Source organism: Gracilimonas sp. BCB1 (genome assembly GCF_040117685.2).
GTDB lineage: Bacteria > Bacteroidota > Rhodothermia > Balneolales > Balneolaceae > Gracilimonas.
On record NZ_JBEDYP020000010.1, the window covers coordinates 1 to 57671 of the forward strand.

Here is a 57671-nt window from a genome sequence, read left to right on the forward strand (position 1 = left end):
ATGTAGCCTTTGGTACATGCCGCCGATATTAACCACTGTTAGCTTTGAACATCTAGGTTTTCGCATTTATCGTGAAACGCTTTCGCGTTTTTCGTCGCCGCTTGGCCAGCTGAGCGGTTAAGGAGGATACGTCAGCTCGGACTTGGTTACCTTGTTTTTCCAGCTGCCGAACATTCCCGGTTTTCACATGCTTTAGGCGCACTTGAGTTAGGTCAGCGCGTACTTAACAACCTTCGTGAAAAGGATACCACTATCAGTCAACCCGAGTATGAAGGAACCCTGATGGCTATTCTACTGCATGATGTTGGCCACGGCCCCCTTTCTCACACACTGGAGCATTCGTTGATTAAGGACTTCAACCATGAAATGATGAGCTTATCCATCATGAAAGAGCTCAACAAGGAGTTTCATGGAGCACTGGATACCGCCATCGATATTTTCACCAACCAGCATAAGAAAAAGTTTCTTCACCAATTGATTTCTTCCCAGCTCGATTTAGATCGTTTGGATTACCTGAGAAGGGACAGCTTTTTTACCGGTGTTTCAGAAGGCACGGTGGGGATTAATCGCATCCTGAAAACCATGCGGGTTTTTAAGGGAAATATCGTGATTGAGAAGAAGGGAATTTATGCGGTAGAGAATTATATCATCGCCCGCCGTTTGATGTACATGCAGGTTTATCAACATAAAACCGTTTTAAGTGCCGATTTTTTACTTCGAAGCATATTTAAACGGGTACATCAGCTTATTGCAAATGGAGAAGAACTGGATTTTACCTCACCGGCCCTTCAGTATTTCCTGACCGAACAGCCTTCAGCTAAGAAAACAATCACCAAACAAATGATTGACCGTTATGCTGAAATGGATGACCACGATGTGTACTTAAGCATAAAAATCTGGAAGAAATGCGGAGACAAATTATACTGTAATCTCTGCCACCGGTTTCTAAACCGGGATTTATCCAGAACCACTTTTTTGGATAGAAGCGAACTAAAGCCCAGCTGAACGAAATCACCAAAAAAACACAAAAAGCGCTGAAAAAATTACGAATCCCGAATGATGAATCGGCTGTTGAATACTATCTGGGTTTTGAAAACAGTTATTCGGAAGCCTATAAATATAAAAACGAGAGCATTTGGATATTGGAGGACGAGAAAGCGATTGAGTTTTCGAAAGCTGCGGAGACCAAGAATATTATTGCATTAACAGAGCCTGTGGTAAAACATTACTGTGTGCATTTAAAAGACATCAGTATTTAAGAAGCGGTTCTTTGCACCGGTAAAAATTGAGACAGCTTATCAAACAGTTCTTCTTCTTTAAAGGGTTTTTTCAGGTATTCCGAAAAGCCCTGATCCAATAAATCAGACCTGGATTCTTTGTGTTCGCCTGAAGTAAAAGCAATGATGGGTATGCTGTTTACTTTATCCCCGGGGTTCAACTTTCTGATCTTTCTCATGGCTTCAATACCGTCCATCACTGGCATACAAATGTCCATAAGAATTACATCAGGCTGTTCCCCTTCAAAGTGTAGCAGAGCTTCTACTCCATTTTCAGCTTCTTGCGTCTCGAAATTATTCCGTTCAAGTATAACCCTGGCCAGACTCCTGTTAAACTTCAGATCATCTACAATCAAAGCTTTCAATGCCTTAGTATCTCTTTTTGTTGGAGTATTTTTTAAAACCTGGCTCATTCTATAATTAATAAGACGGTGTCCGCCATTAACGTATCACATAAAATTATTAAAAGAGCCCGCGGATTACAGGTTAATCTTTCTTAATTAATACTTGCTAATACAGGTGTCAGGGGCGCTTATAGGTGATGAAGCTGAGCTCTTCATGATCTTCTCTCGACACTTCCTTCCAGGATGTTCCTATTTCGTCTCTATACTCCGGAAAATAGGTATCACCGTCATACTCCTGATGGATTTCAGTGATGATAAGCTTATCGGCTATATCCATGGTTTCTCTGTATAATACACCACCACCAATGATAAAAACCTCCTCCTCATTAGACGATTTTAATGCATCTTCAAGAGAAGAATAGGTATCAACGTTATCGTATTTTTGTGTTGTGGAGAGCACAATATTTTTCCGCTCAGGAAGGGGAATTTCATTGAGTTCCTCAAAAACACCCCGGCCCATAATAATGGTTTTACCAAGAGTGGTTCTTTTGAAGTGTTTTAAATCTTCCCGGATACCTCCAGGGCAACCCTCCCTCTTTTCCTATCACAAGGTTGGGGTCGTGTGCAGCAACAAGCGTGATGGTCATACCGCAACCTCAAATTTAATTACCGGATCAGGATCGTAATTTTCCAGGGTAAAATCATCAAAGGTGAGTTCATCAACCGGCTTATTGGTTATTTTAAGAGTAGGAAGCGGTTTAGGCTTTCGGGTAAGCTGCTCTTTCAAGCCGTCAACGTGGTTAACGTGGATATGGGCGTCTACAATGGTATGAGCAAAGGTACCCGGCTCAAGGCCCACTTCCTGGGCAATAGCCATGGTTAAGGCAGAATAGCATGCCAGGTTAAACGGAATACCCAGGGCAATATCACCGGAGCGTTGAGTCAGATGGCAGTTTAATTTACCATCCGCTACATTGAAAATATACATCAGGTGGCATGGTGGAAGGCCCATTTCATCAAGCAAACCCGGATGCCAGGCACTCACAACAATCCGCCTGCTGTTCGGATTATTCTTTAGCATATCAATGGCACGCTGAACCTGATCAAACTCTTTGCGAACCCAAACTTCTTTATCCAGTGCTGAGCCATTTCCTTCAAATCGTACCGATTCTTTTTCAAAATACGGAAACCTTCGCCAGAGTACGGGATAAATTGGCCCCACATGCCCGTCTTCATCCGCCCAGGCATCCCAAATATGGCAATCGTTTTCATCGCGCAACCAGCGAATGTGATCCTCTCCCCTCAGGTACCAGAGCATTTCTAAAATCACCGACCTGAAATATACTTTTTTGGTTGTTAGCAGAGGAAAACCTTCCGATAAATCTACTTTATAATATTCTGCGAAATTTGAAATCGTATCGGTGCCGGTCCGGTTTTCTTTCCTGACCCCATTTTCAAGTACGCTTTTTACAAGATCGTGGTATGCTTTCATCGAAATATATTGGGCTTTAAAGTAAGGTTCCGCTTAAAAGTACAATTGCTATGGTAAAATAAATAATGATTCCACTCACATCTACTATGGTTGCAACAAAAGGTGCAGAAGATACAGCCGGATCCAAATTCATTTTTGAAAGGAAAAACGGCAGCATGGCTCCGGTAAAATTCCCAAATAACACAATGGAAAAAAGGCTCAATCCAATAACTCCGGCAGTAAGGAATACGGTGTTCGTCAGCTCTGCTCCCCCAATTAAATCCCAACCTATTAAGGTGAAAAAGCCTAAAAGACCTATTAAGCCACCGAGCATGAGACCGGATGTAAATTCCCGCCTGAATACTTTTTTCCAGTCTTCCGGCTTAAGGTCGTCGGTGGCGAGTGCACGAATGACCAATGTTGCTGCCTGAGAGCCTGAATTACCTCCGCTTGAGATAATCAATGGGACAAAAAACGACAGAGCCACTACTTTCTGAAGCACTTCTTCATACCCACCCATTGCGATGGCTGTTAAAATCTGACCTACAAAAAGAACAATCAGCCACCAAAGCCGTTTTTTAACAATATCAAAAATGGAGGATTGAGAATAATAGTCATCCAGGGCATCCATACCCGCCATTTTCTGCATATCCTCGGTAGTCTCTTCCTCGGCTACATCTATTACGTCATCGGCGGTCACTATTCCCACAAGTACTCCATCCGAATCAACTACAGGCAAAGCTACCCGGTCATATTTGGCCAGCATCTTTACCGCCTCTTCCTGGTCATCATAAACGGAAAGAGCTTCAAAAGAGCGGTCCATTAACACGTCAATCTGATCCTCCTGATTGGCGAGGATGAGGTGCGTGATCCGCAAGTCATCAATAAGATGCTCTTTGTCATCAACCACATAAATCACATTGATGGTCTCGGCAGTTTCACCATACTTTCTGATATGAGCCATACTCCTTTCTATCGTCCAATCCGATTTTACCCGAACGTAACGTGGCGTCATTAAACGACCAACACTTTCTTCCGGGTATCCCAACAGTTTTTTAAGCTGTTTCTGGTCTTCCCGGTTAATGGAGTTCATCACCCGTTGGGTAAGGTGGCCCGGCAGTTCCTCTAAAATCGAAACCTGCTCATCCGGTTCCAGGTTGCCCATTACATCGCTCAGCTGTTGCTTGTTGAACAGTTCCAGAAGTTCCACTCCTTTAGAAGACGGGAGTTCTGTAAAAACATCAGCAGCCACCGGTTTCTTCAAAAGCCGGAAAACGACGACAGCAATATCACCCTGCAATTCCAGTAACAGATCAGCTATGTCAGCAGCAGGCACATCGTTCAATACCTCTTTCAAGGCAACCCAATCTTTGGAAGAGATGAGCTCTTCGAATTCCGGTTTTATGAGTTGAACAAACATGGATTTTTCTTTTGAATGGGCCTGTAGTGGACGGGCTAAGAATCGGGCTTAATCCATCAAAAAACAAGTTTGGTGATGCTTATTTCTGTATAATCGCCCGGGAAAATAAGTAATCAGTCTTTAATACTCTTGAGTGCTTCGCGGGCTGCTTTTTGTTCGGCCTTTTTCTTGCTTTTTCCGATACCCGTCCCAAGTTGTTTATCCCCTATGAGTACTTTTACTTCGAAGGTACGATTATGTCCCGGCCCGCTTTCATTGATCAGTTCATATTGAGGTATAGGCATTTTCTCAGCCTGGGCATATTCCAGCAGCGCACTTTTATAATTGTCGAGCGTATTTATGAGTTCTTTGATGATCAGGTTTTCTTCGATCACCTTATCAACAAACCCGAAAGCATGCTGATATCCCTTTGTGATGTAGATGGCAGCTATGATGGACTCAAAAGCATCAGCCAGGATACTTTTCGAAACTTTAGCGCTACCGTTTCTCTCCCCAAGCTCCATTAAGTCTTCGATGCCCAGCTTCTTTGAAAAATCAGAAAGAGTCTCTCCCCTCACGAGCTTGGCTCGCACTTTAGTTAAAAATCCCTCGTCCTTTTCAGGGTACTGATTGAATAAAATTTCAGCGGCAATCAAATCCAGAACGGCATCCCCTAAAAATTCGAGGCGTTCATAAGAGTCATAGGTTTCATATTGCTCCTGGGAAAGCGTGGAGCGATGGCGAAGAGCCTTTAGAAAAAGAGAAGGATCGTCGATTTGAAAACCAACGATCCTTTCTAATTTCTCAATTCTGCTTTTAAGTTCAGGGCTAAGATCTGATTTCTTCTTCTTAGTAAAAAGAGACCTGAACCAATCGGGCATGAATGTTTAGTCCTTGTACTTTTTAAATACGAGGGTTGAATTATGGCCGCCAAAACCAAATGCATTGTTAAGTGCATACTCAACATCGCGAACTACCGCTTCATTAGCTGTGTAGTTCAGGTCACATTCAGGATCCTGATTTTCGATGTTAACAGTTGGAGGAACCATACCATGATATATAGCCAGAAGTGATGCGATAGACTCGATAGCACCTGCTGCTCCCAAAGTATGACCATGCATACTCTTGGTAGAATTCAGGTTAATTTTCTTCGCATGATCACCAAATACTTTTTTAATAGTATTGGTTTCGGCTATATCACCTAACGGCGTGGATGTACCATGCATGTTAATGTGATCTACATCTTCCGGCTTAATGCCCGCTGCCTTCATGGCTTTGGTCATGGCCAGGATTACCCCGTTTCCATCCGGATCAGGGGCTGTGATGTGATGTGCATCAGCAGAAAAGCCATACCCTTTGATTTCACCGTAAATACGTGCACCACGATCGAGAGCAGATTCCAGGCTTTCCAGAATGAAAATACCTGCACCTTCACCCAATACAAATCCATCACGATCTTTATCGAATGGACGTGAGGCTGTTTCCGGAGAATCGTTTCGGGTAGACATTGCCTTCATGCTGTTGAAACCGGAGATCCCGATTTTGGTAACCGGAGCTTCCGTTCCACCGGCAACGGCATAGTCTGCCTGTCCATACCGGATGGTATCATAGGCAAGCCCGATGTTATGAGAACCCGTAGCGCATGCTGATACCGCACAGTAGTTCGGACCTTTGAATCCATATTTGATGGAAATTTGGCCGGATACGATATCTGGAATAAGCATAGGGATAAAGAATGGGGAAACCCCTCTTGGCCCGTGCTCATGAAACGATATCGATTGCTCATAGAAAGTTTCCATGCCACCGATACCGGTTCCCACCAATACAGCAACCTCGTCCTTATTTATGTTTTCCAGATCAAGCTTACTGTCTTCGAGCGCTTCGCCGGAAGCGATAAGGGCATACTGTGCCACTTTATCTAACCGCCGGGCTTCTTTACGATCGAAATAGTTGGAATAATCGTAGTCCTCAATCTGAGCAGCAAATTTTGTGGCGAAGTCGGTTGTATCAAAATGTTCGACAGGCCGGACTCCGTTTTTACCTGAAACTAAACCGTTCCAGAAGTCCGGTGCACTTTTCCCAATTGGGGTGAAGGCACCGATACCTGTTACTACAACTCTGCGAGTGCTCATAGGAATATGTTATTAAATGTAGTACGTATTAAACTAATTAAGACAGTTTTCCTGAAAGGTAACTTACAGCATCCCCTACAGTGGCGATGTTTTCAGCGTCTTCGTCAGGAATACTGAGATCGAATTCTTTTTCGAACTCCATGATCAATTCTACTGTATCCAGTGAATCGGCTCCGAGATCGTTAGTGAAGTTTGCATCACCTGCAACTTCTGATTCGTCTACACCAAGTTTATCTACAATGATAGCTTTTACTTTTGATTCTACGTCTTGTGACATATTGTGTCCTTTTCAGTGATTAGTTGGTAATTATAATTTTTATAAAATAAGTGTTTTCAACTTAAAAATTCAGTCTGGTATCTGCAATACGTAACCGTATTACATTGCCATGCCGCCATCAACCCGAATTACTTCCCCGGTAATGTAGGAACTCATATCCGAGGAAAGGAATACAACGGCGTCAGCAACTTCGTTCGCCTCTCCTGCTCGGCCTAATGGAGTTTCAGCTTTGATACCTTCCAAAACTTTTTCATCAAGTTCGCCGGTCATGTCGGTCAGAATATATCCCGGAGCAATTACATTTGCACGAATATTTCTGGATGAAAGTTCTTTGGCGTATGATTTTGTAAATCCAATAATACCGGCTTTGGATGCCGCGTAATTACTTTGGCCTGCATTTCCGGAAATTCCTACTACGGAACTGATATTAATGATAGATCCGCCCCGATTTCTCATCATGGGTTTTGCGGCTGCTTTGGAGTAATTGAAAATACTTTTAAGATTTGTGGTGATTACATCATCCCACTGATCTTCGCTCATGCGAAGGATCAAATTATCTTTGGTGATGCCGGCATTGTTTACAATCACATCCAATTTTTCCCAGTCATTCACAATCTCATTGATCACTTCTTCAGCACGTTCAAAATTAACCGCATCTGCCTGTAGTGCTTTCGCTTTCCGACCTTTTGCCTCAATTTCTGCTTTCACTTCTTCTGCCGCATCTACCGAGCGAGCATAGGTGATGGCTACATCGGCACCAAAATCAGCCAGCTTAAGGGCAATGGCTCTTCCAATACCCCGGCTGCCTCCGGTTACCAAACACGTTTTTCCTTCAAGTGTTAAACTCATAGTCTGTTTTTATTGATGTCCTGAAATTTCTACGTCTTTCAATGTTCTTTTTACCAAGCCCTGAAGCACTTTACCGGGACCAACTTCGACAAAGGCATCAGCTCCGTCAGAGCTCATGTTGTTCAAAGTTTGTGTCCAGCGTACCGGATTCAATAACTGATTTAACAAATTTGATCTGATCTCTTCAGGATCAGTAGTAGCTTTGGCAGTGTAGTTACTGTAAATCGGGCAGTTTGTTTCGCTGATGTCCAATTGTTCGAGCTGTTTTTTCAACCCGTCATAAGCAGGCTGCATTAAAGAGGAATGAAAAGCTCCACTTACGGGCAGTAATTTTGCCATCCGGGCTCCATTTTCTTTGGCAAGCTCTACGGCTTTTTCAACGGACTCCTGATAACCTGAAATCACCAACTGTCCCGGACAATTATAATTAGCTGCGATTACTTCTTTGCCGGTTTCTTCAGATGCTTGTGCACAAACTTTTTCAACCGCATCGTCATCCATTCCGATGATAGCGGCCATGGTTCCCGGATTATCAGTGCCGGCTTTTTGCATTAACTCACCACGACGGCGAACAATTTTGAGTGCATCTTCAAAAGATACAGCTCCACAGGCTACCAATGCAGAAAACTCTCCCAGACTATGTCCGCCAACCATATCAGGGGTTGCTCCCAGTGTTTTAAATAGAGCCACCGAGTGGAGGAAAATAGCGGGTTGTGTAAACTCTGTTTGGGTTAGTTTTTCTTGCGGACCTTCAAACATGATGTTCTTCAGATTGATGCCCAAAATTTCATTGGCATCATCAAAATACTTTGCCGCATGCGGATTTGAGTCATATAACTCCTTCCCCATACCAACAAACTGCGATCCCTGTCCGGGAAATAAATAGGCCGTACTCATCTTATTTCATCCCCCATGTTAAGTAAATGGCACCCCACGTAAAACCGCCGCCAAAGGCAGCCAATATGATATTGTCGCCATGATTCAACTTATCTTTCCAATCATACAAACAAAGCGGAATGGTAGCCGCTGTTGTATTTCCATATTTATTGATATTGATCATCACTTTCTCGTTAGAAAGTCCCATACGGCGTGCCGTAGCATCAATAATTCTCAGGTTAGCCTGATGCGGAACCAGCCACGCTACTTCTTCAGGATCCAGGTTGTTACGCTCCATAATTTCAAGCGAAACATCGGCCATACCCATCGTAGCTTTTTTGAATACTGCACGACCATCTTGTTGGAGGTAGTGCATTCCTTTAGCTACGGTTTCTTCGTTGGCCGGATTTCTACTACCGCCGGCCGGTTGGTAAAGGCTGCATTCTGAATCACCTTCAGTGTAATGCTTCTGATCAATAATTCCGGTTCCGTCTTCCGATTCTTCCAACAGCACTGCGCCTGCGCCATCACCAAACAAAATACAGGTAGTTCTGTCGGTCATATCCAGAATAGAACTCATCTTATCGGTACCAATCACCAGCACTTTTTTGGCCCGGCCCGACTCGATATACATAGCTCCTGTACTCAACGCATAAAGAAATCCTGAACACGCAGCTGAAAGATCGAAAGCGAAAGCATTTTTTGCCCCGATTTTCTTTTGTACCAGGCATGCTGTTGCCGGAAATAAATAATCAGGAGTTACCGTAGCCAGAATAATAAGGTCGATCTCTTCGGCAGAAATACCCCGATTTTTAAGCACTTCTTTTGCAGCCTCAGCTCCCATAAATGCCGTTGCTTTGTCCGGGTCTTTCAAAACCCTACGCTCTTCAATTCCGGTGCGCGTTCTGATCCATTCATCATTGGTATCTACCAGTTTCTCAAGATCTTTGTTTGTCATTCGATCTTCAGGCAGATAATGTCCTACCGATGTAATTTTAGCTCGTTTTACTTCCATGAAGAATTTTAGCTCAGTTTAGAGATGCTACAATTTTGCCGTTCACATCGTTTTCTACCGTTTGAACAGCACTTTTTATCATATTTTTGATGGCAAGGGGTGAACTTCCGCCGTGACCAACGATGCTCACTCCATTTACGCCCAAGAAAGGAATTCCGCCAACGTTTTCATAATTAAATGAAGACAAAGCGGTATGCAATACTTTTTGAATTTGTCCGGCTTCTTCTTTTGAGAGCCCCAACTCCTTAATGGCACCGCCTATCATTTGCTGCAGAACCTCAGGTATGGACTCACCGAATTTGAGTACAATGTTACCGACCAAACCATCACATAAAAATACATCAGCTTTTCCGGGAAGGATGTCTTTACCCTCCAGGTTGCCAACAAAGTTTTCGTGATGCTTTAGTTCGCCATAAATTTCTTTAAGCAGATCGGTGCCTTTGCCTTCTTCTTCTCCAACATTGAGAAGACCAATTTTAGGATTGTCGATGTTTAAGATTTGCTGGCAGTAAATTTGCCCCATTTTGGCAAACTGAAGGGCAGCCTCGGGTTTCAAATTCCAGATTAGCCCCTGCATCAACAAGCAAACGAAATCCTTTTACAGTTGGGTAGTAGGCTGCAATTGTCGGGCGGAGAACGCCTTTAAGTTTTCCCAAGCCAAACATGGAAGCTGCCAGTAACGCCCCGGTATTTCCGGCACTTACAAATGCATCACATTTTCCGGCTTTATGCAGGCCTACCCCTACCACAATAGATGATTGTTGCTTTGTCTTTACAGCTTGTGCCGGTGATTCTTCCATCCCTATAACCTGAGGAGCATCATGCACAAGAACCCGCTCTTTATCATATTCATGATTTGCGAGTTCTTTGTTCACCTGATCTTCAGGGCCTACAAGAAGTACAATGAGGTCACTGTTTTCTTCTACGGCCTTAAGGGCTCCTTCAACAGGATTTTTGGGATAGTAATCTCCACCGGCTGCATCTACTGCAACAATCATAAATCAGTTTTTTAGTTAGCTGCTTTCATTACCTGGCGGCCACGGTAGTAACCACATTCAGCGCATGCATGGTGGTAACGATGGAGAGCACCGCAGTTAGAACATTTAGCTAAAGTTACGTCAGAAATTGCGTGGTGAGCACGACGCTTGTTTCTGCGGGCTTTCGAAGTTCTTCGTTTTGGATGTGCCATTAAATTTACCTTGTATCGTTAATCTTTTAATTCTTTCAGTTTTTCCCACCGTGGATCGATCTTTTCTTCATCGTCTTCAGGAATATCACCGAATTGTTCATTCAGTACTTCCTTCGGATTTCCATTCTCGTCCAGAAAGCGGGGATGTAATTTCTTTGTTGGGAGATTAAGCAAAATGGTATCTCTAACATCCTGCTCTAAATCAATTTGCTTACTTGCGTGATCATAATTCCGTACCGCACCGTTTTCATCAGCTGATTCTTCCACCTCTTCAGCTTTGAAAAGCACCTCATAATCCTGCTGCACATCATAATCGAAGGCATCAAGTGATCGGTCACATTGCAATTCTATTTTCGCATCAATTGAAAACTGAGTACGGACAAACTGCATGGTGCGATAGAAATCAATATGTAAAGAACCGCCTTTAAAAGTGACATCCCCCAAATCAAGTTCCTCAGAACTTAATTGAAGAGTTTTTTCACTTTGTTCTTCAGGTATCTCAAAGATCTTAAACTTAAGCATAGAACTTCTCCTCAATAGCTACCTAAAATAAGCATTATACATTTGTGGTTCAATCAATTAAATAAGCCAAACATTCTCTGGTCTATCAAATCAATTACCTTCCCCAAATCCTCTTCCTTATTCACAAAATCGAGGTCATCAGTATCAATAATTAGTTTTTCATGGGGATAACGGCCGATCCAGTCCTCATAAAGGTTGTTCAGCCTTTCCAGGTACTCAATGCGAATGGTGTTCTCATAGTCTCTTCCCCGCTGCTGAATTTGCTTCACCAAAGTGGGAACCTGTGCACGCAAATAGATGAGCAGATCCGGTGGGCGGAGGTAATAACTCATTTCATTAAAGAGTGCTTCATAGTTGGCAAAATCACGATCACTCATCAGGTTCATGTTGTGAAGGTTCTTCGCAAAAATCTCCACGTCTTCATAAATGGTTCTGTCCTGAATTAAGTTCACATCATCATTGAGCATCTCTTTTTGATGACGAAACCGGCTGGAAAGAAAGTAGATCTGGAGATTAAAACTCCATCGACGCATGTCTTCATAAAAATCCTGCAAATACGGATTATCGTCTACCGATTCGTAGAAAGCCTCCCAGTTAAAATGTTTAGCCAGTAATCCTGTTAACGACGATTTTCCGGCACCGATGTTCCCGGCTACCGCTACATATTTTGATTTATTTTCCTGATCCATAGAATGATTTTATTATTTACCAAGTAGTCGATACATGGCTTTTTTATAGTCTTCAACTCCGGGTTGATTGAATGGATTGACCCCTAAACTATACACAAAAATTCCGGTTAATAATTCGAAGAAATAAATCAGCTGCCCGATATTCTCTTCATTCAATGCCGGTAATGAAATTTTCACAATTGGAACATCCCCTTCGCTGTGGGCTTCGGTTGTTCCTTCCCGGGCTTTGGTGTTAATCTCGTGAAACGATTTCCCGGCCAGATAATTGAGTTCATCGTCATTTCCTTCAAGCTTATTTACCTGCAATTTGGAAAAGGGTTTCTCCACAATAATAAAGGTCTCCATCAGGCTGCGTTTTCCCTGCTGAATAAACTGGCCGATACTATGAAGGTCCGTTGAGAAAGTGGCTACTGTCGGGAAAATACCTTTTCCTTCCTTCCCTTCACTTTCTCCGAGCAGCTGCTGAATCCATCCGCCAAGTGAAGTTAACTCTGGTTCAAAAGTAGCAAAAACATCAATGGTCTTTCCGGATTCATGAATGGCATTTCGAAGAGCGGCGTATTCGAGAAGATCTTCTGCGTTTTCCTCATAGGAATTATAGGCTGAAACCGCACCATAGAACAGTGTACGAATATCAATGCCGGCAACAGCAATGGGCAACAAGCCAACCGGTGTCAGTACCGAGTACCTACCACCAACATTGTCCGGGATCACAAATTTCCGATATCCTTTTTGAGCAATCAATTTGTTGAGTAGCCCGCCTTCCTTGCTGGTTGTACAGATTATATGCCCGGAAGCATCTTCCTCATACATTTCCTCCATCAGCTCTCTGAGCATCCGGAATGCCAGAGCCGTTTCGAGGGTTGAGCCGGACTTTGAAATCACATTTACATAAATACTTTTGGGCTCGCCGTTCTCCTTGGGTTCTTTAAGATACTTCAGTAACTGTTCGAATACTTCCCTCCGATGTGATGACCGGCATATAAAATTTCAGGACCATTGCTTCCAAAGTGAGGAGAAAGTGCATCTATCACAGCTTTTGCACCTAAATAGGAACCGCCAATTCCGCAAACGATGAAAACATCTGCCTTAGCACGGATTTCCCGTCCAAGTGAGCTAATTTGTTCAAGTTCAGCATCGTTCGGATCGGCCAGAAGATCACGCCAACCCAGCCACTCGGAGCCTGGACCGGTTTTATTTTTTAGATGATCAAGTGCGGTATCTGCCTTTTTTCGGGCTTTCAGATACTCGTCATCCAGTATAAATTTTCGGGCAATACTTATATCACAGTTGATCATTGTTACCTTAGGATTTTTGCCAATTCAATTAACGAATGGTCTAATTCTTTTTTCTTGGAAATAGCAACTCGCATTGGTGTAAGCTTTAAAGAATTATTCACTACACCAACCATTACTTCACTGTGCCCTTCCTGTAATACTTTGACGGCCGCCGCGCCTAATCTGCTTGCAAGTACACGATCGCGTGCCGTTGGAGCACCACCACGCTGAATATGGCCCAAAATACACACCCGCATATCGTACTGCGAAAAATCATCTTTGATTCGTTCCGCGAGTTTTATGGCCCCGCCGGTTTCATCTCCTTCAGCAACAACAACCAAACTACTTCGGCGCTGTTCTTTCAGCATGTTGTTAAGCTGACGCTTTACCTCCTCAACATTAGTGAGTTCTTCAGGCAATAAAGCAATTTCAGCTCCGCTGGCTATGCTCGTTTCTAAAGCGATAAAGCCGGTATCCCGCCCCATCACCTCCACCAGGAACATACGCTCGTGTGCATCGGCCGTGTCTCGAATTTTATCGATAGCATCCAGAGCAGTGTTTAAAGCGGAGTCGTAACCTATGGTTTCATCCGTTCCTATAATATCATTATCGATGGTAGCAGGCACACCTACTGCATTCACACCGTGCTCTTTACTTAATAAATTAGCTCCTGTAAACGTACCGTCTCCGCCAATAGCAACAAGGGCATCTATATTATATTTCTTTAGATTTTCAGCTGCGTTTTTTCTTCCTTCTTCCGTCCGAAATTCTTCGGATCGAGCTGATTTCAAAATGGTACCGCCCCGCTGTATGATATTAGACACAGAGTGGGTATCCATTTCAACAAATTCATCGTGAATTAAGCCATAATACCCGTGCTTAACTCCGTATACTTTAATCTTAGATTGTGCGGCGGCTCGCACCACAGCCCTTACAGCTGCATTCATTCCGGGAGAGTCCCCTCCACTTGTCAAAACTGCAATAGTTTTAACTTTAACTAAATCTTCTGACATAAATTTTCAATGAGTGAGAGTGAGTGAGTAATGTGAGAGTAAATAATTGTTTCGTATTATGAGTAAATTATTACACCGACAAGTTTAAGAAAATTTCAACACAATTGATGATCGATAACCAAGAGTTAGAACAGATAAATTCGGAGACCGTTACCCGCAAGACCCTGAAAGAAATTACAGCCCCTGTTTCTGAAAACTTGTCGGAATTCAGGAGCTTTTTTAAAGAGACCATACAGTCCGATGTCTTTCTGTTAGATCAGATCATTAACTACCTGTTGCGGCAGAAAGGCAAAGAGCTTCGCCCCACTCTTGTTTTTATGAGTGCCAACCTGTTTGGCGAAATTAACCGCCGGAGTTATATCGCAGCTACCATGATAGAACTTTTGCATACGGCCACTCTTATTCATGATGATGTGGTTGACGAAGCCAACTCGCGCAGAGGATTTGTAAGCATCAACAAAATATGGAAGAACAAAGCCGGGGTACTATTAGGTGATTATTTACTCTCCAAAGGATTGTTAATTGCACTGGAAAATAAAGAGCATAACCTGTTGGAAGTACAGTCGCGAGCCGTTCAAAAAATGAGTGAAGGGGAACTGCGACAGCTCAAGACTGCCGGACTTTTTAACATGACGGAGGAGCGTTATTTCCAGATTATCTCCGAAAAAACGGCCAGCCTGATTTCTACCTGTTGTGAATGCGGAGCTGTTTCTGTTACCGATGACGAAGAGATTCATAAAAAAATGCGGGACATCGGCATGTGCATTGGTATTGCCTTTCAGATCCGGGACGACCTGTTTGATTACGGAGTGTATGATGTTGGAAAGCCAACACGAAATGATATTCAGGAAAGAAAAGTGACTTTACCCCTGATCAAAGCCTTTGAACATGCTTCCAAAAAAGACGCTGCCCACATTCGTGCGTTGATGAAGAAAAGGAAGAAGTCGTCCAAGAATGTTGACGACATCGTAGATTTTGTTCATTCCAGTGGTGGAATGGAATACGCCAGGCAGACGATGTACGATTATGCAAATGAAGCCATTGATGGTTTAAGAACGGTTCCGGATTCCTCGGCCAAACAAGACTTTGCCGATCTGATTCATTTCGTTATTACCCGGAAAAAATAAGTTGATGGACTTTAGCCAGCACGTTTTCATTTCTGATGTTCACCTTGGTGCTTTTTCTTCGGAAACCAATAAGCAAATTGAACAGGATTTAATTGCTCTGATTCAATTTTGTAAGCAGAAGGGAATTAAAATATACATCCTGGGTGATCTTTTTGATTACTGGATGGAATATCCCGAAAAAGGCTTTGTTCCGGAATTGGGAAAGCACGTTTTAGATACTTTTGAGGATTACAACAAATCTGTTACACCTGCCCTGTATATTACCGGTAATCATGATAACTGGACCTTCGGGCATTTTGAGGAACGGGGTTTCGAGATTGAACCTAACTTCAGACTTCTTGAACTCGAAGATAAACGGTTTCTACTGATGCACGGTGATGGAGTGGCTGCAAATAAAATTGATTTCCCCAGAGCCGCCTTTCATCGCTTGTTAAGGAATCCGGCTTTTGTGAGTACCTATCAAAAAATCCTCTCCCCGGAAACAGGACTAGCCACTATGAAAATGTTTTCCGCCATCACCAGAAGGAGAAACAATCATAATCCGGAGCCTTTGAATCGACAGGCGAAAAAAATATTCGGCCGCCATAATTTAGACTATATAATAAGCGGTCACGATCATGTACCCAGAGTGGAAACATTTTCGCGCGGAGACTATATAAATCTTGGAACATTTTTTAACCACCGGACCATGGCTTTATATAACAAAGACGGAATGCAACTCGTTAAGTGGAAGGCGGCATCGAAAAATTTTTTACCTTACGAGGGAAATAAATAAATACTATGAGCGACGACAAAAAAGAACCCATCGATCATAAGCGGTACTTCAACGATCCGGAATACCGTAAAAAGATATTGAAAGAACGGAAAGAGAAAGGAGAATCCGCTCCCGGAGGGTCTTCCCCTTCTCTGCGAAAGTTCTGGGTTTGGGCCGGAACTGTAGCCGGAGTCTTATTATTGTTTGTGGCAGGATATGTGTTCTACCTCTTCCAGGGGCTTCCTTCAGCGGATGAATTTGAAAACCCTGAAACGGCTATCGCCTCTGAGGTTAGAAGCCGGGATGGAGTAACTCTTGACAAATATTTTACTGAGAACCGAAAATGGGTCCGCTACGAAGACATCTCTCCTCACGTAATTGATGCTCTTGTAGCCACCGAAGACCACCGGTTTTACACTCATTGGGGAATTGATATGTATGCTACGCTCGCTATCCCCTGGCATCTGATAAACGGTCGCTGGCAAGGGGCTTCTACCATCAGCCAACAGCTGGCTCGTAACCTGTACAAAAAAATCGGGCAGGAATTTTCGATAGCCCGGAAGTTCCGGGAAATGATTACCGCCGCACAGCTCGAAAAGCGGTACACCAAACGTGAAATTGCAGAGATGTACCTGAATACGGTGGAGTTTCCAAACTCAACCTTCGGTATTGAAGCAGCCGCTCAAACCCATTACGGTAAACCTGCCAAAGAACTGAATATTAATGAAGCTGCGATGATGGTGGGCTCGCTACAAGCCATCTATGCCTACAACCCCAGACTCTTTCCCGAACGATCCGAACGGCGTCGGGATATTGTTCTGTCTCAAATGCATAAGCGAGATTTCTTAACCGACCAGGAATATATAACACTGACCGAGGAGCCCATTGGCCTGGATTATCATCCCCCTTTCAAAACTGGACGTCAAAGTCGCTACTTCGGTGAATATGTGCGCCAGCAGGTTCAACCCTGGCTAGAAGAAAACGGCTATGATCTATACAAGGATGGGCTGGTTATCTACACTACCATCGACTCCCGCTTGCAGCGCCACGCCGAACGCGCGGTAAAAACCAAGCTGGATTCCCTTCAGAAAATTTATGAAGCGGAATGGACTTCTCCAGGTGGTGAATACATGGATGAGTTCTGGGAAAAGAACCCATTATTCCTGCGTCAATTCTTGCGGGAAACCGATCGCTATAAAAACGGTTTTTCAAAATATGACACGAAAATAGAGAAAGTAGTTTTTGATTCCCTTTTTACAGACTCTGCTTTTGTTGACTCGGTAAAAAGAGCCCGCACGAAGCTGGAATCCGGTTTCGTAGCTATAGAACCCACTAATGGTAAGGTGTTAGCATGGGTTGGAGGAACCGACTACGGTAACGTTCAGTACGACCACGTGTATCAGTCACGCAGACAGGCCGGATCTACATTTAAACCTTTTGTTTACGCCGTAGCTATTGATAACGGGTATAAGCCGTATCACAAGTTTTCCAAGTTCCCGGTTACCTTTAGAGACCGTGCTGGTAAAATCTGGAATCCAAAGGATGAATCTGTTCATGATGGTCCCATCAATGTTTCGCTTAGAGAAGCCCTCGCCCGCAGTATGAATAATGTTACCGTTCGTTTGCTGCCTGAAATTGCAGGAGCCCCGGGAACCAATAAGTTGTGGGAATTGGATCCTGCAGCTCGAAAAATTAAAGCCATGGCCTCTAATCTCGGAATAGATATGAGCAAAACTCCGGCCTACCCTTCCATAGCCCTGGGAACGGCGGAAGTATCACTACTGGAATTAACAAGCGCCTATACTACCTTTGCCAATAAAGGTGTTCATATCGAACCTATTGCCATCACCCGAATTGAAGACCGTGAGGGAAATATTCTTAAGGAATTTCATCCCGACTACACCAAAGAAGTGATCAGCCCTGAAACGGCTTACATTATCACGGATATGCTTCGGGGTGTAATTCGTGGCGGGGAAGATTTCTACGGAACCGGTGTTCGTTTACGAAACGTATATGGAGTACGGCAGGACGTGGCCGGTAAAACCGGGACCACTCAAAACAGTGCCGATAACTGGTTTGTAGGCATGATGCCTCACATTGTAATGGGTGCCTGGGTAGGTGGAGCCGACCGCAGAATTCGCTTCCCGGAAGACACCTATATTGGCCAGGGTGCCCGTTCTGCACTCCCAATTGTGGGTACCTTTATTAATTACGCTACAGCCGATGATCAGGCGTACTGGAAGTACGATGCCTTTGATCCACCACCCGGTTTCGTAATGCCGGAAGACCCGGATAAAACCACCAACGAATTGGTGAAAGATAAAGACAAAGGAAGAATTGGTTGGTAGTTAATATTATTTACCTGATATTTGACCTTCAAAAAAATAAATAGAGATAGAATCATCCGTTTCTTAAAATTTTCAGTACATCTCTTTCAGGTTATCTACGAAAAGTTAACATCAGGAGATAAAGATTATTTTCTTCCATTCAAGTACGATCACATTCAACACTACTATGGAAAAGACTGCCTAGACATCGGTGCAGGGACGGGTAGGTTCAGTCTTTATCTTCAGGATCAAGGTCATACTATTACTCCCATTGATGTCGTAGATAAAGCCATAGAAGAAATTGACCTTGATATATTTGATGGACAGAATATTAATAAAGCAGACAAGAGTTTCTCTACATCAATTTTTATGTTCGTACTTCATCATACGGACACACAGGTTGAATTGCTTAAAGAGGCTGCAAGGGTCACCCGAGATTATATAATCGTTGCTGAGGATATAGTCGAATCGCGTTTGGACAAAATGTTTGGCAACATCCACCTTAACACGTCTCCTTGGGCAAAGGGGAATAATTCGTTCCGAAGTAAAAAGGAATGGATTGAATTATTTTCCAAACTAAACCTTGAATTGGTTGAAATAAATGACATACCTATCCACATTTATCCAATATATCCAGTAAACCGAACCATATTTGTATTAAAGCCCATTTAATAAAAAAGCCGATGTTACCACCGGCTTCTTAACACTAAATAAAAAATAGTTTCAGAATCAGGCTTCTTCTACAGATTCTGCCAATAATGTGAGTTTATTGTTGTTAACTTCAACAAACCCACCGGAGATTAAAAAGTTTGTATCTCCATCTTCTTTACGCACCAGCACGTTTCCTTTCTCCAATGTAGAAACGATGGGCGCGTGATTTGCCTTGACTTCAAAGCTACCCTGTGTTCCGGGAAGCTTCACCCCGCTTACTTCTCCTTCAAATAGAGAACCATTCGGGGTTAAAATCTGTGCGTTAAATGAACTCATGAAAATACCTGATTAGATTTAAGCAGCTTCTTGTTCTTCAGCTTCAGCGAGCAGCTTCTCACCTTTCTCAATAGCTTCATTAATATCTCCAACCATGTAGAAGGCGTTTTCAGGAAGGTGATCAAGCTCACCGTCAAGAATCATTTTGAAGCCTTTCACGGTCTCATCAACTTTCACATACACACCCGGCTGACCGGTAAACTGCTCGGCCACGTGGAAGTTTTGAGACAGGAATCGCTGAACTCGTCGAGCACGGTGTACTACCTGCTTATCTTCGTCAGAAAGCTCATCCATACCCAGAATAGCAATAATATCCTGAAGATCTTTGTAGTTCTGAAGCAATCGGGTAACACGGTTGGCTACCTCGTAATGTTCCTGTCCTACTACTTTAGGATCCAAGATCGTTGATGATGAATCCAGAGGATCTACCGCAGGATAAATACCAATCTGTGTTAATGCACGGGAAAGTACCGTTGTTGCATCAAGGTGAGTAAAGGTGGTTGCCGGAGCAGGGTCAGTCAAGTCATCGGCAGGTACATATACAGCCTGTACCGAAGTAATAGACCCGTTTTTGGTAGAAGTAATACGCTCCTGAAGATCACCCATCTCAGTAGCCAGTGTTGGCTGGTATCCTACCGCTGAAGGCATACGTCCCAGAAGTGCAGACACCTCAGAACCCGCCTGTGTAAATCGGAAAATATTGTCGATAAAGAGCAGGATATCCCGGGATACTTCATCACGGAAATACTCGGCTACGGTCAATCCGGACAAGGCCACTCGTGCACGTGCACCCGGAGGCTCATTCATCTGACCGAATACCAGGGTAGCCTGAGATTCTTTTAATTTGGTTTGATCTACTTTGGAAAGATCCCAGTCGCCTTCTTCCATAGATTCTTTGAATTCATCGCCGTAATTAATAATACCGGACTCGATAAACTCACGCAGAAGGTCATTTCCTTCACGGGTACGCTCTCCAACACCGGCAAATACGGAAAGTCCACCGTGCTGCTTCGCGATGTTGTTAATTAGCTCCTGAATCAATACGGTTTTACCTACACCGGCACCACCAAACAATCCAATTTTACCACCCTTGGCATACGGGCAAAGCAGGTCAACAACTTTGATCCCGGTTTCAAGCATCTCGGTTGAAGTAGCCAGTTCATCGAAAGCCGGAGCTTGTCTGTGAATCGGGTAAGAATTCTTTCCTTCCGGAGAATCGATTCCGTCAATGGATTCGCCCACTACATTAAAGAGTCGGCCTCGGATGTCTTCTCCAACCGGCATCGAAATAGCTTTTCCGGTGTCAACAACTTCCATACCGCGAACAAGTCCGTCGGTAGAGTCCATCGCGATGGTACGCACACGATCTTCACCAAGGTGTTGAGCTACTTCGAGAGTTAGGGTTGAGCCGTCTTCCATCTTAATCTCAAGGGCATTGAGAACAGCCGGCGTTTTACTTTCAGAGAAATCAACATCAACTACAGGTCCAATTACCTGCGCTATCGTTCCTTTATTCATGTGCTATATCGCGATTTTGTTAGTTTTGCTTTGATGAATTAGTAGCCTGAATTATGCACTACTGCAAAGGCTGGTAAAGATAGGCAGATACATAAAGAGAGGCAATCAAAATTCTTGAGATTTATTTACCCCTCTTCCTGGCGACAAACTCTAATTAGTTCTGCCGCTCTGCTACGAAAACACACTGGAAACAGAGCCTCGGCAGGTTCGTTACGGAGCAGAGCACCGTAACGAGGCTTGAGATAGCGGGAGGGCCTTGTTGATGTATAGAATTAAAGATACCAACTCAACCACATTTACTAACATCAAAATGTGGGTTAATTTCTATTATGCTATGTTGATGTTAACATATCTCCTAACCAAGAAACTGAATTATGTACACTATTCTATTAACCCTGTTTCTGTTTACCAACCCAATCGCCATTTCTGATTCCATTTCGGTTACCTCTGAGATTAAAGAAGTGACTGTTTACAGGCAACAAGCCCAAATTCATCGCCAGGTTACCGTAGGCTTAAACGCAGGAAAAAACATCATTGTCTTTGAACAGCTCTCTCCTACCCTGGATAAAAATAGTATTCAGCTCAGAGCCAATGGTAAATTCACGGTACTTTCATTGAGTCAGCATTTTAATTATTTCTCTAACCAAAAAACCAATCCTGCAATTCGTGATCTTGAAATAAAGCGCGACTCATTACAGCAGCGGATCACCCTCCTCAATTCTGACCGCAATGTTATACAACGTGAAATGAGGTTATTGGAAAGCACCACAGCTATTATCGATAATAACGGTGTAACTGCAGCTGAGCTCACTCAGTTTCTGGATCTATACCGCACACGGGCAACCAAGCTTGAGAGGGAACTGATTAAACTCAACGAGTCAATTAGTGAAAAGCAGAATGAATTAAATAAAATCAGGGCTCAAATCAGGGAATTAAGTGGCAACCAAAGAGAGCGGTTTGCAGAAGTAATCGCTGAAGTCCAATCTGAACAGACTCAAAGCTTAACTTTTACGTTAAACTATTTAGTTCGATCAGCCGGCTGGACTCCCTCCTATGATATCAGGTCTGAAGGAATTTCAGCTCCGTTAAATATTAATTACAAAGCTGATGTTTATCAAAATACGGGCGTTAACTGGGATAAAGTGAATCTGACCATCAATTCCGGAAATCCTTCAGCCAACACAACATTGCCAAACATTTCACCCACCTATGTAGATTTAATTTCATCTAACCCACAGCCTGCAAAACAGAGAACTCTGGAAGAATTGGTAGTTACAGGATATGCTGAAGCTGATGCCGTAAACCGAGCGGAGATGCCTGCCCCTCCCTCTGTACAGGAAATAGAAAACCAAACCTCATTCAGCTACAAAATTAGTGCACCTTATTCAGTCCCTTCAGATGGAAAGGCACATACCGTTGAAGTCAAAAGAGCTGAAATTGACACAGAATATTCCTATTCCACTATTCCCAAATACGCTCAACAAGCTTATCTCATAGGGAAGATGTCAGATTGGGATGATTTAAACTTAATTGCCGGAGAGGCCAACATATATTTCGAAAACAGTTTTATTGGAACTACGCGGATTAACCCAAATTCATTTGATGATACGCTCTCCGTTTCACTAGGCCGGGATGAAAGCATCGTTATTGAACGCAATAAGCTTAAAGATTTCGAAGAACGTAATTTCTTTGGCAACAAAGTGCGTGAGAAATTTGCCTGGGAAGTCAATATCAGAAACACAAAATCTGAAGCCATATCCATACAAGTTCAGGATCAGCTTCCTATCTCAAGAAATGAAGACATTCTAGTTGAGGCCAACCGTCTTTCCGGGGGAACCCTGGACAAACAAACCGGTATTATTACCTGGCAATTTACTTTAGCTCCAAACAGCTCTGAAACGATACGTTTTGACTATCAGATCGAATATCCGGCAGATCAGCAAATCAGGTACTAAAAATCTGCTAAATTGGATGCAGTTCCATTAGCAACTCCCCTGTTAAAATTTTATCTTTACAAGCTATTGAGCCACGCCTGAAATCGTGGCTCGTTTTATTGCATCATCCATGACCATAAGGTGACGAAAATCACCTTTTTTTGTAGCAGGTAACCACAATTTTAAAATTCGACTCCTTTGGAAACTGAACTATCAGAACGATCGGTAAGTGTAGACATTCTCATAAACTTCGATGAAAATCAGAGGTTGGACTACAACCTGGCTGATGAACTTGAACCCAGAGAACGGGCTCAGGTCAGAGAGTATGTGCAGAACATTCTGCGAAAGCGAAGCTATCTCGACTTTTTGATTGATGAATTCTCAAGCGTTTCCGTAGCTGAAATGAAGCCGGGGCTTAAGAATATTCTGCGACTTGCTATCTATGATATGCTGTTTATGGACAGCACCCCCGACTATGCTGCCATCAATGAATCTGTTGAAATCGCCAAGGCCAAATTAGGATCTAAGACCGGTGATCTGGTCAACGCCATCATGCGAAATCTGCAAAGAGATCGTGAAAAGCTTCCAAAGCCGGCTTTTAAAGATCGAAACAAACTGGTAGCTACTACTTTCTCTCATCCCGAGTGGATGGTGGAGCGTTGGAGAAAGCGTTTTGGAGAGCGTGAAGCCTTTCAGCTGATGCAAGCGAACAACTCCCGACCTCATTACTATGTACGGGTTAATACACTGCGCACAAAGCCTGAAAATTTTGAGCTTCGTATGGAGAAAATGGATGTGGTTGCCAAACCCAGCGACTGGCTACCCTATTATTACCAGGTGGAATCAGTACAACCTTTTATAGAAAAGGGATTATTGAGCAAGGGCATTTGCCTGGTTCAGGATATTGCGGCCGGTTTTGCCCCTACCGTTTTAGACCCACAACCGGGTGAAAAAGTGTTTGATCTTTGTGCCGCTCCGGGTACCAAATCCATTATGATGGCTGACCTGATGCAGGCCGAAGGTGAAATTCTTTCTGTGGATATTTCTTCCGATCGTTTGGAGAAACTGGCAGAAAGTGCCCTTAATTACGGAGCGGAGAATATAAAAATTCGCCGTGGTGATGTACTTGAAGTTTCCCTGGGACTGGCTGATGCCGTACTGCTGGATGCTCCCTGTACCGGAACGGGTGTATTGAGTAAGCGAGCTGATCTTCGATGGAGACGAGATGAGGAAGGTTTGAAAAACGCCGTAGAACTACAGGAGCAGCTACTTGAAGAAGCAGCCAACATGGTAAAACGTGGCGGACGTTTGGTATACAGCACCTGCTCTCTGGAGCCTGAAGAGAACATGGAACAGATTACAAAGTTCCTTGAGAAATACGACAACTTTGAACTTGAGCCTCTGGAAGATTATCTGCCGGAAGAAGTCTTAGCCGAAGAAGGAAAAGCCTACCAAACATTCCCGCATAAGCACGGATGTGATGGACACTTTGGTGTGCTCCTGAAACGAGTGAAGTAAGTAACCACAGAGATCACAAAGATACACTGAGGTTTTGTATTCTTATTAACGTCAAAGAATCACATAGATTTAACTATGTTGCTTTTGGATGAGCTTACAGAAAAAGTAATTGGAGCAGCAATTCGGGTTCACAAAGAACTTGGACCGGGATTACTGGAATCAGCATATCAAGAGTGTTTATTCTATGTGTTAAAGAAAGAAGGACTGTCGGTTGAGAAAGAAAAACCAATTCCTGTTAAATTTGAAGATGTAGAACTTGATTGTGGATATCGTATTGATCTATTGGTAGAAAATAGGCTTGTTTTAGAACTAAAAGCAGTAGAAAACTTAACGAAAGTTCATTTTGCTCAAGTACTAAGTTACTTAAAACTTGGTGACTATCGGCTTGGACTTCTGTTGAATTTTAATGTCTCATTAATGAAGAAAGGCATAAAAAGAATTATTAACTAATTAACCACTCAGCGCACCTCTGTGCTCTCAGTGGTTTAAAAATTATAGTTTTGAGTAAAGAAATTCCCGCACAATACGATGCCTCTAAAGTTGAGGATAAATGGTATGCCTACTGGATGGAAAACAACTATTTCCATTCTGAACCGGATGACCGAGAATCATTTACCGTAGTCATCCCCCCTCCCAATGTTACCGGCGTTCTCCATATGGGACACATGCTGAACAATACCATTCAGGATGTTTTGGTCCGCCGGGCACGTATGCAGGGTTATAATGCCTGCTGGGTTCCGGGAACCGATCATGCCTCCATTGCTACCGAAGCGAAAGTAGTGCGCAAGCTTCGCTCGAAAGGAATCACAAAAAAAGACCTGACCCGCGAAGAGTTTCTGGAACACGCCTGGGAATGGACGCACGAACATGGCGGCATCATCCTCGAGCAATTGAAAAAGCTGGGAGCCAGCTGTGACTGGGACCGTACGGCTTTCACTATGGATGAGGATTACTCGGAAAGTGTAATTGATGTCTTTATAGATCTCCACGAAAAAGGGAAAATCTATCGTGGTGAGCGAATGATTAACTGGGATCCGGCTGCTCAAACCACGCTAAGTGATGAAGAGGTAATCCATAAAGAAGTGGATTCCAAGCTTTACCATATTCGTTATAAAATTGTTGGCGAAGATGAATACGTAACCATCGCCACCACCCGCCCGGAAACTATTTTAGGTGATACCGCCGTGTGTGTGAACCCCGGTGATGAACGCTATACACATTTGCATGGAAAGAAGGTGATCGTGCCTTTAGTAAATCGTGAAATTCCGGTTATTCAGGATGATTATGTAGATATGGAATTCGGAACCGGTTGCCTAAAAATTACACCAGCTCATGATGTAAATGACTATGAAATTGGCCAAAAGCACAATCTTGAAACTATTGACGTACTGAATGCTGATGGCACCATGAGCGAGGCTGCTCAGTTATACATTGGCGAAGATCGATTCGACGTTCGTAAGAAAATAGCTAACGACCTTGAAGAAGTCGGCCACCTTATAGAAGTAGAAAATTACAAGAATAAGGTTGGATTCTCTGAACGCACTGACGTCCCGATCGAGCCACGTTTATCTTTGCAATGGTGGGTGGATATGGATCAGCTTAGCAAGCCTGCTCTGGATAACGTGATGGACGATACGGTTGAATTTCACCCGGCTAAATTCAAGAATTCCTACCGCCACTGGATGGAGAATATCCGGGACTGGAATATTAGTCGTCAGCTGTGGTGGGGACACCGAATCCCGGTTTACTATTATGGTGAAGGTCACGATGATTATGTGGTGGCTAAATCACTGGAAGAAGCCCTTCCGAAAGCACAGGATAAATCGGGTAACCAAGACCTGAAGGCTTCAGACCTGAGACAAGATGAAGATGTGCTGGATACCTGGTTCTCCTCCTGGTTATGGCCGATTTCTGTGTTTGATCCGGATTACATCCGAACCGGCAAAGCCAATCAGGAATTACAGTATTACTACCCTACCAAAGATTTGGTGACGGCCCCTGAGATTATGTTTCTCTGGGTGGCCCGTATGATTGTTTCCGGCTACGAATACATGGACGACAAGCCCTTCGATAATGTGTACTACACCGGTATCGTAAGGGATAAGAAAGGCCGTAAGATGAGCAAGAGTTTAGGGAACTCACCGGATCCACTGGAGCTTATTAAGAAGTATGGGGCTGATGGCATTCGTATGGGGATGCTCTTTGCCACCCCTGCCGGTAATGACCTCCCCTTTGATGAAAAACTGTGTGAGCAAGGCCGGAATTTCTGTAATAAAATTTGGAATGCCTTCCGCTTCCTAACCATGAATATGGAAGATGGCGAGAAGTATGACCCAACGCTGGAAATCAACAATGAAGATATTTCGGACCGGTGGATGGCTGCACGTATTCAGCAGACGATTCAGGAAGTCAATAAAGACTTTGACAACTACAAGCTGAATGATGCCCTCAAAAAGGTTTATTCCCTGATCTGGGATGATTTCTGCGACTGGTACATCGAATTAGCCAAGCCGGAAGTATATGGAGAGAAAATCCCGGTAGATAAACTTAATACGGCACTTGGTTTCTTCGAGCAGCTGATGAAGCTCCTCCATCCTTTCATGCCGTTTATCAGCGAAGAGATCTATCAGCATATTCAGGATAGAAGCACGAATGAAGCGCTGCTTATTTCCGAATGGCCTAAAGCAGATGAATCAAAGTTAAACGAGGACGATCTCAAACTTTTTGGCACCCTGCAGCAAATGGTTTCCTCGCTTAGAAACATCCGATCTGAAGTGAATGTATCTCCTAAGGAAGAGTTGGATGTTCTGATCAGCACCAAAGAGCAATCTACAGCAGATGCTTTACTTGAGAATCAGCTGGTTTTGAAGAAGCTGGAAAGCATTCAATCGCTTTCCATTGCTACAGAGATTGACAAACCCAAAGTGTACTCCTCCTCCATTGTGGATGGAAACGAGCTTTTTGTACCGTTGGATGGCCTGGTAGATTTTGAGAAAGAACGAGAGCGAATCCAAAAAGAAATTGATCGTTTGGAAGGGTTTCTTACGGGTATTGAAAAGAAGCTGGCCAACAAAGGTTTCATCAATAATGCACCTGAAAACGTCGTTGAGCTGGAGAAAAAGAAGAAAGCCGATACGGAAGACAGCCTTGCCAAACTGCGGGAACAACTCAAAGATTTTGAAAAATAACCACATTATTGGCTGAGACTTACAACGTCTAATTTCAGCAGATAAAATTGCTGATTCATCTCTCTGATATCGTGGTTTAAAAAAGACTATGAAAACATTTTCACTTCCTTCTGAAGAACCAAAAGGCCGGCCGGACTTTCTATCCGGACTCAATAAGCAGCAGAAACAGGCTGTAACTCATACCGACGGTCCGCTGCTGATCGTAGCCGGTGCAGGTTCTGGTAAAACCCGAGTACTTACTTACCGAATCGCTTACCTGCTGCAGCAGTATAAAGCAGCACCCGAACAGATTCTTGCTTTAACCTTTACCAATAAGGCAGCCCGTGAGATGAAGGAGCGGATTCAGAACCTGATTGGCGACAAAGCCAAGAAACTCTGGATGGGAACTTTTCACTCTATTTTCTCAAAGATTCTGCGCTTTGAGGCCGACAAAATAGGATACGGATCTGACTTCACCATTTATGATACCAGTGATTCCCAGACGGTCATCAAACAAATTCTTCAGGAACTGAATTTTGATCCCAAAGAGATCAAACCCAAAACCATTCACAACAAAATCAGTGACTCCAAGAATCAGCTGATTGAAGCGGATACTTACCAGGATCGTTTTGTAAGCAGTACGCTGGATGATATCACCGCCCGGGTGTATAAAATCTACAACAAGCGGTTGAAGCAGAGTAACGCCATGGATTTTGACGACCTGCTGGTAAAACCCATTCAGCTGTTTCAGGATCACCCGGATATTCTGGAAAAGTATCAGGATCGTTTTAAATATATACTTATTGATGAGTACCAGGATACCAATCATGCGCAGTATACCGTCACCAAATTATTAGCCGCCAAGTACGAAAATATTTGTGTGGTTGGTGATGATGCCCAAAGTATTTATTCTTTTCGGGGAGCTGATATTTCCAACATCCTCAATTTCAAGGAAGATTATGAAAACGCCACTCAGGTTCCTTTAGAGCAAAACTACCGTTCCACCAAGGCCATTTTGCAGTGTGCCGATTCCATCATTAAGCAGAACACCAAACAGCTTGATAAAACACTGTGGACCGAGCAGGATTATGGGGAGCGCATCACGGTATTGGAGAATTTTGACGAGCGAGATGAAGCCAATCGCGTAGCCAGTCACATTCAAAACCTGAAAATAAAGCATGGCTACAAAAACAACGACTTTGCTATCCTCTACCGTACTAATTATCAGTCGCGGGTATTTGAGGAAGCCTTGCGGCGCAAAGACCTGGCCTATCAGTTGGTTGGCGGGCTTTCTTTCTATCAAAGAAAAGAAATCAAAGACGTTCTGGCTTACCTCACACTACTGGTTAATCCCCACGATGAAACCAATTTGCTTCGGATTATCAATGAACCGTCTCGGGGAATTGGAAATAAATCTATTCAGGATCTGATCAAGCAGGCCCGTGACGAAAGCAGTTCCATCTGGAACATCATTCAGGATATAGAAGAGCTGGACGTATATAAACCGGCCAAAGCGCGTGTTCGCGAGTTTGTGGACATGATCAACCGGCTGAGAAGTAACCTGGAAGGTGGAGAAAGCATTTCGGCCACAGTGAAGGCCATGCTGGAGCAATCGGGTTATATGCGGGCACTGATAGAGGAAAATTCACATGAGTCTATGATGCGCAGAGATAACATCATAGAACTTCAAAATGCAATCTCTTATTACGAGAAAGGAAAAGAGAAACCTTCCTTAAGTGCTTTTTTGCAGGAAATTAGTCTCATAACCGATTCCGATAAATTTGATGAGGACAAACCGGCCATCACTCTGATGACGGTTCATGCCTCTAAAGGACTGGAATTCCCTGGAGTGTTTATCGTTGGCCTGGAAGAAAACCTCTTCCCTATGGGTGCCCGGGATAACTTTGATGTAGACATTGAAGAAGAACGCCGATTGTTCTATGTAGCAATTACCCGGGCTGAGGAGCGCCTGTTTTTCAGCCACTGTCGTAGCCGGTTCAAGTTTGGGGAAGAAATGCGCCAGTCACGCTCCCGGTTCCTTGATGAAGTGGATGCCGGCGTGGTGCAAACCGAAACAGGTGCAACCATTTCACAAAAGAAAGACCGGTTTGAGAATAAATCCTCCGGTGGTTCCGGCGTCGAAATAGATCATGATTGGAAACAATCTCACACTAAAAAAACCTATAAATCTCCCTCCGCTACCATCCACTATGACTATGAGGACGGTGAAGATCCATTTCAGGTTGGCACTAAAGTAATGCACTCGAAATTTGGCCCCGGTAAAATCATTTCCCGATCGGGATTAGGAACAGATGCCAAAGTTGTTGTATTTTTCAAGAACAGAGGACAAAAAAAGTTAATGTTGAGGGCAGCACCTTTACAGGTAATTGATTAGTAAATAACAGATTACCCCTCTTTATCGTTTGAATATCATGTATAGTCGGCAGGCAATATTTTTACTACTGTTCCTGTGTTTAAGCAGCTTTTCGGTGCTTGCACAGCCTGTTATCACTCCACGAAACATGGCTCTTGGGGGTGGAGGAAGTACCTACATCACCGACTATAATGCCAACTTCTACAACCCGGCAAACCTCATGATTCGTGACCGCGAGGGTGATTTTTCAATCGGAGTTGGAACCGGCGGTTTTTTCTTCAACCCCTTCGAAAATTTCGACGATCCGGGTTTACAGTACGAAAACGCCCGTGATTATTTAACAGCCTATGAATCAGGAGACAGAGCTTCTTTCAGTTCAAACCGCGATGAAATTCTGGACAAGAATTATCCCCGCAATGCCACCCTTTCTGACAATACCACCCGGTACGATGCAACCGTTTTGGGCATGAAATGGAAACGTGAAAATCGCTCCTTTTCTGTTGCCCTCAGAACACGAACTTCTTCCAATTTCAGAGCAGGAAAGGGATGGTATGTAAATGAATTTCAGGAAGACCGGGATGGAAATGATGTACTCGATCGTACTTTAATTCATCGATATCAAACACTTCATGAACTGTCGTTCGGGTATGCCGAATCCTTTCCTTTTTTAACCGGCTTAACGCCCAGACTGGATAATTTTATTATCGGAATAGCACCTAAAATCGTGGTTGGTGGAAACTACCAAAATGCTGCGTGGGGAAATGTTTACCAACAACAGGGTAATTCCGTTCAAAGAATTGAATCTTTTTCCTATGATGCCACCGGAGAATTTTCGGCTTCTACCCTAGCTTATTTAAACAGCAACAATATTCAAACTGCCAATGCACAGTCATTCAGTAATAACTATTTCACTTTTGATGGCCTCGGGGCCGGACTGGATATCGGCGTTACCTATCTACTCACCCTGGGTAGTGACCTCTCTGCCATCCGTCCAAATCAGCAACCCACCCGGAAATCATTAAGGTTGTCGTTTTCTATGACTGATATTGGGTTCGTATCCTATAACAACAACGAGCTTAGCATTTCCATGGATATGGACACTACGATGAATGCATCGGCTCCTTCCTCGGTGAGTAATGAAATGTTTACCGGCACCCGGGGACAATACATTTCGTTTATAGAACAATATGGAGAAGACAACCCTTTTACAGGAACCAACCGAAGCAGAGCCTCTTTTTCCACTTTGTTACCTATGGCTGTTCATGGCGGAGCTTTGCTCGAAATCAACCGCCTGAAACTAATGGGTGATATCAGTATCGGGCTAACAAATAATGCTTTTAATTCAACCAAAGTAATTTCTTCCCTCGGGGTTGAACTACGTCCGTTAAAGTTTTTACCACTACGTGGCGGCATTCAGTTTAAAGCAGAGCGGCCTGATTTCTTAAGCCTTGGAACCGCCATTGAAACAAAGAAATGGGACTTTTCGGTTGCTGCTCTGTTCACTCCCAATTCACTCACCAATCAACCCACAATAACCGGGGTTTCGGTAGCTACCCTTCAGTTCCACTTTTAAAGCCTGCCACTTTGCCCTACATTACTGACAGGCAGCGGGTGTTTCTGACGCTTTGTTTTGTGTGAATGATATGGCTTCGTATTTGCACCTTAATATTCAAACGAAAAAACTGCAGATATTTTTATTTATGAAACAGCGCTTTGATTTATTTGAAAAATTCGATCAGTCTGATGACAACTTCGACGATTTTGAGCAGGCTATACCTCTCATGTCCGAAGAAGAAGAAAAAGAACTGACTGAAGCTGAAATTCCCGATTCCCTTCCCATTCTACCCTTAAAAAACACTGTATTATTTCCGGGAGTTGTAGTTCCCATTACTGTTGGGCGGGATCGTTCGTTAGCACTCGTTAAAGAAGCTTATGACGGTGACAAAACCATTGGAGTAGTAACCCAAAAGAACGAGGATATTGAAGAACCGGAGTATAAGGATCTTCATAAAATCGGGACCGTTGCCCAGATCCTGAAGCTTATCAAAATGCCGGATGGCAGCAAGAGTATTGTTATACAGGGTAAGTCTAATTTCAAAGTTAAAAAATTTACCCAAAGTACCCCTTACTTTAAGGCCGATGTGGAGCCTTATAATAAAGAAATGGATATTGAAGGCTTAGAACTGGACGCTTCGGTTCGGAATATCAAAGAGACGGCTACTAAGATCATCAACATGTCTCCCAATATTCCTTCGGAGGCATCCATTGCGGTCAACAATATTAACAGCCCTACTTTTCTGCTGAACTTCATTTCCTCCAATTTGAATGTTTCTGTTTCCGATAAACAGACCCTTCTGGAAATAAGAAAGTTTTCCGATAACCTCGAAAAGGTTATGGAGTTCCTTGAGAAGGAAGTTCAGGTGCTGGATATGAGTGAGAAAATCCGGACAAAAGTGAAATCGGATATTGATGATCAGCAGCGGGAGTTTTACCTGCGTCAGCAAATGAAGGCCATTCAGGAAGAGCTTGGTGAAGACGCCGAACAACAGGATATTGAAAAACTACGTGAACGTCTCAAAAGCAAAAAGCTTCCTGATAGCGCACGCGAAACCGCTGAAAAAGAACTACAGCGACTGGAAATGACTCCCAATGCCTCTCCGAATTATGGGATCATCTACAGTTACGTGGAATGGATTCTGGATCTTCCATGGGAAGAGTTTTCAGAAGACAAACTGGATCTGGAATATGCACGAAAAGTATTGGATGAAGATCACTACGGACTGGAGAAGGTTAAAAAACGAATTGTTGAATACCTGGCCGTATTGAAACTCAAACAGGACATGAAAGCTCCTATACTGTGTTTCTACGGGCCTCCGGGCGTTGGAAAGACTAGTTTAGGAAAATCGATTGCAAGAGCTTTAAATCGTGAATTTGAACGCTTCAGCCTTGGTGGAATCCGAGATGAAGCCGAAGTTCGAGGACACCGTCGAACCTATATTGGTGCTTTACCGGGTCGTATCATTCGATCTATGAAGAAAGCCGGAAAAGGCAACCCGGTTATCATGCTGGATGAAATTGATAAAGTAGGTGCCGACTACAGAGGCGACCCCACTTCTGCCCTGCTCGAGGTTCTTGACCCCGAACAAAACGATACGTTCACCGATAATTACCTTGAGCTCGAGTATGACTTGTCGAAAGTGATGTTCATCGCTACGGCAAACTCTTTGGATACCATTCCTGCTCCGCTGAAAGACCGTATGGAGATCATCAACATAAGTGGTTATACGCTGGAAGAGAAAACTCAAATTGCCAAGAAGTATCTGATACCCAAGCAGATTGAGGAAAATGGACTAAAAGAAGAGCAGATCTCTTTCACCGATGATTCCATTGAACGGCTTATTGATCAATACACCCGGGAATCAGGTGTGCGTAACCTTGAACGACAAATAGCCGGATGCTGCCGTGGGGTAGCCGCTAAGATTGCCTCAGGTGAAATCGACGAGTTTGACGTGAAAGCTGATGACGTAGAAGAATTTCTCGGTAAGCGTAAGTTCTTCAGCGATGCAGCCGAGCGGACCACCGTTCCCGGCGTAGCTACAGGAATGGCGTGGACGCCTTACGGTGGCGACATTCTCTTCATTGAGGCCAGCGTGAGTAAAGGCTCCGGTAAACTGAATATTACCGGTCAGCTTGGAGATGTGATGAAGGAATCGGCTATGCTTGCTGTTTCTTATCTGAAAGCACACTCTGACAAGTTTGGCATCCCTGAGGAAGCTTTCAAATACTGGGATTTGCATGTACACGTCCCCGCTGGAGCAGTTCCTAAAGACGGACCTTCGGCCGGTGTTTCCCTGATGTCGGCCATTGCCTCCATCTTCACACAACGTAAAGTAAAAGGCACCATCGCCCTTACCGGTGAGATTACGCTTCGGGGACTTGTGCTGCCTGTAGGTGGAATCAAAGAGAAAGTATTGGCGGCTAAGCGGGCCGGAATCAAAAAAGTACTGCTTCCAAAGAAGAACGAAAAAGATGTAGCTGAGATTGAAGAAGACGTACTTGGCAATCTGGAAGTAGAATACCTTGAACGTATGGATCCTCTGCTTGATATCATCCTTGAAGATGAACCGGTGCAAGACGCTTCCGATTTCTTTAAAGTAAGTGAAGCTCACAAAGCTTCTGTTTCCGGTAAAAATGGAAAAATGCCACAAAAAGATGTGGAAGTGGTAAGTCGCGATGATGAAGACTAATCATTTTTGACATCATCCATGTATTTAAAAGAGCGGGTTTTGCCCGCTCTTTTTTTATTTGCTTAGATTTATAACCTTTAAGATAAATCAAGTAGAATGTAGTGATTCATTTATGGAGAGTTTGCCTGCTTTTTTTAGTCTCCTTGCTTTCGATTCAATGTTCAATGGCTTGTAGCTGTCTTTCTTCCGGAGTAACCGACCGGTATATGACCGAAGACTTTATTGGAGTAGTAGAAATAACTTCGATTGAAGAAACAGAAAAATTCAAAAATCAAAGGCTATACAAAGCTCATCTAAGTTCAATCGAAACATATAAAGGTGTATTCCCTGATTCGATATTAGTTTCGGGGACACCCGAAGTAAGCTTTGATGGTCAATGTGAAGTTGCAGTGAGGCTAGGTCAAAAGTGGTTGTTATATCTTCAGAAGGGAGAAAACGGAAATTACATACTCAGTTGGTGTGCCAATCCCATTCCTATCTCCTTGACAAACGGCAAAAAAGCTCCGCGGGCAGATGTTGCCCAAAATCAGATAGAAAAACTGATTTACTTAAAAGAAAATTTTCCAAATCTTCACAGTGAGTTTAGAATCTATTATGACATGGAGATTTATACTGAATTCTTCGTGAATTACAATAACCTGAATTTAGATACTGAATCTGCTTTCTATATGCTCACCTTCAATAAGAAAGTGGAAGTTGAATCTGTTGATATAGTTAAGGGATTTGGAAATAAAGTCGATCGGCAGATCATTCAATTTTTTAAAACAGATAGCTTGTGGCATGGAGGGAGTTTTTATAACCCGGAATACTCCATCCCTCATAAAACCAAATACCTTGTTAACATGAATTATAATAAAGAGTTGAATAGAGTAGGCTTCTAAACTATTGTTCTACATTATACAATCAACCCCATCCAGGGCCATGTGAATAAGCAGCCCTAAGCCGGCAATTTGAATTCTGCGATTCCACTTCTCTCCTTTTTCCGTAAGATTTCCGGGCTTTAAATAAAAAGGGATCGTAAACATCAAAATATACACAGCTATCGCCCAAGTGGCGTGCAGGGGATGAAAACCGATCGAGCACCGATTCGGATCATACACAGGTTCAGCTAACAGGTGATCCATATCTACAACCATCGTCGCTATCAGAATAATGAAAGTCGATTTCCAGTCTTTGCGGTAGAATACCCTCGCAATAATAAGCGGCACAATGAAATGAAGAAGTATGTGTAACATCTGTAGTTAAGTCTATACTGAAAAGATAGCGAAGATAATGGATCTTCGTCTTTCAATAATTCCATATTGTTAATCCCCTTTCCTTCCTTATTTTTGTCGCATGCAAAAAGGACGAGTCATACAATCTACAGGCAGCTGGTATCATGTGGATACCGGAGATGAAATCATAGAATCACGCCTCCCCGGCCGCTTTCGGCTGAGTGAGAAAGAAGTTACCAACCCTATTGCTGTTGGCGACTGGGTGGAGTTTGAACTCAATGATGACGGATCCGGAAATATTGAAAAGATTCATGAACGGGATAATTACATCACCCGTCAGGCTACGCATGGCAAAAAAGGGGAACAGATCCTGGTAGCCAATCTGGATCAGGCCTGTGTGGTTCAATCCATAAAAAAACCTAAGGTGAAGGAAGGATTTATCGATCGGTTTTTAGTTACCTGTGAGGCGTATGAGGTAAAGCCTGTTATCATTCTGAATAAAATTGACCTGGCCAGAAGCGGCGGGCTGGAATTTGCTGAAGAACTCTCAGAATTATACACCGGGCTGGGTTATACTTTTTTAATCACAAGCACAGAAGACCCCGATTCCCTGCAAAAGCTGAAAGAACTTCTGAAAGACAAAACCTCGGCTTTCATCGGCCCCTCAGGAGTAGGAAAAACAAGTCTGGTGAATGCCATTGATCCCTCTTATGACCTGAAGGTGAAAGAAGTATCCGACTTTTCAAACAAAGGGAAACACACCACAACCTATGCTCAGCTGATCCCCCTCAGTTTTGGCGGATACCTGGCAGATACACCCGGAATACGTGAATTCGGGCTTGTCAATATTGAACCATGGGAATTATCTCTTTTTTTTCCTGAAATGCTGGAACCAAGGCAGGAATGTCAGTTTAGTAATTGCACGCACGCTCATGAACCGAAATGTGGTATAGCCCGGGCATTTGAGAATGGTGAAATAGCTGCCAGCCGGTACAATTCGTACCTGAACATGCTTGATTCCCTGTAAAAAGTATATTTTCCGAAGCCAAAATACAGGTATTCCCTCTCTGCAAAATTATATAGATATTAGGACATAACACTCAACAAATATCAGGAGTACGAATGTTTAACAAATTTAAAAAAATAACAAAAGGCTTATGCGCCTTATCCGTCATAAGCCTCGCTACAGTCGGGACTGTACAAGCACAACTCGGGGATGCAGGAGCTATTCTAAGAGCAGGTGCTGACGATGCAAACACCTTAATGGAAAGCTATCTGGCACCTTACACCAAAGGGTTTGGAGCCGGATTGAATACCGGGTGGTTTAATACCGCAAAAGCTCACCCAACCCTTGGCTTTGACATAAGCCTGAATGTATCGGCTGCCGTTATCCCGGGTTCTGATCAGATTTTTGATGTCAGCCAGCTTGCCCTTCAACAGCTGGAAGTAGTTTCTGGTGGTTCTGAGACACCTACCGTAGCGGGCGATAAAAGCACCAATACTGAGGTTGGAATTTTTGCCACGAATCCACAAAATGGAAACAGAGAAGAAGTTGCACGCTTTGGGCTTCCGGGCGGTTCCGGTTTCCCATATGCACCAGCTCCAATGATTCAGGCAAGCCTTGGTATTGTTAAAGACACCGACATAACGCTTCGATATATACCTGAATTCACTGCACCCGTGGTTGATGCTGGTGTTGGGTTATTCGGAGTTGGAGTAAAGCATGGTATTAATCAGTGGTTGCCCGGCGGGAAATTATTACCGGTCGACCTGTCTGTTCAGATCGGGTACAACAAGTTTAATGCGAATGCCAACTTCAATGTAAACCCGGAAGAAGGATCTGACATTTACAACCCGTACAACGCATCTCAGTGGGATGGTCAGGGAATTGACTTAGAGACAACTGCCACCACGTATAATGCTATTGTAGGTAAAACTGTGCCATTTATTTCAGTGTATGGAGGAATCGGTTTCGAAACTTCGAAAACTTCTCTACAAACCCCGGGAGCCTACCCTGTTACCTCTTTCAACCCGAACTACGATCCTAACTCAAACGATCCGGAAACACGGGAAAAAAGAATTGAATCGGTGGAAAGTCCTATTGACCTTGAGATAAAAGACAACAACTCTATGAGAGCTTTTGCCGGTTTGAGATTCAGCCTCGCTGTGTTCAGGATTTCTGCCAGCTACACTATTTCAAACTACTCTACCTTTAATGTGGGAGTTGGATTTGGTTTGAGATAAGCTTGAATCAGTATTTCTTATTAAACAAAAAAGGCGCTCATCTGAGCGCCTTTTTTTTAACTAATTTGTCTAAGATCAGGCAAGCTGATGATCGGCAAGCAACGGATTCTCTACCTTTTCATCCAACTCAATGAGACCATCTCTGAGACGCACAATACGACGGGCATGATCAGCTATCTCTTGTTCGTGGGTTACCACAATAATGGTATTTCCCTGGCGGTACAGCTCTTCAAAGAGCAACATAATCTCTTCCCCTGTTTTCGTGTCCAGGTTACCCGTAGGCTCATCGGCCAGTAAAATAGATGGACGGTTAACCAATGCACGGGCGATTGCCACACGCTGTCTTTGTCCACCGGAGAGCTCGTTTGGCTTATGATCAATACGGTCACCAAGCCCGACTTTAGTCAATACTTCAGTAGCACGTTCTTTACGGTCTGCAGACTTCATACCTGCATAAATCAATGGAAGCTCGGCATTTGCCAGACAAGAAGTACGTGGCAGCAAGTTGAAGGTTTGAAATACGAACCCTATTTCGCGGTTGCGCACTTCCGCCAGTTCAGCATCATCCATATTTGATACATTACTACCATTGAGAATATAATCTCCGGTAGTTGGAGTATCCAAACAACCGATCATATTCATCAGGGTCGATTTACCTGAACCGGAAGGTCCCATAATGGCTATGTACTCATTTTCCTCTACATCAAAAGTTACACCGGCCAGGGCGTGAACTTCTGTGTTCCCCATCTGATACACTTTGGTTAAATCGGTAATTTCAATAACTGCTTTTTTCGACATATTGCTTATCCGTGCTAATTATTTAATTAATTGAATGTAGCTGCCTTGTTATTAACGATTACATTATCGCCATCCTTAAGCAGATTCGAAAGCGTTCGATAGCTCCCAATCACAATTTCTTCACCTGCTTCCAATCCTGAAAGAACCTGAATATGTGTATTATCACTGATACCGGTCTCCACTTCTTTCCTGACGGCTTTACCGTCTACTATAACAAATACAACTTTTCGAATGTCTTCTTCCTTAATAACCAGATCATCTTCATCCTGAGAACTTGCCAGCATTATTTCAGCTGAATCGGCCTCTGTTTTTTTAGCTTTTTCATCCTTTGCAAAATCACGAACGGTAACTGACTGAATAGGCACTGATACTACATTCGTAGCCGTTTGAGTTTCAATATCTACCGTGGCCGACATACCCGGTCGGAATTTTGGCACAAACATCTCTTCCGGGTCTTCTGAAGCTTCGTTACGAACCAGTTTCTCGGGGCTGCTATCCAAATTATGCGGAGTAACGATTCGCACCTTCACCTGATAATTGGTCACCTGCTCGTTGGTTCCGCTTCCTGTAATCTGTGCAGAATTTGCGATCTCAGTCACCACACCATTAAACTGTCGTTCAGGATATGCATCCACTTCAATTCGGGTGGTATCGGCAAAATCTACATTAACAATATCGTTTTCATTTACTTCAACGAGAACTTCCATACGGTCGAGCAGGGAAACACGCATCATCTCGGTTCCGGCCATTTGAGCATTACCCAATACACGTTCGCCTTCTTCCACCGCTAATCCGGTTACGGTACCATCCTGGGGTGCCCGAATTACGGTCTGCTCCAGTTCTTCATTAGCCTGTCTTAACTGGGCTTCAGCACTCTGAATTTGATATTCTGCTGCTTTCAGACTAGCCTTTTGAGATTCCCACTCCGATTTGGACTGAATGTAATCCATCTCAGAAATAAGATCTTTCTCGTATAATTTCTGGTCTCTTTGATAAGCGGCTTCTGCCCTGATCAAGGATGCTTTTGTTTGCTCTAAGCGAGCTTTTTGAGTAAGTAACGCCGCATTCAAATTATCGATCTGAGCTTGATAAATATCCGGTTTAATGCGTACCAGTAAATCACCTTCACGTACAAAATCTCCTTCTTTCACGGCCAGCTCGATAATCTCTCCCGACACATCCGGGCGAATAATTACCTCGATTTCCGGCTGCACTTTACCTGAAGCGGAAACCAACTGTGTGATGGTTTTCAGCTTGGCTGTTGCTGTTTCTACTTCTTTTCCGGTTTCTGAATTACCTATAACTCCGGTGAACCGCAGCGTTAATCCCAGAGCAATTATTACCCCGAGAACTCCACCGATCCACATCAATAATTTTGATGTTGAAGATTTTTTCTTAGCCATTTTCCCTATCCTATCCCTTACTTATTAAATCTGTTTATTTTTAAAATTCTACGTTGTCGCCACTCAGCTTACCGAGGTAATAGTCCAGTAACTTCTCCTGGAAAATCAAATTATACATTGCCTGAGTGTAATTCGACTGCGCTTCCACATAACTGGCCTGAGCCTGACTCAACTCGATGAGCGTACTTGAGCCTACATTGTACCGCTCTTGCTGGGTTTCAAATGCTCTCTCACTGGCTCGTCTGGATTTTTCAGAAGCTTCCAGCTGCTTAACGTACGAGGTGTAGTCGTTATACGCCTGCGTTACTTCCTGAATTACCTGAAGCTTTGAATTATCGAACGAAAGCTCCGCATTCTTCAGCTGTACTTTTGAAGCTTGAATGTTGTACATGCGGTTCCAATTCTGGAAAATCGGAATATTAACCGATAAACCTAACGAACGGTTAATCTGTTGATCAAAAAACTGGTCACTAAAGCTCACACTACCCTGTCCCGGTAAAGAATACTGGTCACTATAACGGGAAGACATCGATGCACTTGCTGATACAGATGGATATAAACTACCCTGAGCCATTTGTAGCTGATATTCAAGAGTTTTAATATCAGCAATTTCACTTTTTAAATCTGACCGGTTCAGGATTGCCTGATCAATCAGCTCACTAAGACTGAACTCTTGCCCTATACTTTGCTGGGCTTCCATTTCTGTCTCAGGCACAACAAAATCGTAGTTACCAAGCGGGTCAATCTGAAGCTGACGAACCAAAACAAGTTTACTGAACTTCAGGCTGTTTTCCTGCTGGGTCACAGCTAATTCATCACTGGCTACCTGCGCTTCCTGATTATATAAATCGACGGTGGGACGAGATCCAACTTCCACTTGCGCCCTAACCTGTTCCAGCTGTTGCATAGAGTTTTCAAGATTCTCCTGGGCGATTTCCAGAAGCTGAAGATCCAGTAAAACCTGAAGATATCTCGAAGCCGTATTAAAAATCACTTGTTCCTTAGCCCTCTGCAGACTTTCTTCCGAAGAAATCTTTGACTGCTGGCTTGCTCGAAGTGAAAGTATATTATTGAACCCATCAAAAATCGTGACATCAGCTCCAATTCGCCCGCTAATTGATTGAGAGGTAACATCAACAAATGGATTTAAGCCGGGTTCACTTAAGCGATCGGCAATAAACTGTTGACCGGTCGACCTGCCCCCGCTAAGGCTTGAATTAACAGACGGCGCAAAGTCAGCATATTCACTTCTTATGCTTTCATTGGCCAGATCAAGATTATTCTCAGCCTGCTTTAATTGGTAATTATTATCCAGGGCAATTTGAATCGCTTCCTGAAGTGAGATGGTGCGTGCTTCCTGTGCTAAAATTGGTGCTGTAAAAAAAAGAAGGGCAAGTAGCGTAGATGAAAGAAATCGTTTCATGATTATTATTTCGTTTTTTGTATTACGGGTTCGTACACGAGATTGGACGAAAATAGTTACAGTATAGTTGCCCTATTTTCGAATTTTATATCCTTTTACAGAGAAGAGCTAAATAGTTGTAAAATCAATCCTCAGCTTCGCTCCCTTTTTCCTTGAGGGCAGCAACTTTATTGTCAATATAATCGAGTACCAGGCTGAGACCTTTTTTAGCAAGCATTCGCTTTATCTCTTTTGAAATAGCGGAATCAGATTGACTCCGGCTTCCATACGTTTTAGATGACGACGAGGAAGAATTCTTTCGGTTTGAACCGAGTAAAAATCCAACCACAACCGAAGCTCCTACAATAGGAAGCGGGTACTTTTTAATCAGGTTTCTGGGTGCTATACTGGTGGATACTCCCTCTTTAACCTCATCTATAGATTTATCCAGCCCATTTTGGATATTGGCTAATTCTTGCTCAAGCTCTTTTTTCTTCTTCTCAAGGTCTGATAACTTTTCTTTAGCCATTTTTCTCAGTTTTATTTATTTCGTTTTCTTTGAGTGCAAGCTGTTTTTGGTCTTGCTGCTGTTGAGGTAGCGTATCCAGGAACTCAGCAAGTATCTGTTGCTGGATTTTACGGGCTATAGACTTGGGTTTTGCCACCACAAAAATTAACCCGATCAAAATGAATGGAGAAGCAACAATGGCATAGCCGGCCCATTCTTTTTCAAGAAGATCACCTAAATAAATAGCAAGGGCCGTTAACCCGAACACCAATCCCAGGCCTAATACAGCATAGCCGAATAACTGTTGAATAGACTGCCCGATCAGGTAACTTACTTTATCGCCAACATTCAACACACTCAGCTCAATGCGAGTCTCTACATAATGTTTGAGCTCGCGGGTAATCTGCTTTATTCTGCTTCCTACATCTTCCATGAGAATTTAATCGTCTGAATTAAATATTTTTGCAGCAATAAAACCGACGGCAAAACCTACAGCGATAGAAGCGAGTGGGTTCTTTCGGATGGTGTTCTCTGATCGTTCTTTGAGTTCTTCGAGTCGAACCTGTAATTCTTCGTCTTCGAGAATTTCACGACCACGGCCAATAGCACTATCCAGCCGTTCGTTTAAGTTTTGGATGATTTCTTCGTTCATAATGCCCTGTGTTTTCTTTCAATATAAGAAATTGCATTGGATGCATAAATCATTCCATTGCAAAAAGTTATTCGTAGCGTAAACTTTCTATGGGATCAAGTTTAGCTGCTTTAAAAGCAGGATACACTCCAAAGATCAGTCCCACAATTAACATCCCGAAAAAGCCACCGGCTACCGACCAAATCGGAATAACCGCTTCCGTCTCAATCCACACGGCCATCAGGTTTCCAACCCCGATTCCGATAATCATACCTATGATACCTCCTATCTGACAGATGAAAATTGCCTCCATCAAAAACTGGCTAACAATGGCTTTGCGGGTTGCACCAACGGCCTTTCTGACCCCGATTTCACGAGTTCGTTCCGAAACAGATACCAGCATAATATTCATTACCCCAATTCCGGCCCCCAATAAAGTGATGAACCCGATAGCAAATCCTCCCATGTATAATGCACCGGTAAATGCATCGAATGTACCGGACAAAGATTCATTGGTTTCAATTTCAAAATCATTGTTTTCACCTGGACTCACTTTTCGGATCACTCTCATAATTCCGGTTACCTCTTCAACCGTTTCTTCAATGAATGAAATCTCAGGTGCCCTAACCTGAACGGAAATATTACGGCTTCTCCCGCCATACACGTTCAGTGCCGTTGTATAGGGTATCAGCACAAAATTATCGAAAGATTGTCCGAAAATTTGCCCTTTCGCTTCCAGTATCCCGATGACCTGATATTGGCGCCCGTCAAAACGGATTGTTTTACCAAGCGGATATTCGTTTTTGAACAAATCGTTCTGAACATCCTTGCCGATTATCGCAAAATTTCTGCCGTATTGTATGTCATCGCCGGTAAAGTTTCTGCCATCTTCCAGCTCGTACGCATTATTGGTCAGGAAATTCGTATTACTTCCCCTCACCATTACATTGGGTTCAGTCTCTTCATCCTGAAAGGAGATTTTGGTGGCTGAAAAAGTCTCATAGGGACTCATTCCCTCCCCAATCTCCATTCTTTCTTCCAGAGTAAGAGCTTCTTCAAAACCGATATTTTTCCGGTTTCTCACGTTTTTATCCAGTTCTCCCATTTGAACGGCAGGAGTTTTCTGAATGGTAATCACGTCACTGCCCATTATACTCATGGTGTTCTTAAAGTAATTGTCTAATACGGCAACAGCTGTGGTGGAGACGATAACTGAAAACACCCCAATCACCAATGCCAATAGTGTAAGAAACGAACGAAGTTTATTCGCCTTCAGTGAATCTAATGCCTGTTTGGTTGTCTCTTTAATATGCATACTTACTCAAACCTCAATGATTCAATAGGATCAGATTTAGCAGCGCGGTAAGCCGGAATGAACCCGAAAATCACTCCTACCATGGTACAAATACTGAAGGCCAATATTACCACACTCACATTCATCACGGCTACAAAGGCCTGATTAATTAATACCGTCAACCCTCCGGCCAGAGCTACTCCAATAATTCCGCCCAGCATACAAATAGCGATGGCCTCTAAAAGAAACTGTGTCAAAATTTCCCAGGCTTTAGCACCTACCGCTTTTCTGATTCCAATTTCTTTTGTCCGCTCTCTAACCGACACGAACATGATATTCATTACTCCAATACCTCCGATTAGCAGGGAAAGTCCACTCAGGATAAAGCCCACCGTATAGATTCCCGCCTTCATCCCTTCCAGCTGCTGTTTGAAGGCTTCGGGTTTGTTGAGGGCGAAGTCGTTATCTTCGGTGGCGTCCAGTTGCCGTATTCTTCGCATGATACCTTCCAGTTCGTATTCACCTTCCTTAAAAGCCTCCTGGTTTGGAAACTGAACCCCAATCTGAAGTCCATACCGTAAGCCGTAAATTTGCCCATAGGCTGATACAGGAATAATAATTCGGTTGTCGGTGTCCTCAAGTCCAAGGAATTTCCCTTGTTTCTCTAATACCCCAACAATAGTGAATTTTTGTCCTCCCACCCGAATTTGTTTGCCAAGTGGAGTTTCAAATTCAAACAACGACTCCATCAATGTGTTTCCAATTACCGCTACCTTTGAACCTGATCGCACTTCCTGGTCAACAAACATTCGACCCTGAGAAATATTCAACCCCTGTATTTCCAGATAATTTGCTGTTGTTCCGCTCAGGCCCACTCCTTCTGCACTTTTCTCCTGATATCTAACTGAGGTCCCCCGGTTTGCTGATGCAGTCACATTCTGTGCATAACGGCTGTAATCTCTGATTTTCTCTACATAATCAAGTTGCATTTCCTGCCGGTTTCGGTATTCCCACCATTTATACTCACCGCCCATTCCCCATGGCCACTTTTCTACATACACTACATTCTGCCCCATCATGGCCATGCTTTTCTCAAAGGAGATATCCATCCCGGTGGTAACTGCATCCACAATAGTTACCATTGTTATCCCGATAATGATACAAAGAGCCGTAAGTGTGGAGCGGATTTTATTAATTTTGAGTGCCCGAAGAGCAATCCGAAATCCTTCTAAAAAACTGTTTACTATTCTCATGAAATTATTTGGGGTGAAAAGACGGCTCTGTTACGCAAATGAATTTTATTCGTTACACCTTTTTTAAAATAAAAGTTCAATTTTTACTCTCATTGAAACCCTAATTATTTCTTACTTTCTCTAAAAAATTGTTCTTATGAAGTTAGACGTTCTTGTTTTTGCCTCCCACCCTGATGATGCCGAATTAGGCTGTGGGGGGACTATCGCCTCACTTACTTCTTCCGGGAAAAAAGTCGGGATTATTGATCTGACCAGGGGTGAAATGGGGACCCGCGGAACAGAACAAACACGCGCTGAGGAAGTTAAGAAAGCCAGTGAAATATTGTCTGTTTCATATCGTAAAAGCCTGGATCTGGGTGATTCACTGTTGCCAAACACAAGAGAGAACCAGCTTAAGATTATTGAGCAGGTTCGGTTAACTCAGCCTCATATTTGTTTGGTTGGTGCTCCATTCGACCGGCATCCGGATCACCCCAAAGGTACAAATCTGGTGATAGATGCTCTTTTCTACTCCGGGCTGAAAAAGCTTACTACCACTGATGAAAACGGAAGTGAGCAATCTACCTGGCGACCTTCCCACATTCTCCATTATATGCAAGACCGCCCCATGGAGCCTGATTTTATTTATGACATCTCTGAGCATTGGGAAACCAAACGAAAAGCCATACTGGCATACAATACTCAGTTTAATGTGAGTGACCCCGGCGATGAGCCTTCCACCTACATATCCACAGAAAATTATTTTAAACAGCTGGAAGGTCGCGCACGATATTTCGGACATCTTGCTGGTTTTACCTTCGGAGAGGCTTTCAAATATTACCTGTCACCGACACCCCTGAAAAATTTCAATAGCTTTTTCGAAACTTCACCAAAACGGTAATTAACTTTTAGTTCGGTTCAATACTTACAAACCGCTCTATATTTCGGGACATTTCAATCCGGGTTATCAGAGATTGAACGATTTTTTTGTAAAGCTCTTTGCCCATAATTTTGTCTTCAATTCCTGCATCTATGTTTGGGTTGTCGTTCACTTCAATTACATACACTTTATCACCCACCATTTTCAGGTCAACGCCATAGAGACCATCTCCCATTAATGAAGCTGATTTTGTGGCAATCTTCAGTACTTTGGGAGGAACTTCTTCAATAGGAATTGTTAATGATTCACCGGTTTGATCTTTTTTTGATCCTTTCCAGTTATATATTTGCCAGTGTCCCTTTGCCATAAAATATTTACATACAAATAGTGGCTGATTATCCAATACCCCTACCCTCCAGTCAAAGTCTGATGGAAGGAACTCCTGAGCAATCACCAAATCAGAAGACTTAAATAGTCGCTGTAGTGATTCGTGCATTTCTTGTACATCCTTTACTTTGGTAACACCTAAAGAAAAGGCACTGTCGGGCTGCTTTAGAATCATTGGATATTTCAGGTCAGATAAATCCTTCTCTTTAACCATGCCCTTATAAAACACGAGCGTTTTCGGAGTAGGAATGTTGCTCATCTTCAGCCGTTCATGTAAATAGATTTTATTGGAGCAGCGAAGTATAGACCAAGGATCATCAATTACTGCTAATCCTTCTGCATATGCTTTACGGGCAAACTGGTACGTGTAGTTATTCACGTTTGTGGTTTCACGAATAAACAAAGCATCAAACTCGGGCAACCGGTTGATATCATCTTTTGTTATTAACTCGGTATAAATATCGAGTTCATCAGCAGCCTCTGTGAGTTTACGAAGTGCTCTTTTATCTGACGGCGGATTTTTTTCACCCGGGTTGGTAAGTAGGGCTAAGTGGTATTTGAAGGTCTTCAGTTTGGTTCGGTGAAAGCGCTTGGTTTCAAAATACCGTCTGGCAAAATCCGGTATATGAACTTGTTCTTCAGATGGTACTTTATTCATACTTAGCGGTACAATACGTTGTATACCCCATCGGTCTGCTTTTATGAACCGGACCTGAATTATCGGTGATTCGAATAGCTGATAAAGCTTCTGTCCCAGTAATTTATAGCTGACATTTATGGTTTGGCCAAAATATATATTCAGGGTAAATCTCTCCTCTTTGCATTTTTCCAACGCTTTCTGAATAATTTCGTCAATATCTTCAGCAATAGAGCGAATCACTCCCATATCCCGAAAATCCCGTATGGTTGTCACATTAGGAATAGCCCGGTGAGCCCGAGCAGAAGCCAACAGGGACACATAATACCCAAAGCTCTGATATTTATAAGAATTACACAGGTTGAAAATCCGTAGTGGACGGTCCGAAAAGCGATCATGATTAGCAGTGTATTCTTTTGAAGAAACCACTTCTACATTCGGAATTTCAAGCGTCCATCTTTTAGGATTGTCGACTACAATTACATTTGATATTCGGGACTTCCATGCTGGTTGAGGAAGCTCCCAAACCATTCTCAAAGCATCTTTACCATCTTCATAATAATCCTTTAGGAGTTCGGTAGATTCAAAGCCTGCCTTTTTATACCAATCGATAAGTTTCCGGTCGTCAGCATATGCTTCGAGCGATATCCGTTCGGCGCCTTTCCCAATAGCTACCTCTCTTGCGTGGTTTAGTAAAGCATATCCAATACCCTCCCCGTGATAATCCGGATCTACAACAATGGAGAAAATTCGAATGGTCTTCTTATAGATATACAGAATCAGGCTTCCCACCGCCACGCTCTGTTCACCCATGATTTTTTCTGCAATCCATACTTGTTGAAAGCTGCTTTTAAGGCTTAAATCGAGCGTACGTTTTGAACTTCGTTGAAAATAAGGGAAAGCTTTTTGTTCAAGCTTTAGTAAAAGATCGAAGTCTCGTAAGCCTGATCTTCTGATAGATATATCCATCGGATAAGCGGTTAGTTATACTCTAAGTTACGCTATTTTTTGATGGATAAAATATCCCCGAAAAATAATTTTTAGCCCCTCAATTCCTCCTCTGCAAAACACTCCTGAATCTCGTTCAGCAGAAATTTGTGCACCTTTGCATTACCCGCAATTATTCTCTTCCCGAATAGCCATTCATCTCCTCCTCTCCAGTCGGTTATCAAACCACCGGCTTCTTTTATAATGAGCACTCCGGCCGCAACATCCCAGGGACTAAGCCCATATTCATAAAACCCCTCAAATCGTCCACAGGCCACATTGCATAAATCCCAGGCCGCTGATCCCGGCCGGCGTACTCCGTGGGTTTTCTCCATCATGCGTTTGAATAGCTTCAGGTAGTTATCCACCAGGTTCAGGTTGTTATACGGAAACCCGGTTCCAATTAATGAAGATGAAGGATCTTCATTTTGTGAAATCCAGATGCGTTCCCCGTTCAGGTAAGCTCCTCCGCCTTCGATTGCAGTAAACAATTCATCATTTGCCACTTCGTACACCAAGCCTGCTTTCGGTTCTTTATTCTCCCATAAGGCAATGGAAACACAGTACACAGGAAAGGAATGAGCAAAATTAGTGGTTCCGTCGATAGGATCAATAATCCAGATACGTCCCTCCGGGATAGATACCTTCGCCTGCGACTCCTCGGCCAGAATATGGTCATCGGGAAAAGCTGCTTCAATCACCTCTATGATTCTCTTTTCAGAATTTACATCGGCATCCGTCACCAAATCGTTTTTACCTTTTAGTTTTACATCAAACGATGTTTTACCCGCATAGTCTCTGATAATAGATGCGGCTTCTTCTGCGGCCTGCGTGGCAACTTCCAGCTCTTTAGAATAATTCAATTTCTGCCCTTCGGTTTTGGTTTGATCAATAAAGTTCAAAGATAGAGATTAAAAAGCGGGATTTCCTTGCTCATCGCCTTTAATATCAACCAAATTTTGTGGATATTTGGAGCCAATTTCTTACCTAAATCAAAGATTTGATGATCATCCCCATTGCAAGCGATCATGCCGGTTATCCTGCCAAGGAAACGGTGAAAAAAATACTGGAAGAGATGGGACACACTCCCGTTGATTACGGAACTCATTCCGAAGATTCCGTCGATTATCCCGACTTTGCCGTGAAGGTATCTGAAGTGATTAATAACGGCGAACATGAGCAGGGAATCCTGGTTTGCGGTAGCGGACAGGGCGTATGTATGACCGCCAATAAGTATCCCAAAATTAGAGCCGGATTAGTTTATTCGGCTAAAGCTGCGGAAATGACAAGGCTTCACAACAACGCTAATATAATGTGCCTGCCCGGCCGGGAACTGAGTGAATCTGAGATCAGGGAAATTATAGAAGCCTGGTTTGCCACTGATTTTGAAGGCGGCCGACACGAGCGACGCGTAAATAAAATCGAATCACTAACCCAAAAGTAACTGCCGCCGATGAAATCTCTTCAAGAGCAAGATGCCCAAATTTTTGACCTACTCGAAAAAGAAACCGACCGTCAAAACTATAACCTCGAATTAATTGCCTCCGAGAATTTCGCCTCCAAAGCTACCATTTCGGCTATGGGCAGCGTGCTGACCAATAAATACGCGGAAGGCTATCCCGGTAAACGATATTACGGTGGTTGTGAAGTGGTGGATGATGTGGAAGACATTGCCCGCAACCGAGCCAAAAAACTCTTTGGAGCTGATTGGGTGAATGTACAGCCTCATTCCGGGGCAACAGCAAACGCGGCTGTTTACCTGGCTTGTATGAAGCCCGGTGAGACTTTGCTGGGCTTTGACCTTTCCCATGGCGGACACCTAACCCACGGTTCGCCGGTAAACTTTTCGGGCATAAACTACAATGCTGAGTTTTATGGAGTGAACAAAGAAACCGGTCGCCTGGATATGAACATCATCCGCGAAAGAGCACTGGAAGTTAAACCCACTATGATTTCCATTGGAGCCTCGGCATATCCAAGAGATTATGATTATGAAGCTTTCCGAAGCATTGCTGATGAAGTGGGTGCTTTACTTTGGATGGATATGGCACACACTGCAGGATTGATTGCAACGGGCAATCTTAAAGATCCTCTTCCCCATGCGCATGTGGTTACAACAACCACTCACAAGACTCTCCGTGGTCCAAGAGGCGGAATGATTTTGGTTGGGAAAGATGGCGAGAATACCATCGGGGTAACAGCAGCCAAGTCTGGGCGAACAAAAAACTGGGGTGAGGTGTTTGACTCGGCTGTTTTCCCAGGCACTCAGGGTGGTCCGCTAATGCACGTAATCGCCGCTAAAGCGGTATCTTTTGGTGAAGCATTGCAAGATGACTTTAAGAAATATCAAACACAGACCCAGAAGAATGCAAAAGCCATGGCAGCTAAGTTCATGGAGATGGGCTATAACCTGGTCAGTGAAGGAACCGATAATCACCTGATTCTGATCGATCTCCGAAACAAAGGGCTGAATGGTAAAATTGCGGAAGATGCCCTGGGCAAAGCAGCTATCACGGTAAATAAAAATATGGTTCCTTTTGATACAGAAAGTCCATTTGTGACTTCCGGAATTCGGATTGGCTCTCCCGCAATGACAACCCGTGGCCTGAGTGAAGCTGAATTTGAGCAAATCGCCGTGCTGATTGACCGTGTGTTACAAAAACCGGAAGATGAGGAAACGCATAAAAAAGTAGAACAGGAAGTGCGTGACCTTTGCGATCGTTTCCCGCTCTATGATTTTGTAACCGCATAAGGCAGGAATCAAATTGGAAGAACGCCAAATCATGCAAGGTGAGCCGCCCAAGGCCCAGAAACCAGCCGACCGTACCGGTACTATGTCCTTCCTCGATCACCTGGAAGAGCTCCGCTGGCGGATCATCAAAGGACTGATCGGAGTTTTGGTGGGGGTGGCCATTGCTTTTGTATTCTCAGATTTCTTCGTGGAGAAAGTAATGCTGGGCCCCACCCGTGCCGACTTCTTCATGTATGATGTGCTTCGTGTAGATGCGGTCAACTTTGAGCTTCAGAGTCGGCGTTTACCGGGGCAGTTCTTCACTTTTTGGGGCACCCTTTTTGTGATGGGATTTGTGATCGGGTCTCCCATATTTATTTACCAGATATGGGCTTTTGTGGAGCCGGCACTGGAATCCAGGGAAAAGAAGAAAACCTTCTTCAGCACGTTCTTTATCACGTTTTTCTTTCTGCTGGGTGTGGCCTTCGGGTACCTGATCCTGGTTCCCTTTGCCCTGCAGTTTTTTGCCCAGTTTCAGATCTCGGATATCATTCGCAACGACTTTGACATCAACGAGTATTTCAGCTCCGTTTCGATGTGGGTGGTTGCCTGTGGTATCATTTTCCAGATTCCTGTGGTGAGTTACTCACTGTCCAAAATCGGATTACTAACCCCGGATTTACTCAGAAAATACCGCCGGCACTCCATTGTGTTTGCCTTGGTGATATCTGCAATGCTGACCCCACCCGACCCCATTTCTCAGATCCTAATCGCGCTGCCGCTAACCGTTCTTTACGAAATGTCTATCTGGATTAGCCGCTATGCCATGAGAAAAAGAAAGAAGGAATTAGAAGAAGCCATAACCGGAGTTTCAGAATCAGATTCATCCCATTGATTAATCTGCCATCTCATATGGTTTTAAGCCAGCGAAGCTTTATCTTTGACCAAAATAAATTGAAGGCATAATAGTTAAACAGCTATCTAACCAAACTAAGAGAATAATATCATCTCAATGAATACCACCCGCTTGAAAAGCTCCATTTTAGTAACCCTCTTTGTTTCATTACTCATCGTTTCCTGCGATACATCTAACGACCCCTTTCAAAATGACTATTCAGATGTACCCGAACCTTTTTCCATTGAGAATCCGGTAAGTGTAGATACGACTGAATCCGGCCTCATTATCTACGTGATTGAGGAAGGCTCCGGAGATCTTGAAGTGATTCCCCGCGACCAGATTTCATTTTACTATACCAAGCGATACAAAGATGATCTGGACCGGATTATTGGGAGTTCTTATGCTAACGGTGTAACATTCCCGCATTCAGGTCCTGTAACGCCGACAAGTACTCGCAGCGTAATCAGCGAGAGCCAGTTCAGAGAAGGTGTAATAGGCATGGTTGAAGGTGAAAAGAGAGTACTGGTACTCACCCCTCCAATATTTGGTTACTTAGGAAATTCCTATACGTATACCAATGATACACTCTGGATAGACATCGAGTTGGATAGTATCACCCTTTAAGTTCTGTATTCCCTTTTTACTTTGGGGTGAATAGTAGTCGTAATTTCATAGGGAATGGTGCCGGCAATGCGAGCCCATTCTTTGGCCGAGAGTTCTCTGTTTCTGAGAATCACCACAGGTTCTCCTTGTTCAAAATAGTCATTCCTGAGAAAAACGGTCATATAATCCATACTAATGGTACCTACCTGTTGGTATAATTGTCCGGCTATTTCCACCTGTATCTTCCCGCTCAATATTCTGAAGATTCCATCTGCATACCCTACCGGAATGGTACCCAGCCAACCGTCTTCTGGCGCCTTCCACCGGCTTCCATAACCAACCGCACCCCCTTTGTTGATCTTCTTTACCTGAACCAAATGAGAAACCCATTCTAATGCCGGTTCCAGTTTCTCTATTTCAGTTTCTCCCGGTGCATACCCATATAAACAAACCCCGGGGCGGACGGCATCAAAATACGTTCCATGATCACCAAAAAAGAAAATAGCTCCGCTGTTACAGGTGTGAGTCATTAAGTGTTCGGGAAACAGCGTGCGGATGGACTTAAATGTTTCCAGCTGTTGAAGCACCCTTTCATGTCCAGGATCATCTGAGTTGGCAAAATGCGTATAGATTCCGGTGAAGTTCAGTTTGTCAAATTCCTTCATTTTCTCACTGGCTGCAGTGGCATGTTCGGGCAGCATCCCAAGCCGAAACATACCGGTATCAAAATGAAGATGACAATGCGTTCCGTCCTCAAGACGCTCAAAAACGGACAAGTCTGAGATGCTCGCCGTTATATCAAACTTTCTGTATAAATGCTCACTTCCCAAAGGTGGAATTTCAAACACAAGAATGGGTATATCGATACCTGCTTCTCTGAGCTCAATGGCTTCCGCTAGTTTTGCTACACAAAAATAATCAACCTGACCTTCCAGGTGGCGAGCAACAGGAACAGCTCCATGTCCATAGGCATCGTCTTTAACCACCGCCATTTTTTTAACGTCTTTACCTACCTGATCCGAGACCACACTTAAATTGTGGGCAATGCGGGAAAGATCTACGTACAGAATTGATGACAATGAATTACCTCAGCTAACTAAATGAAAAGAATTTCTTTTTGTTGTTTTTAAGGATGACTTGTGCCGCGTTATGTCCGGCTGCGCCAAACACTCCGCCTCCCGGATGGCAGGAAGCACTGGCCAAATATAAATTTTTGATGGGAGTTTCGTACTGACTCATTTCAGGAATCGGGCGAAACATAAACATCTGGTCAAAACTCATCTCCACGTGCATTACGTTTCCTTTCAAAAGGCCATGTTTACGTTCAATATCCAACGGAGACTGTATGTACCAGTCAATCAGTTTGTCCTTCATATTCGGAGCGTAGCCGGTAACCATATCATAAATTTTTTGAGCTTCCCGCTCCCGGATATCATCCCAGACCATTCCGTTTGCCAGTTCGTAGGGGTGCCATTGTGCCCACGCAAACAGGGTATGTTTTCCATCTTTAGCCACATCCGGATCAATTTTGGAGAAGGTCATACATAACACGGCGGGCTTCTCCGGTGGCAGTTTCTTGGTGTAGTCGCCAATGGCGTTATTCATGTACTGAACCGAAGGCGCCAACAGCTGAATCCCATTGTGGATATGAGGATCACCGGGAGCAGCAGAATATTCCGGCAGTTCTTCCACCGCACATCGTATGACCATCCCGAATCCATTGCCTACATTAATATCTCCCACTTTCTTAAACATGGAATCGTCTAAGTGCTCTCGCCCAACCATATTCATCATGGTTGTTTGAACATGGGCGTTGGAGACGATGGTATCGGCCCTGAACTCTTCCCCATTTTCTGTTCTGACTCCAATCGCTTTGCCGTTTTCAATCAGGATTTTTTGGATGGGATGATCGGCCTTCACCTCACCGCCATGGGCTTCAATCATATTCTTCATAGCCTGTGTAAGCATTCCGCTTCCACCTCTTGGGTGCTTGGCTCCGCTTTCATGCAACATAGACTGCCAGCCGGCAAAATCGCCGGTTGCAGAGTGATCAGGCAGCGGGCCGGACTGTGCCGCGAACCACAGAATAGCCGCTTTCATATACGGGCTATCGAAGGCATCATCCACCACTTTTCCATAACTGGACAGAATTTTTTGGAGTCCGGCTGCCTGTTCGCCTTTTCGGAACATAGCCCCATCTTTAATCTGGGCTTTAGCCATGGTTCCAATAATATCTCCTGCCGAGGGTTTGGTCATAAAAGCTTTCAGTACGCCTTTATTTATTTTTCCCCAGAACTTGATGAATTCTTTATAATTCTCAACATCTTCGGGCGCTACTTTGGAAATAGACTCCAGCGTCCGTTCCACATCTTTCCAGAAGTGAATCACCCCTTTTCCGGTTGGAACGGGGTACGACATGATCGGATCCATATCGATGTATTCGAGGCCATATTTTGTCAGTTCTAAGTCTTCCAGGATTCCCGTTTGGTGAATCATAATATGAACGGAAGAACCGACATCCATTCTAAAACCATTCGGGTTCTCCGGGGATTGAAACATAGTCTCGGTTCTCACCGCTCCTCCTATAGTTGAGTCGCGCTCAAGAACTAAAACTTCATAACCGTTTTTTGCAAGATAGCAAGCCGTAACAAGGCCATTATGCCCCGATCCAATGATGATAGCGTCATATTTTTTCATAGAAGACAAAGATAAAATGAATTGCTTGAAAGCAAAGAATTTTTAAGTTACACAAACTGATTAATCATTTTATTAATTCACTGTTTATGAAAGTAGGCCGGTTTGAAATTGAACAGCTCAGCGAAGGGATATTTGAAGTCTTTGATGATGGTATTTTCCAAAAGATAAATTCCGCTGATATTACAGCTCGTCAACAAAAACCGGGTATCAAAAAGCAATCGGCAGCAATTGGGATAAACCCCATTTTGATCAGAGATGGGAAGCACAATGTTTTATTAGACACCGGGTTGGGTTGGGGACTGGATCACAAAAGCTCCTACACCGATACCTCCAACCTGCTAACCAACCTGGATATCTTTGGCCTCGCTCCGTCCGACATTACCCATGTGGTGCTTAGTCACTTACACTTCGACCATGCAGCAGGTTCTACCTATGTGGACCATAATACCTCCACACAGCCTACCATGAGCTATTCCAATTACTTTATCCAAAAGAAAGAATGGTACTACGCCCTGGAACAGGTTGGCAAAAAGAAACAGATTTCCGGAGCCGGTTACGAGCTGGATGAATTTTATAAGCTCGCTGCAGAAGATAAGCTGGTGATGATCACCGATACCTATTTTGAACTGCTGCCGGGTATTGAACTCATCAGAACCGGTGGGCATACCCCCGGTCACCAAATCGTAAAAATTCAGGATTCCGGAGAAACAGCTTATTATTTGGGTGATTTAGTTCCCTCCGAACATCACCTGAATCACTATGCCATGCGACAGATGGATGTAGACCCCATTCAATCCAAGAAAGCAAAAACCCTTATTCTTCGACAAGCATTAAGAGAACAATCGCTGCTGTTGTTCTACCACTCGGTACATGCCAAAGCCGGCATGTTAGACCAGGATAAGGACAAGAAGTTTATTCTGAGAGAGATTAACGGGTAATTTTTTCTAGGAATCAGATTCAGTAACTACCTAATATTGCAGGTAAACAATTACTTATTCATCGAAATCAGAAACTCTTCGTTGTTCTTGGTGCCTTTGATTTTCTCGAGCAGGAAGTCCATCGCTTCAAACGGACTCATATTGGTGAGATAGCGGCGTAAAAGCACCACCTTTTCGCGTTCTGCATCCGAAACCAGCAGTTCTTCACGCCGGGTTCCGCTTCGGAAAATATCGATGGCAGGATATAAACGACGATCCGAAATTCGGCGGTCGAGGTAAATTTCCATATTACCTGTCCCCTTAAATTCTTCGAATATCACGTCATCCATACGGGAACCGGTATCGATAAGGGCGGTAGCCAGAATAGTAAGCGAACCACCATTTTCGATGTTTCGGGCGGAACTGAATAACTGTCGCGGTGCCTTCAGGGCTTCAGAATCAACTCCACCGGTCATGGTTCGACCTTTGCTGGAAGCGGTGATGTTGTAAGCTCGTGCCAGACGGGTGATGGAATCCATCAATAAAAGCACATCATGACCACTTTCAACCAGTCTCTTGGCTTTTTCAAATACGATCTCAGCCAATCCGACATGGTTTTCGGGGCGCTCGTCGAAGGTAGAAGCCACAACTTCTGCTCCTTTCACGGTACGCTCCATTTCGGTCACTTCTTCCGGACGCTCATCAATCAATACAATTAAAATCTTGGTATCAGGATGATTGGCCGAAACAGCATTTGCAATATTTCGGAGTATGGTGGTCTTACCGGTTTTTGGTTGCGCAACGATCAAACCACGCTGACCTTTTCCAACCGGAGCAAATAAATCGATAAGTCTTGTTGAATGGTTCTGCGGATCAAACTCCAGGCGGTAACGCTGATCGGGATGAACCGGAAGCAATTCTTCAAAATCCTGGCGGTTGTCCATGTCATGAGGAATCCGGCCGTTCACTCCTTCGATGCGAAGCAGTGCAAAATACCGCTCCCCTACCTTGGGCGGACGAATGACCCCAATCACCACATCTCCCTGCTTCAGTCTGAATCTCTTAATTTGTGAAGGAGAAACATAGATATCGTCCGGACTGGCTTTATAATTATAGTTCACCGAGCGCAGAAACCCATAACCATCAGGCAGAATTTCAAGTGTTCCTTCATTAAACAGATAAGGGCCTAAATCCGGCTCCAATTCCTTAATACGCTCTTCGAGAGAGGTTGCATCCGACTCCGGCAACTTGTTGTGCTCGTGCCCTTTTCGGCGCTTCTTATTTTTATGCTGATGCTTTTTCTTAGAGGTATTATCGTCTTTCTTATCCTCTTTTTTATATGAAACGATATGAGACTGACCTCCGTAGTTCTTCATTTCCGAATCTTTCTCGGCAGAGTCGTTCTTTTGGCGATCATCTTTTTGATCAGAAGCCTTGTTATCAGATGAATTTTGATCCTTGGCTTCTTCTCGTATTCGTTCAATAAGCTGAACTTTACGAATTCCGGTTACCCGTTTAATTCCAATTGACTTGGCTAATGTTTGTAATTCGTGAAGCTTTTTCCCCTCTAAGGATTCCAACTCCCCGGCCGAGATTCCGGCGGTTTCATTATCTGACATAAAATGTGGCTGTTATAAATATATGATTCTTACTGAATTTTGGGGTGAACATCGGGCTGCCCTATTCCGGCAGCATTAAAGGATATTCAATCAGGTAAGGATAAAACGCGGTGTGAATTTATGATACGTTTGTTGTCCACCGCTTGACGATGGGATAAAAGTAAAAACTTCCCATAAAAATTACTAACTCAGTCTTTAATTCATTTAAAATAATTTCTTTGGTGTTTTCAGAGATTAATTCTGCATCTATAAACTGACTGATATTCTCAAACTTAGCCGCCCTTTCCCCATCCTGTTCGATGAAAT

General features: G+C 43.5%; 56 protein-coding genes (1 of these 56 running past the window's edge). 21 read left to right on the forward strand and 35 right to left on the reverse strand.

Annotated features, from left to right (window positions below):
- Positions 1–126: 126 nt before the first annotated feature.
- Positions 127–1005 carry an HD domain-containing protein gene (locus ABFW99_RS05025; protein WP_440707445.1) on the forward strand — a complete coding sequence of 293 codons (879 nt, stop codon included), beginning with the start codon at positions 127–129 and terminating at the stop codon, positions 1003–1005.
- Between the two features lie 250 nt (positions 1006–1255).
- Here the strand turns inward: ABFW99_RS05025 and ABFW99_RS05030 are convergent, their stop codons facing one another.
- From ABFW99_RS05030 to pfkA, 18 genes are all read right to left on the reverse strand, one after another.
- A complete protein-coding gene (locus ABFW99_RS05030; protein WP_440707437.1) occupies positions 1256–1690 on the reverse strand; it encodes a response regulator in 435 nt (144 codons plus the stop codon).
- 109 nt (positions 1691–1799) lie between these two features.
- Positions 1800–2195: a dihydrofolate reductase gene (locus tag ABFW99_RS05035; RefSeq protein WP_440707446.1), complete on the reverse strand. Its 396-nt coding sequence runs from the start codon at positions 2193–2195 to the stop codon at positions 1800–1802.
- 69 nt (positions 2196–2264) lie between these two features.
- Complete coding sequence (locus ABFW99_RS05040; RefSeq protein WP_349355073.1) at positions 2265–3113, reverse strand: thymidylate synthase; 849 nt, start codon at positions 3111–3113, stop codon at positions 2265–2267.
- 16 nt (positions 3114–3129) lie between these two features.
- On the reverse strand, positions 3130–4512 hold the full coding sequence (mgtE, locus tag ABFW99_RS05045) for a magnesium transporter (protein WP_349355074.1): 1383 nt from the start codon (positions 4510–4512) through the stop codon (positions 3130–3132).
- Positions 4513–4625: 113 nt separating this feature from the next.
- Positions 4626–5372, reverse strand: a complete 747-nt coding sequence (gene rnc / locus ABFW99_RS05050) for a ribonuclease III (protein ID WP_349355075.1) — start codon at positions 5370–5372, stop codon at positions 4626–4628.
- Between the two features lie 6 nt (positions 5373–5378).
- Positions 5379–6623 carry a beta-ketoacyl-ACP synthase II gene (gene fabF, locus ABFW99_RS05055; RefSeq protein WP_349355076.1) on the reverse strand — a complete coding sequence of 415 codons (1245 nt, stop codon included), beginning with the start codon at positions 6621–6623 and terminating at the stop codon, positions 5379–5381.
- Positions 6624–6660: 37 nt separating this feature from the next.
- Positions 6661–6900 (reverse strand): acyl carrier protein, encoded by a 240-nt coding sequence (locus ABFW99_RS05060; protein WP_255135780.1) that lies wholly within the window; start codon positions 6898–6900, stop codon positions 6661–6663.
- A 99-nt stretch (positions 6901–6999) separates the two neighbouring features.
- Positions 7000–7749, reverse strand: a complete 750-nt coding sequence (gene fabG / locus ABFW99_RS05065; RefSeq protein WP_349355077.1) for a 3-oxoacyl-[acyl-carrier-protein] reductase — start codon at positions 7747–7749, stop codon at positions 7000–7002.
- A 9-nt stretch (positions 7750–7758) separates the two neighbouring features.
- A complete protein-coding gene (fabD, locus tag ABFW99_RS05070) occupies positions 7759–8646 on the reverse strand; it encodes an ACP S-malonyltransferase (protein WP_349355078.1) in 888 nt (295 codons plus the stop codon).
- A gap of 1 nt (position 8647) precedes the next feature.
- Positions 8648–9640 carry a beta-ketoacyl-ACP synthase III gene (locus tag ABFW99_RS05075; protein ID WP_349355079.1) on the reverse strand — a complete coding sequence of 331 codons (993 nt, stop codon included), beginning with the start codon at positions 9638–9640 and terminating at the stop codon, positions 8648–8650.
- Positions 9641–9653: 13 nt separating this feature from the next.
- A complete protein-coding gene (locus ABFW99_RS05080; protein ID WP_440707438.1) occupies positions 9654–10196 on the reverse strand; it encodes a hypothetical protein in 543 nt (180 codons plus the stop codon).
- Complete coding sequence (locus ABFW99_RS05085) at positions 10117–10638, reverse strand: hypothetical protein (RefSeq protein ID WP_440707439.1); 522 nt, start codon at positions 10636–10638, stop codon at positions 10117–10119. Before ABFW99_RS05085 ends, ABFW99_RS05080 begins: the two co-directional genes overlap by 80 nt.
- An 11-nt stretch (positions 10639–10649) precedes the next feature.
- On the reverse strand, positions 10650–10829 hold the full coding sequence (gene rpmF, locus ABFW99_RS05090; RefSeq protein WP_349355081.1) for a 50S ribosomal protein L32: 180 nt from the start codon (positions 10827–10829) through the stop codon (positions 10650–10652).
- A gap of 18 nt (positions 10830–10847) precedes the next feature.
- Positions 10848–11351, reverse strand: a complete 504-nt coding sequence (locus tag ABFW99_RS05095; RefSeq protein WP_349355082.1) for a YceD family protein — start codon at positions 11349–11351, stop codon at positions 10848–10850.
- A 53-nt stretch (positions 11352–11404) separates the two neighbouring features.
- On the reverse strand, positions 11405–12040 hold the full coding sequence (locus tag ABFW99_RS05100) for a deoxynucleoside kinase (RefSeq protein WP_349355083.1): 636 nt from the start codon (positions 12038–12040) through the stop codon (positions 11405–11407).
- Between the two features lie 12 nt (positions 12041–12052).
- A complete protein-coding gene (locus tag ABFW99_RS05105) occupies positions 12053–12925 on the reverse strand; it encodes a hypothetical protein (RefSeq protein ID WP_349355084.1) in 873 nt (290 codons plus the stop codon).
- 53 nt (positions 12926–12978) lie between these two features.
- The gene (locus tag ABFW99_RS05110) at positions 12979–13338 is read right to left on the reverse strand and encodes a hypothetical protein (RefSeq protein ID WP_349355085.1); all 360 of its coding nucleotides are present in this window, start codon (positions 13336–13338) and stop codon (positions 12979–12981) included.
- 2 nt (positions 13339–13340) lie between these two features.
- Positions 13341–14330, reverse strand: a complete 990-nt coding sequence (gene pfkA / locus ABFW99_RS05115) for a 6-phosphofructokinase (protein ID WP_349355086.1) — start codon at positions 14328–14330, stop codon at positions 13341–13343.
- A gap of 107 nt (positions 14331–14437) precedes the next feature.
- Here pfkA and ABFW99_RS05120 point away from each other — a divergent pair, with 107 nt between their 5' ends.
- Genes ABFW99_RS05120 through ABFW99_RS05135 form a run of 4 tightly spaced genes read left to right on the forward strand, consistent with a single transcriptional unit; the run spans position 14438 to position 19210 of the window.
- Positions 14438–15457: a polyprenyl synthetase family protein gene (locus ABFW99_RS05120; protein WP_349355087.1), complete on the forward strand. Its 1020-nt coding sequence runs from the start codon at positions 14438–14440 to the stop codon at positions 15455–15457.
- 4 nt (positions 15458–15461) lie between these two features.
- Positions 15462–16232, forward strand: coding sequence for a UDP-2,3-diacylglucosamine diphosphatase (locus ABFW99_RS05125; RefSeq protein ID WP_349355088.1), 771 nt, complete (start codon positions 15462–15464; stop codon positions 16230–16232).
- Positions 16233–16237: 5 nt separating this feature from the next.
- On the forward strand, positions 16238–18559 hold the full coding sequence (locus ABFW99_RS05130; protein ID WP_349355089.1) for a penicillin-binding protein 1A: 2322 nt from the start codon (positions 16238–16240) through the stop codon (positions 18557–18559).
- A 21-nt stretch (positions 18560–18580) separates the two neighbouring features.
- Entirely contained in the window at positions 18581–19210 is a 630-nt protein-coding gene (locus ABFW99_RS05135; protein WP_349355090.1) for a class I SAM-dependent methyltransferase, read from the forward strand.
- A 57-nt stretch (positions 19211–19267) separates the two neighbouring features.
- Here ABFW99_RS05135 and atpC read toward each other — a convergent pair whose 3' ends face one another.
- The gene (gene atpC / locus ABFW99_RS05140) at positions 19268–19525 is read right to left on the reverse strand and encodes an ATP synthase F1 subunit epsilon (protein WP_349355091.1); all 258 of its coding nucleotides are present in this window, start codon (positions 19523–19525) and stop codon (positions 19268–19270) included.
- Between the two features lie 18 nt (positions 19526–19543).
- Complete coding sequence (gene atpD, locus ABFW99_RS05145; RefSeq protein WP_349355092.1) at positions 19544–21043, reverse strand: F0F1 ATP synthase subunit beta; 1500 nt, start codon at positions 21041–21043, stop codon at positions 19544–19546.
- A 374-nt stretch (positions 21044–21417) separates the two neighbouring features.
- Between atpD and ABFW99_RS05150 the strand changes: the two genes are divergently transcribed.
- The 8 genes from ABFW99_RS05150 (at position 21418) to ABFW99_RS05185 (ending at position 35164) form a co-directional block, all read left to right on the forward strand.
- Positions 21418–22998 carry a DUF4139 domain-containing protein gene (locus ABFW99_RS05150; protein ID WP_349355093.1) on the forward strand — a complete coding sequence of 527 codons (1581 nt, stop codon included), beginning with the start codon at positions 21418–21420 and terminating at the stop codon, positions 22996–22998.
- Positions 22999–23175: 177 nt separating this feature from the next.
- Complete coding sequence (gene rsmB / locus ABFW99_RS05155) at positions 23176–24495, forward strand: 16S rRNA (cytosine(967)-C(5))-methyltransferase RsmB (protein ID WP_349355094.1); 1320 nt, start codon at positions 23176–23178, stop codon at positions 24493–24495.
- A gap of 75 nt (positions 24496–24570) precedes the next feature.
- Positions 24571–24945, forward strand: a complete 375-nt coding sequence (locus tag ABFW99_RS05160; protein WP_440707440.1) for a GxxExxY protein — start codon at positions 24571–24573, stop codon at positions 24943–24945.
- Between the two features lie 50 nt (positions 24946–24995).
- Positions 24996–27683, forward strand: coding sequence for a valine--tRNA ligase (locus ABFW99_RS05165; RefSeq protein ID WP_349355095.1), 2688 nt, complete (start codon positions 24996–24998; stop codon positions 27681–27683).
- 88 nt (positions 27684–27771) lie between these two features.
- Positions 27772–30057 carry an ATP-dependent helicase gene (locus ABFW99_RS05170; RefSeq protein ID WP_349355096.1) on the forward strand — a complete coding sequence of 762 codons (2286 nt, stop codon included), beginning with the start codon at positions 27772–27774 and terminating at the stop codon, positions 30055–30057.
- Positions 30058–30151: 94 nt separating this feature from the next.
- The gene (locus ABFW99_RS05175; protein WP_349355097.1) at positions 30152–31609 is read left to right on the forward strand and encodes a DUF5723 family protein; all 1458 of its coding nucleotides are present in this window, start codon (positions 30152–30154) and stop codon (positions 31607–31609) included.
- Positions 31610–31736: 127 nt separating this feature from the next.
- Positions 31737–34283: an endopeptidase La gene (lon, locus tag ABFW99_RS05180; RefSeq protein WP_349355098.1), complete on the forward strand. Its 2547-nt coding sequence runs from the start codon at positions 31737–31739 to the stop codon at positions 34281–34283.
- A gap of 206 nt (positions 34284–34489) precedes the next feature.
- The gene (locus tag ABFW99_RS05185; protein ID WP_349355099.1) at positions 34490–35164 is read left to right on the forward strand and encodes a hypothetical protein; all 675 of its coding nucleotides are present in this window, start codon (positions 34490–34492) and stop codon (positions 35162–35164) included.
- 9 nt (positions 35165–35173) lie between these two features.
- Here the strand turns inward: ABFW99_RS05185 and ABFW99_RS05190 are convergent, their stop codons facing one another.
- On the reverse strand, positions 35174–35518 hold the full coding sequence (locus tag ABFW99_RS05190) for a DUF6122 family protein (RefSeq protein WP_349355100.1): 345 nt from the start codon (positions 35516–35518) through the stop codon (positions 35174–35176).
- A gap of 100 nt (positions 35519–35618) precedes the next feature.
- Between ABFW99_RS05190 and rsgA the strand changes: the two genes are divergently transcribed.
- Complete coding sequence (gene rsgA, locus ABFW99_RS05195; RefSeq protein WP_349355101.1) at positions 35619–36524, forward strand: ribosome small subunit-dependent GTPase A; 906 nt, start codon at positions 35619–35621, stop codon at positions 36522–36524.
- 95 nt (positions 36525–36619) lie between these two features.
- The gene (locus tag ABFW99_RS05200) at positions 36620–37741 is read left to right on the forward strand and encodes a DUF6588 family protein (protein ID WP_349355102.1); all 1122 of its coding nucleotides are present in this window, start codon (positions 36620–36622) and stop codon (positions 37739–37741) included.
- 75 nt (positions 37742–37816) lie between these two features.
- Here ABFW99_RS05200 and ABFW99_RS05205 read toward each other — a convergent pair whose 3' ends face one another.
- The 8 genes from ABFW99_RS05205 to ABFW99_RS05240 all read right to left on the reverse strand — a co-directional run bounded on the left by ABFW99_RS05205 (position 37817) and on the right by ABFW99_RS05240 (position 45030).
- Entirely contained in the window at positions 37817–38539 is a 723-nt protein-coding gene (locus ABFW99_RS05205) for an ABC transporter ATP-binding protein (RefSeq protein WP_349355103.1), read from the reverse strand.
- A gap of 26 nt (positions 38540–38565) precedes the next feature.
- Positions 38566–39942 (reverse strand): efflux RND transporter periplasmic adaptor subunit, encoded by a 1377-nt coding sequence (locus ABFW99_RS05210; RefSeq protein WP_349355104.1) that lies wholly within the window; start codon positions 39940–39942, stop codon positions 38566–38568.
- Positions 39943–39982: 40 nt separating this feature from the next.
- Entirely contained in the window at positions 39983–41365 is a 1383-nt protein-coding gene (locus ABFW99_RS05215; RefSeq protein WP_349355105.1) for a TolC family protein, read from the reverse strand.
- A gap of 124 nt (positions 41366–41489) precedes the next feature.
- On the reverse strand, positions 41490–41873 hold the full coding sequence (locus ABFW99_RS05220) for a hypothetical protein (RefSeq protein ID WP_349355106.1): 384 nt from the start codon (positions 41871–41873) through the stop codon (positions 41490–41492).
- Positions 41866–42285, reverse strand: a complete 420-nt coding sequence (locus tag ABFW99_RS05225) for a phage holin family protein (RefSeq protein WP_349355107.1) — start codon at positions 42283–42285, stop codon at positions 41866–41868. Before ABFW99_RS05225 ends, ABFW99_RS05220 begins: the two co-directional genes overlap by 8 nt.
- A gap of 6 nt (positions 42286–42291) precedes the next feature.
- Positions 42292–42504, reverse strand: coding sequence for a hypothetical protein (locus tag ABFW99_RS05230; protein ID WP_349355108.1), 213 nt, complete (start codon positions 42502–42504; stop codon positions 42292–42294).
- 67 nt (positions 42505–42571) lie between these two features.
- Positions 42572–43798 carry an ABC transporter permease gene (locus ABFW99_RS05235; RefSeq protein ID WP_349355109.1) on the reverse strand — a complete coding sequence of 409 codons (1227 nt, stop codon included), beginning with the start codon at positions 43796–43798 and terminating at the stop codon, positions 42572–42574.
- A gap of 2 nt (positions 43799–43800) precedes the next feature.
- A complete protein-coding gene (locus ABFW99_RS05240) occupies positions 43801–45030 on the reverse strand; it encodes an ABC transporter permease (RefSeq protein ID WP_349355110.1) in 1230 nt (409 codons plus the stop codon).
- A gap of 136 nt (positions 45031–45166) precedes the next feature.
- Between ABFW99_RS05240 and bshB1 the strand changes: the two genes are divergently transcribed.
- Positions 45167–45910: a bacillithiol biosynthesis deacetylase BshB1 gene (gene bshB1, locus ABFW99_RS05245; RefSeq protein WP_349355111.1), complete on the forward strand. Its 744-nt coding sequence runs from the start codon at positions 45167–45169 to the stop codon at positions 45908–45910.
- Positions 45911–45917: 7 nt separating this feature from the next.
- Here bshB1 and ABFW99_RS05250 read toward each other — a convergent pair whose 3' ends face one another.
- Positions 45918–47882 carry a GNAT family N-acetyltransferase gene (locus tag ABFW99_RS05250; protein WP_349355112.1) on the reverse strand — a complete coding sequence of 655 codons (1965 nt, stop codon included), beginning with the start codon at positions 47880–47882 and terminating at the stop codon, positions 45918–45920.
- Positions 47883–47953: 71 nt separating this feature from the next.
- On the reverse strand, positions 47954–48802 hold the full coding sequence (locus ABFW99_RS05255) for an inositol monophosphatase family protein (RefSeq protein ID WP_440707441.1): 849 nt from the start codon (positions 48800–48802) through the stop codon (positions 47954–47956).
- A gap of 101 nt (positions 48803–48903) precedes the next feature.
- Between ABFW99_RS05255 and rpiB the strand changes: the two genes are divergently transcribed.
- The 4 genes from rpiB to ABFW99_RS05275 all read left to right on the forward strand — a co-directional run bounded on the left by rpiB (position 48904) and on the right by ABFW99_RS05275 (position 52153).
- Positions 48904–49344, forward strand: coding sequence for a ribose 5-phosphate isomerase B (rpiB, locus tag ABFW99_RS05260; protein ID WP_349355114.1), 441 nt, complete (start codon positions 48904–48906; stop codon positions 49342–49344).
- A gap of 9 nt (positions 49345–49353) precedes the next feature.
- Positions 49354–50652 (forward strand): serine hydroxymethyltransferase, encoded by a 1299-nt coding sequence (gene glyA / locus ABFW99_RS05265; RefSeq protein WP_349355115.1) that lies wholly within the window; start codon positions 49354–49356, stop codon positions 50650–50652.
- Between the two features lie 13 nt (positions 50653–50665).
- On the forward strand, positions 50666–51526 hold the full coding sequence (tatC, locus tag ABFW99_RS05270) for a twin-arginine translocase subunit TatC (RefSeq protein WP_349355116.1): 861 nt from the start codon (positions 50666–50668) through the stop codon (positions 51524–51526).
- Positions 51527–51643: 117 nt separating this feature from the next.
- Positions 51644–52153 (forward strand): hypothetical protein, encoded by a 510-nt coding sequence (locus tag ABFW99_RS05275; protein WP_349355117.1) that lies wholly within the window; start codon positions 51644–51646, stop codon positions 52151–52153.
- Here the strand turns inward: ABFW99_RS05275 and alr are convergent.
- Entirely contained in the window at positions 52150–53211 is a 1062-nt protein-coding gene (gene alr / locus ABFW99_RS05280; RefSeq protein ID WP_349355118.1) for an alanine racemase, read from the reverse strand. The genes ABFW99_RS05275 and alr overlap by 4 nt on opposite strands.
- Positions 53212–53224: 13 nt before the next feature.
- Complete coding sequence (locus tag ABFW99_RS05285) at positions 53225–54829, reverse strand: phytoene desaturase family protein (protein WP_440707442.1); 1605 nt, start codon at positions 54827–54829, stop codon at positions 53225–53227.
- An 86-nt stretch (positions 54830–54915) separates the two neighbouring features.
- Between ABFW99_RS05285 and ABFW99_RS05290 the strand changes: the two genes are divergently transcribed.
- Positions 54916–55767, forward strand: coding sequence for an MBL fold metallo-hydrolase (locus ABFW99_RS05290; RefSeq protein WP_349355121.1), 852 nt, complete (start codon positions 54916–54918; stop codon positions 55765–55767).
- Positions 55768–55817: 50 nt separating this feature from the next.
- Here ABFW99_RS05290 and rho read toward each other — a convergent pair whose 3' ends face one another.
- Positions 55818–57365, reverse strand: a complete 1548-nt coding sequence (gene rho, locus ABFW99_RS05295) for a transcription termination factor Rho (protein WP_349355122.1) — start codon at positions 57363–57365, stop codon at positions 55818–55820.
- A gap of 118 nt (positions 57366–57483) precedes the next feature.
- Positions 57484–57671, reverse strand: the end of a protein-coding gene (locus ABFW99_RS05300) for a bifunctional folylpolyglutamate synthase/dihydrofolate synthase (protein WP_349355123.1). 1066 nt of this gene lie beyond the right edge of the window; 188 of the gene's 1254 nt are visible here — the last part of the coding sequence; the start codon falls outside the window, past its right edge — the gene reads right to left on this strand; its stop codon occupies positions 57484–57486.

Bases quoted from the DNA above. Each gene is read 5' to 3' on its own strand.
- ABFW99_RS05030 (WP_440707437.1), bottom strand. From the start codon at position 1,690: ATGAGCCAGGTTTTAAAAAATACTCCAACAAAAAGAGATACTAAGGCA.
- ABFW99_RS05040 (WP_349355073.1), bottom strand. From the start codon at position 3,113: ATGAAAGCATACCACGATCTTGTAAAAAGCGTACTTGAAAATGGGGTC.
- mgtE (WP_349355074.1), bottom strand. From the start codon at position 4,512: ATGTTTGTTCAACTCATAAAACCGGAATTCGAAGAGCTCATCTCTTCC.
- rnc (WP_349355075.1), bottom strand. From the start codon at position 5,372: ATGCCCGATTGGTTCAGGTCTCTTTTTACTAAGAAGAAGAAATCAGAT.
- fabF (WP_349355076.1), bottom strand. From the start codon at position 6,623: ATGAGCACTCGCAGAGTTGTAGTAACAGGTATCGGTGCCTTCACCCCA.
- ABFW99_RS05060 (WP_255135780.1), bottom strand. From the start codon at position 6,900: ATGTCACAAGACGTAGAATCAAAAGTAAAAGCTATCATTGTAGATAAA.
- fabG (WP_349355077.1), bottom strand. From the start codon at position 7,749: ATGAGTTTAACACTTGAAGGAAAAACGTGTTTGGTAACCGGAGGCAGC.
- fabD (WP_349355078.1), bottom strand. From the start codon at position 8,646: ATGAGTACGGCCTATTTATTTCCCGGACAGGGATCGCAGTTTGTTGGT.
- ABFW99_RS05075 (WP_349355079.1), bottom strand. From the start codon at position 9,640: ATGGAAGTAAAACGAGCTAAAATTACATCGGTAGGACATTATCTGCCT.
- ABFW99_RS05085 (WP_440707439.1), bottom strand. From the start codon at position 10,638: ATGATTGTTGCAGTAGATGCAGCCGGTGGAGATTACTATCCCAAAAAT.
- rpmF (WP_349355081.1), bottom strand. From the start codon at position 10,829: ATGGCACATCCAAAACGAAGAACTTCGAAAGCCCGCAGAAACAAGCGT.
- ABFW99_RS05095 (WP_349355082.1), bottom strand. From the start codon at position 11,351: ATGCTTAAGTTTAAGATCTTTGAGATACCTGAAGAACAAAGTGAAAAA.
- ABFW99_RS05100 (WP_349355083.1), bottom strand. From the start codon at position 12,040: ATGGATCAGGAAAATAAATCAAAATATGTAGCGGTAGCCGGGAACATC.
- ABFW99_RS05110 (WP_349355085.1), bottom strand. From the start codon at position 13,338: ATGATCAACTGTGATATAAGTATTGCCCGAAAATTTATACTGGATGAC.
- pfkA (WP_349355086.1), bottom strand. From the start codon at position 14,330: ATGTCAGAAGATTTAGTTAAAGTTAAAACTATTGCAGTTTTGACAAGT.
- ABFW99_RS05120 (WP_349355087.1), top strand. From the start codon at position 14,438: ATGATCGATAACCAAGAGTTAGAACAGATAAATTCGGAGACCGTTACC.
- ABFW99_RS05125 (WP_349355088.1), top strand. From the start codon at position 15,462: ATGGACTTTAGCCAGCACGTTTTCATTTCTGATGTTCACCTTGGTGCT.
- ABFW99_RS05130 (WP_349355089.1), top strand. From the start codon at position 16,238: ATGAGCGACGACAAAAAAGAACCCATCGATCATAAGCGGTACTTCAAC.
- atpC (WP_349355091.1), bottom strand. From the start codon at position 19,525: ATGAGTTCATTTAACGCACAGATTTTAACCCCGAATGGTTCTCTATTT.
- atpD (WP_349355092.1), bottom strand. From the start codon at position 21,043: ATGAATAAAGGAACGATAGCGCAGGTAATTGGACCTGTAGTTGATGTT.
- ABFW99_RS05150 (WP_349355093.1), top strand. From the start codon at position 21,418: ATGTACACTATTCTATTAACCCTGTTTCTGTTTACCAACCCAATCGCC.
- ABFW99_RS05160 (WP_440707440.1), top strand. From the start codon at position 24,571: ATGTTGCTTTTGGATGAGCTTACAGAAAAAGTAATTGGAGCAGCAATT.
- ABFW99_RS05170 (WP_349355096.1), top strand. From the start codon at position 27,772: ATGAAAACATTTTCACTTCCTTCTGAAGAACCAAAAGGCCGGCCGGAC.
- lon (WP_349355098.1), top strand. From the start codon at position 31,737: ATGAAACAGCGCTTTGATTTATTTGAAAAATTCGATCAGTCTGATGAC.
- ABFW99_RS05185 (WP_349355099.1), top strand. From the start codon at position 34,490: ATGACCGAAGACTTTATTGGAGTAGTAGAAATAACTTCGATTGAAGAA.
- ABFW99_RS05190 (WP_349355100.1), bottom strand. From the start codon at position 35,518: ATGTTACACATACTTCTTCATTTCATTGTGCCGCTTATTATTGCGAGG.
- rsgA (WP_349355101.1), top strand. From the start codon at position 35,619: ATGCAAAAAGGACGAGTCATACAATCTACAGGCAGCTGGTATCATGTG.
- ABFW99_RS05200 (WP_349355102.1), top strand. From the start codon at position 36,620: ATGTTTAACAAATTTAAAAAAATAACAAAAGGCTTATGCGCCTTATCC.
- ABFW99_RS05205 (WP_349355103.1), bottom strand. From the start codon at position 38,539: ATGTCGAAAAAAGCAGTTATTGAAATTACCGATTTAACCAAAGTGTAT.
- ABFW99_RS05210 (WP_349355104.1), bottom strand. From the start codon at position 39,942: ATGGCTAAGAAAAAATCTTCAACATCAAAATTATTGATGTGGATCGGT.
- ABFW99_RS05215 (WP_349355105.1), bottom strand. From the start codon at position 41,365: ATGAAACGATTTCTTTCATCTACGCTACTTGCCCTTCTTTTTTTTACA.
- ABFW99_RS05220 (WP_349355106.1), bottom strand. From the start codon at position 41,873: ATGGCTAAAGAAAAGTTATCAGACCTTGAGAAGAAGAAAAAAGAGCTT.
- ABFW99_RS05225 (WP_349355107.1), bottom strand. From the start codon at position 42,285: ATGGAAGATGTAGGAAGCAGAATAAAGCAGATTACCCGCGAGCTCAAA.
- ABFW99_RS05230 (WP_349355108.1), bottom strand. From the start codon at position 42,504: ATGAACGAAGAAATCATCCAAAACTTAAACGAACGGCTGGATAGTGCT.
- ABFW99_RS05235 (WP_349355109.1), bottom strand. From the start codon at position 43,798: ATGCATATTAAAGAGACAACCAAACAGGCATTAGATTCACTGAAGGCG.
- ABFW99_RS05240 (WP_349355110.1), bottom strand. From the start codon at position 45,030: ATGAGAATAGTAAACAGTTTTTTAGAAGGATTTCGGATTGCTCTTCGG.
- bshB1 (WP_349355111.1), top strand. From the start codon at position 45,167: ATGAAGTTAGACGTTCTTGTTTTTGCCTCCCACCCTGATGATGCCGAA.
- ABFW99_RS05250 (WP_349355112.1), bottom strand. From the start codon at position 47,882: ATGGATATATCTATCAGAAGATCAGGCTTACGAGACTTCGATCTTTTA.
- rpiB (WP_349355114.1), top strand. From the start codon at position 48,904: ATGATCATCCCCATTGCAAGCGATCATGCCGGTTATCCTGCCAAGGAA.
- glyA (WP_349355115.1), top strand. From the start codon at position 49,354: ATGAAATCTCTTCAAGAGCAAGATGCCCAAATTTTTGACCTACTCGAA.
- ABFW99_RS05275 (WP_349355117.1), top strand. From the start codon at position 51,644: ATGAATACCACCCGCTTGAAAAGCTCCATTTTAGTAACCCTCTTTGTT.
- ABFW99_RS05285 (WP_440707442.1), bottom strand. From the start codon at position 54,829: ATGAAAAAATATGACGCTATCATCATTGGATCGGGGCATAATGGCCTT.
- ABFW99_RS05290 (WP_349355121.1), top strand. From the start codon at position 54,916: ATGAAAGTAGGCCGGTTTGAAATTGAACAGCTCAGCGAAGGGATATTT.
- rho (WP_349355122.1), bottom strand. From the start codon at position 57,365: ATGTCAGATAATGAAACCGCCGGAATCTCGGCCGGGGAGTTGGAATCC.